Consider the following 55155-nt stretch of genomic DNA (forward strand, 5'->3'; position numbering starts at 1 on the left):
CGCCTCGAAGTAGCTGAACGTCGATTCGGTCTGCGTGAAGTGCAGCATCATCAGCCGGCTCGTCGCGTCGTCCACATACACCAGCAGCGTGCAGGCCGGTGCCCGTTCCTCGAACCACCGATGATCGCTGCCGTCGATCTGGATCAGCTCGCCGAGGCAAGCCCGGCGCGCTCGCGGCTGATAAACCTTCGGCGGTCGTTGCCGGCGCGGAATCCACAGCCCGGCGTCCGTCATCAGCCTTCTGACCGTTTCCTTCGACAACTGCAGCCCGTGGCATTCCCACAGCTTCTCGCAGGCCAGCGTCGGCCCGAAATCGGCGTAGCGCTCACGAATCAGGCTCAAGGCACGATGCGCCAAATCCTCGGGCAGTTGATGGTTGCTCGCGTGACCACGACGCTGCGAAATCAGCCCGACCGGGCCAGCAGCGCGATACCGGGCGACCAGCCGTTCAATCTGCCGGCGACTGATCCCGAGCCGCTCCGCGGCTCGCCAAGGCATCAGATGCTGCTCGATCACGGCTTCCACGACCTTCAGACGGTCCAGCTCCCGCATGCTCATGGTGATCAGTCCAGGTTGGCCCACGATGCGCTCCGGCAGTTCAAACCGCCGCCAGCATGCGCCGAAACCCTCGAACTACGACATTTCAACTTTGCCCAGATACGACATTACAACTTTGCTCTTACACAAAAAATGTCGATAATACGCATTATGTCAACTATCATTCGATAGCTTCTGTGCCTGCGGTCGCCGAGGCTCGAACAACGCCTCCCATACAACCGCAAGTTACTTTACGAAATCACCTTTCCAGTCGTGTCATGGTCCATTGGACATTTAATGACGCCACGTCAGGAATGGAAGATATCAAAGCGTGGGAAATTAATTTTATGGCCTGCGAATCGACAACAATCGATATCAATATTCAATAACGAGAAGTTTCAACGATCCAATTAATCCGGCCTCTGATTGCTCACTCACCTTACACAACGTGCCACGACGAGAAAACCACAAAGTGTCGTTGCGACACGCCGGCCATGCGTCGTCCGCGTGACCCCCGTCACCCACGTCGCCACGATCATTTCAAATTTCTCACCAAATCCCGACTTGGTTAGCAACGGCGAAATGAAAAATTAATCATCAAGAAAATATCTTGTAATTATAAAAACGACCTCCTAGCATCCCCCTGCTGTTCGCGACATGTCTTGTTTAAAAGTCATTACTTGATGCATTCCTCGAACAAACCCACTCATAACCTGGGGAATTACATGAAGAAACTGTCTCGACTGCTGCCCATCACCGCGATTACCGTCGCGAGTCTCAGCGCTTTTGCCCAGGCCGGCGACCAGCCGGCCGCGGTCGACAAGGCGCTGCAACTGATCCAGCAGAACCCGGCCGCCTTCAGTGTGGCTACCGGCGGCACGGCCCGCACGTTGAAGTTCGCCGGATCGCAAGCAGGCGCCCCAACCGACGGCGACCAGTTCCAGGTGCGCGACGTGATCGTCGATCCCGACGGCACCGAGCACGTGCGCTTCGATCGCTTCCATGCGGGCCTGCCCGTGATCGGCGGCGACGTGGTCGTTCATTCGAGCAACGGGCAGTTGAAGCAGGCCAGCGTGACCCAGCTCGCCCCGATCAACCTCGCCGGCACGATCGGCAAGGTCGGGAACCGCGCCGTGGTCCGCAACGCACCCGATGTCGGTGCGACGCGAGCCAGACACATCGCGGCCGCGCGCTTCAACTCGGACGTGCGCCGCGTCGACGATGCGGAACTCGTTGTGTTCGCACGCGACGTCACGCCGACGCTGGCCTACGCGGTGCGCGTCTACGGCAAGTCGACCGACACGCACGGCGACGCCGTGCTGTACTACGTCGACGCACGCACCGGCGCCGTGCTCGACGCGCAGGACCTGATCAAGACCGCCGCCGCGACCGGCACCGGCCGCTCGCTGTACTACGGCAACCTGACGCTCACGACGGACCAGACCGGCACGAACGCGTACCGGATGCTCGATCCCGGCCGCGGCGGCGGCTCGGTCTACGACGGTCGCGGCCTGACCTCGGACGAAGTCGAGCAAGCGACCGACCTGCCGATCTTCACGAGCAGCACGAACGTGTGGGGCAACAACACGACCACCGACCGGCAGACCGTCGCGGCGGACATCGACTACGGGCTCGCGTTGACTTGGGACTACTACAAGACCACGCACAATCGCAACGGCATCTTCAACGACGGTCGCGGCGTGAGAAGCTACGCACACGTGGTGTTCAATACCGGCAGCGGCACGACCGGCGCGAACGCGGCGTGGCTGTCGTCGCGCGTGATGGCGTACGGCGACGGCGAACCGGGCACGCGCCTGCCGAAGCCGGTGGTGTCGGTCGACGTCGCCGGGCACGAGATGAGTCACGGCGTGACCGAGGCCACCGCCAACCTGAACTATTCGGGTGACGCGGGCGGCCTGAACGAGGCGACGTCCGACATTTTCGGCACGCTCGTGAAGTTCTACGCGAACAACCCGAACGATCCCGGCAACTACGTGATCGGCGCGCGCGTGGTGAGCGGCGGGCTGCGCAAGATGTACAAGCAGGATCTCGACGGCCGGTCGTTCAGCTGCTACCCGTCCGGCGGCTTCTCATGGTCGAATCCGCGCCACGATCCGCACTTCACGTCGGGGGTCGGCAACCGCTTCTTCTACCTGCTGTCGGAAGGGCCGTCGGTGCCGTCGACCGACACCGGCCTGTCGAGAGCGCAACTGGTCTGCAACGGCGACACGACGTTCAGCGGGCTCGGTCGCGACAAGGCCGGCAAGATCTGGTACCGGACGCTGACCGTATACCTGAACGCCAACTCGAGCTACCCGAACGCGCGGCGTGCGTCGATCCAGGCGGCGAACGACCTGTACGGCGCGAACTCGGCCGAAAGCGCGACGGTCGCGCGCGCGTGGAGTGCTGTCGGGGTGAATTGACGGCGCTTGCGTGAACGTTGAACGCCGGAGGTCGCGTGACGGTACTTCGCTTCGGAGGAAAGCGATTCGGTCGTGGTCACGCGGCGCTCGGTGAATGACGGGAAAGTGCCGGCCGACCGCCTGCACGTGCAGACGGTCGGTCGGTGGACGGTGCGTTCTTGTGGTCGGACACCCGCTCCGGGGGCCGCTCATGTTCCAGGCGCCGGGAGATTCCTTCGTCAACGGTCCGCTGCCGCGCCTACGTCTTCCGGCGTAACTCGCATCGCTCCGCACCGCGACCCGACTATGGCTGCCCGCCCCCGCCCGACGCGCCATAGATCTGCCCGGTCACGTAGCTCGCGCGCGACGAAAGCAGTTCGACGTAGATCGACGCGATCTCGGCCGGTTGTCCCGGCCGCCCCATCGGCACCTGCTCGCCGAATGTCTCGACGTTGTGCGTCGTCTGCCCGCCGCTGACCTGCAACGGCGTCCAGAACGGCCCCGGCGCGACGCCGTTGACGCGGATGCCGCGCTGGATCATCTGCTTCGCGAGCCCCTTCGTGAAATTCGCGATCGCCGCTTTCGTCATCGCGTAGTCCAGCAGGTTCGCGGACGGGTCGTACGCATTCACCGACGTCGTATTGACGATCGCCGAACCGGCCGGCATGTGCGGAATGGCGGCCCGCGTGATCCAGAACATCGCGTAAAGGTTGGTGCGCAGCGTCCAGTCGAACTGCTCGGTGCTGATGTCGAGAATCGATTCGTGGCTCTGCTGGCGGGCCGCGTTGTTCACGAGGATGTCGAGCCCGCCGAGCGCGGCGACCGCCCGCTCGACGAGCCCGTTGCACGCCCCTTCGCTGCGGATGTCGACCGGCAGCGGCACCGCCTTGCGTCCCGCGCTGCGGATCAGCTCCACGACTTCGCGCGCATCGGGCTCTTCGTCGGGCAGATAGACGATCGCGACGTCCGCGCCCTCGCGTGCACAGGCGATCGCCACCGCGCGGCCGATGCCGGAATCCCCGCCGGTGATCAGCGCCTTGCGGCCGTCGAGGCGGCCGCTGCCGCGATAGCTGCGTTCGCCGTGATCGGGGCGCGGCGTCATGCGGCCCGCGAGGCCCGGCCACGGCTGATGCTGCTGCGGAAACGGCGCATGCGGATAGAGCGTGCGCGGATCGCGCGGCGCGGTATCGCCGGCGTCGGGCGGGACGCCGCCCGTTTGCGCGATCGTCGGCAGGGCGACGCTGGCGACCAATCCGGCCGTCGTGCCCTGCACCCATTTGCGACGCGATTCGGAAACTTCGTCTGATGACATGGTGGACTCCGGTGCGTGGATGTCGAAACGGAACGAGACGCGGCGGTTCGGCCGGCACGCGCGCTACAGCGGCCGTGGCCGATTTCCGGAATCGTCGGGCGCGTCGTGCTCTTCGGGCCACGGCTTGCCGGCCGGATCGCGCGCCTCGGTCTGGCGCGGGTCGTCCGGAACGACCTTGCGCGCCTGATCGTCCGGAAGCGTGTCGAGTTCGCCGCCGCCGGGCGCATGGCCGGGGCGCGTGGTCGATTCGCCGCCGGGCGTCGAGTGGCGCCGGTCCGGCGTGTCGGCTGCCTCGCGTGCCGCGTCGGGCGACGCGGGGTCCTGCCGTTGACTGTCGCGGGTCATGAATTTCTCCCTCTCCGGATGCTGATTGCGTTGCACCGCATCGCGCCGCAATGGGCGGTGCGGCGGCCCACCACGCTTCCAGCAAGGGACATGCCGTCGTCGGGCTGTCCCGCCCCACTGCCGCCGGAGGCCGCCGCTAAAGAAATTACAAGCGACGCGTGATCCGGCGCAGTGTCGGCAACACACGTGGCCACCCCGCTGCGAAAGCGACATGCGGCACGCGCGATGCTCGGAAGCGATATGCCGGCTGCGCGCCGGCGCCCTTTCGACGCCAAGGAGGACGATCATGAACGCGACGCACGTGACAAACGCGACACCGAACGACGACGATATGACCGACACGCCGGATATTCCGCCGCCGGCGCCCGACGACGGACGCCACGACGACCTGCCCGACTTGCCGGACCCGACCGAAGTGGGCGAAGACGGCTAGCCGTTCGCGTAAACCGCGCGGCAGGTGACGGTTTTTCGACTCCGCCGGCCGGCGCCCCGCGCTTCACCGCGTGCGTCGCCTTGCGTGCGCGACCTCGCCGGGCGGCACCGCGTCGACGTCCTGCAGCGGCTCGCCCGGAATGCGACGCTTCGTGGACTGATCGACCGGTAAATCCGCCGCCTGCTCGCCGCTGCCGCCCTCGGCATCGAGTTGCTGCTCGGCCCGCTGCCAGTATTCGTCGGCTCGGCCGTCGGGCGCGCCGTCCGCCTGCCACAGCCGATATGCACGCTCGCGAATCTGCGTTTCTCTCTCTTCGTTCATGTCGTTCTCCCTGTTTGCCATGGCAATCACCGGTCCGGCCGCGACGGCGCCGATACCGCACCGAGCGTCGACGACATCGCACCGTCGGCGGCGGTCGCCAGATCGCCGAGCGAAACGATGCCGACCAGCCGCTTCCGCCGGTCGACCACCGGCACGCGACGAATCTGTGCGTCTTCCATCTTCTTTTGCACTGCAGAAATGTCGTCGTCCTCATAACACCAGTTCGCGGGTCCGCTGACGACGCCCTCGACCGCCTCGTCGGGCGGCACGCCCATCGACACCGCGCGCACGACGATGTCCCGGTCCGTCAGCATCCCAATCAGCCGCGTGCCGTCGCATACGGGCAGCGCGCCGACATTCAGATCGCTCATCAGCCGGGCCGCCTCGCGCAGGCTCTGCGTCGGGCCGATGGTCGCGGCGTCGCGTGTCATCACTTCCGATACACATGTCATGTTTCGCTCCTTGGTCAACCGCTCATGGCGGCCTGCTGCACGAGCATCGCGCGTTCCGGCGGCCGCGCGCGTCAGTTCGCCGTCGAGCAGCGGACCGACGTCAGGCCGGCCGACTCGACGATCCGCATCAGTTGCTTCAGCATCACGTCGGCGCCGGTCGCTTCGCGCCACTGCACGAACAGTTCTTCCTCGCGCACCGCGCGCGCGGCCGCTTCGCAAAAGCCTTTCGTCCGGTATGTGAAACCCGCGTCGCGCAGCTTCGCGGCCAGTTGTTCGCGCACCGCCGAGCCCGGCGGGTACTCGATCGTGACCAGCGCGGTCCTGACACGCAGCAAACGCCGCTCGACGAACCGCAGCGGCCACACGACCAGCAGCGCGAGCACCAGCCCGAGCGCGCCGAGCGCCAACTGGCCACCGCCGATGCACAGCCCGATGACCGTCACGAACCACAGCGTCGCAGCCGTGGTAACGCCGGACACCAGGCCGTCGCGATGAAGAATCGCGCCGCCGCCGATGAAGCCCATCCCGGTCAGGATGCCGAGCGGCAGCCGCATCAGGTCGAGCACCGAGAACGCGCCCTCCGGTTTGCCCGCCTGCAGCAGCAGCGCATTGACCTGCAACATCGACAGGCACGCGGCGAGGCACACGAGGATCGTCGTGCGCAGTCCGGCCGTCTTGCCGGATTCGCTGCGGTCAAGGCCGATCAGCCCGCCCGCGACCAGCGCCAGTGCGATCCTGAAGAGAACGTCGTGCCACTGCAGTGCGACCGGCATCGGTTCCATGCGCCCTCCCGTGCAAATCATCATGTGCCTGGGCGCGAACGCCCCCGACGACGCTCGGCGGTCGCAAGGATCGGGCCTGCTTCCGGAGGATGGCGGCACGTGTAGCGGGTTGAAGGGAATTGTAGAAAGGCGTGTTGCGTCAGCACCCTGCCTCGGTGGCGGAGGTGCAGGCTGTGTGCGCGGAATGATCGCGTGTCGCCGCTCGGGACGACGGTGACTGACTGCCGCCAGGAAGATCGCCGGAGCCATCACCGGCGTGCACGGTCGGACGCGCGTGCAAAGGCTCCCCGTGTCTTCTTTCTCCGTATCCGATCAGATACGAACATCGTCTCCCCCCCCTTCCTTGACGATCCGTTCCCGATCGGGTACGAAATGACGTTACCGTTATGGGAATCCCCCCTTCGTTCCCGTACGAATACGAACTACTACCCCATCCGGCGAGTTATGCAATACTGTTCCCGATCAGATACGAAGCACGGAGAACGTCATGTCGGAATCCCAATCCGTCGACACGATCGGCGCGCTCGCCCACTTCATTCGCGCGGCGCGAATCCAGCAGGGGTTCACCCGGGACGAACTCGCGAACGCGACCGGGTTGTCGCCGAAATTCATCAGCCAGGTGGAAGCCGGCAAGCCGACCGCGCAAATCGGCAAGGTCATGCTGCTGCTGAGCGAGCTCGGCGTGCGGCTGTACGCCGAGTCGTCGATCGAGATCTCCGAGGCCACCGCGCTGAAGGCCGCGCAACGCCGCAGGAGCAGCTATGGCGGCTAGAACGCTGATCGCGTCCGCGAACGGCGTGCGCATGGGCACGCTGACCGACGACAAGGGGATCTGGTCGTTCGCGTACGACCCGCAATGGCTTGCGTCGCCGGCCGCGTATCCGCTGTCGCCGGCGTTCGCGCTGCGCACGGACGTGTTCACCGACACGTCGACCGATCGTCCGGTCCAGTGGTTCTTCGACAACTTGCTGCCCGAGGAAGGCATGCGCACGTCGCTCGCGCGCGAGGCGAAGGTCGATGCGGCCGACGCGTGGGGCCTGCTCGCGTACTTCGGCCGAGAATCGGCCGGCGCGCTGACGCTGCTGGCCGACGGCGAGCACGAAACGCCTGGCGGCCTGCAGCCGCTGCCGCTCGACGAGCTCGAGCGCCGGATCCAGGCGATGCCCGAGCGGGCGCTGACGGCCACCGCGCCCAAGCGCATGTCGGCGGCCGGCGCGCAGCAGAAGCTGCTGCTGGTGCTGCGCGGCGACGCGCCCGACTACGCGTTGTTCGAGCCCGTCGGCAGCGAACCGTCGATGCACCTGCTCAAACCCGACATGCGCGCGGCCGGCTATCCGCATTCGGCGATCAACGAGTTCTTTTGCATGCGGCTCGCGAAGAAGATGGGGCTCGACGTGCCCGACGTGCATTTCCTGCGCACGCCGTCCGCCTGCTACGTGATCGACCGGTTCGACCGCGACGTCGCATCCGAACCGGCCGGGCGCGTGCATACGATCGACGCGATGCAACTGCTCAACTACGACCGCGGTTTCAAGTACCAGCGCGCCAATGCTCAGGAACTCGCCCGCGCGATCGACCGCACCAGCACGCGCGCGCTGACACGCCTGTCGGTGTTCCGCTGGACCGTGTTCAACGTGGTGGTCGGCAATGCCGACGCGCACCTGAAGAACCTGTCGTTCTTCGTCGACGCGCGCGGCTACCGGCTCGCGCCGTTCTACGACATCGTCAGCACGGTCGTGTATCACACCCCCACGCACCGGCCCGACCATCGCGGCGATCACTGGCCGCACTGCGAGTTGACGATGCCGCTCGGGAATGCGACGCGATTTGCCGATATCGACGCAAATGCACTCGTCGCATTCGGCCAGGCGCTCGGGCTCAGGGAGAAAGCGGCCGCCAGCGAACTGCAGCGCTTTCTCGAACCGCTCGATCGTCACGTCGATCAGACGCTCGATGAAGTGCGAAACATCGCGCATCCGGACGCCGGGGAAATGCGGTTGCTGAATTCGATCGTCGCGATGCCGCTCGCGGAAATGGGGCGCGCGCTGCGGCCGACGCGCGGATAGCCTGCCGCACGCGAGTATCGAACCGCCGCCGCTATCCGCTCGGCGGCCGGCCCGGCGAACGCCTGGGCGTCAGCGGCGCACGGCAAAGGCATCGACGCCCGTCGCCGCCGCGGACCACGCCCACAGCCGCGCCGCGTCCTCCGGATCGATCGCATGCGGCCGTACGCCCGATTCCTCGTTGCCGCGCGTCACCGTCGCGACGTCGCAATCCTCGCAATAGACCCCGCCGAGATCGGCAATGCGCGGCGACGTCGCCGCCCAAACCTGGGTGGCTGCCCCCTGCGCAGGCGTCTTGAACGTCGGATCGATCGGCACGCCGTGTTCGTCGATCCAGCCCTGCGCCATCATTTCCTCGCGCGTCAGATGACGCTGCAGCGGCGTCGCGATCTTGCCGGGATGCAGCGAATACGCGCGGACGCCGAACGGCGCGCCGAGCACGTCGAGCTGCACCGCGAACAACGCGTTGGCGGTTTTCGACTGCCCGTACGCGAGCCATTTGTCGTAACCGCGCGCGAAATCGATATCGTCCCAGCGGATCGGCGACAGCCGGTGCCCGAGCGACGACACCGCGACCACGCGCGCGCCGTCGCCGTGCGCGAGCGCCGGCCACAGCCGGTTGACGAGCGCGTAGTGACCGAGGTGATTGACGGCCATCTGCGCTTCGCGACCGTCGCCGACGCGGGTTTCGGGGCACGCCATGATGCCCGCGCTGTTGATGACGACATGCACGTTGCGCCGTGCGTCGACGAACCGCGCGGCGAATGCGGCCACGCTCGCGACGTCCGCGAGATCGAGCGTCGCGATCTCCACGCCGGCGATGCCGCGCGTCGCTTCGTGCGCGGCCTCGGCGCTCCGTGCACCGACGACGACGTGCGCACCGGCCTGCGCCAGCGCACGCGTGGTTTCGAGCCCGAGACCCGAATGGCCGCCCGTGACGATGGCGGTCTTGCCGTGCAGGTCGAGACCGGCCAGTACGTCGGTCGCCGTCGATCCAGCGTCGAATCCGGAATGAAGGGGGTGCTGCCTGCTCGTCATTGAAGGCTCCTGAAATGATGCACGAAGCGCGCGGCCGCCCGTCGGCCGCGTCACTGCACGAGATCATTCTCGGGCCGCGCATCCGGACTGTGAATGCAATAGAATCCGGTTTTTCATCGAGATCGTCTGGGGATTGCGCGTGGATCCGCTATCGGAAGTGCTGTCGCTGCTGGAAACGCGCGACTCGTTTTTCACCGGCCTGCGGGCCGGCGGCCCGTGGGCGGTCGACCTTCCGCCGCCCGACGGGATCAAGTTCAACGCGGTGGTCGAAGGCACTTGCTGGCTGACCGTCGACGGTGCGGGGCCGCCCGTCCGGCTGCGCACGGGGGACTGCTTCCTGCTCGCCGCGCCGCGGGCATTTTCGCTGGCGAGCGATCCGTCGGTCGCGCCGGTGCCGGCCGCCGACGTGTACCGGCATCTCGAACGCGGGATCGCGCACTACGGCGAACCGGCCGACTGCTTTCTGATCGGCGGCCGCTTCGCGTATGAGGAAGGCATGCCGCTGCTGCTCGGCAGCCTGCCGCCCGTGGTCGTCGTGAGCGGCGACTCCGAACCGGCGGCGGTGCTGCGCTGGTCGCTGCAGCAGCTCGCACGGGAATTCGGCGCGGCGTCGCCGGGCGGATCGCTGATGGTCCGGCATCTCGGCCACATGATGCTGGTGCAGATCCTGCGGCGCTATGTGGACGCCGGCGCAAACGGCGATGTCGGGTGGCTGGCCGGGTTCGCGGATGCGCGGGTCAGCGCGGCGCTGGCCGCGATTCACGCCGCGCCCGAGCGACGGTGGACCGTCGACGCGCTGGCGGCCTGCTGCCACGTGTCGCGCTCGACGTTCGCGCTGCATTTCAAGCGGCGGCTCGGGTTCGGGCCGCTCGAATACGTGCTGCGCTGGCGGATACAGTTGGCGATGCGCGAACTGCGTCGCTCGAACGCGTCGATCTCGGCGATCGCGCAGCGGCTCGGCTACGACTCGGATAGCGCGTTCGGCCATGCGTTCAAACGCATCGTGGGTTGCTCGCCGCGCGCCTATCGTCATGACGTGACGAAAGAACCGGGCAACTAGCGTCGTGACCGCCCTCGTCAGGCACGTGGTGGTGCGAATCCGTCAACGTCACGCATTCGCATGACGATCATCAGGATAAGTATTCTTATCACAATACGTCGATTTCATTTCAAAACTCGGCCCTGCGGCAAGCAGGCATGCGCAATTCGCCGTCGATGTGCTGCGGCAGCCTCGGCAGGTCGAAGATCGGGCACACCGCTTCGACCGCCTGATGCAATGCACGGATGGCCTCTGGTGACACGATGTCCAGCGCATGGCGGAGGGTGTGCGGGCGCGCCCTCGTCGAACCGCTGCGTTGGGCTGATCGACCGTCGGTTCTCGCCGTCAGGTCCGCCGCGGTGCGATCACGCGAGGCGGTATCGCGCGGAATCGAACCGCCCTGCGCCCGTGCGGGAACCGCGCGTCATCGCCCGATCGGCAAACCGGTCGGTTCGATCCAGCCGAGCTTGTACGCGATCAGCAGCGACAGAAACAGCGTGACCGACAATCCGACGCGCGCGGCGAGCGACCACGCCATCCGCTTCGATTTGCCGCGATCGTGATTCATGAAGTACAGCGCGAAGATCAGGCTCGCGATGATCATCGCGAATGCCACAGAAACCAGCAGGGTTTTCATTGCCGTTGCCTTTGAAGATCCGAATCGGCCTGAATCAGTTCGGCCAGTTTTTGCCGCTCGTCGGCGACGCCGCCGACGCCCGATGCCGGCCAGTCCAGCGCGACGCCGTTGCCGAGCGAATCGCGCACGAGTGCCTGGTAGCGCCGGTCGTTGATCGTGCCGTCCACCATCGTGTCCGAGATCTCGCGCCGGAACGGCAGCGGGAAACTCGTGTACGCGCGCGACAGCGCCGCATATTGTCTCGCATCGATCTCTTTCGACGAGGGTATGACGGTCCAGATCACCACGGCGACGATGGCCGTGAACGGGATCGCCGTGTAGCGAAGGATGAACTTGATCGGGGTCATGAAGCGGTGAGCAGAAGGGAATCGCGAGCGAGCGCCGCGGCGAAACAGCCAGCCGGCGGCACGTCGCATCATTGTACTGAAAGCACCATCCCGCCAACAGAGTATGATAATGACATTATCATGTTCATCACATGATTCGACAGCCCCGGAATCCGGCGCAAGCAGCGTGCCAGTCACGCCGTTCGCACCGGTTTTCGGCCTGTACCCGCGAATCCGCGACGATCGAGCGAAGCCCTTATGCCAGCGCAGTACTTTCGAAACCTGACGGGAAAACACCGCAGCGCGACCGCGAACCGCCAGCTCGGGTTTTCGCTCGCGTTCGTGGCCGGCGCAACCAATGCCGGTGGCTTTTTGGCGGTCAAGCAATACACGTCGCACATGAGCGGCATCGTGTCGGCGATCGCCGACCAGACGGCGCTCGGCGACGTGCAGCTCGCGCTCGCCGGCATCAGCTCGCTGGGGTCGTTCCTGATCGGCGCCGGTTGCTCGGCGATCCTCGTCAACTGGGGGCGCCGCCGCGGGCTGCACAGCCAGTTCATGCTGCCGCTGCTGGTCGAGGCCGCGTTGCTGTTGCTGTTCGGGCTGCTCGGCAGCCACCTCGCGCTGTGGGAAACGTTCTTCGTACCGGTGACCGTGACACTGCTGTGCTTCATCATGGGGCTGCAGAACGCGACGATCACGAAGTTGTCCGGCGCGGAAATCCGCACGACGCACGTCACGGGCATCGTGACCGATCTCGGCATCGAACTCGGCAAGCTGTTCTACTGGAACCGGTCGGCCATCGACGTCGACGCGCACGCAGTGATCGCCAACCGTTCGAAACTGAGGATCCACGCGACGATGCTCGCGTCGTTCTTCGTCGGCGGCCTGGCCGGCGCCATCGGGTTCAAGCACGTGGGCTACGTGTCGACCGTGCCGCTCGCCGCGGTGCTCGTCACGCTCGCCATCGTGCCGGTGCTCGACGACCTGTTCGCGCTACTGCGCAGCAAGCGCTGATCATGCGCCACGGGCGACGCTTGCGGCGATTCCGGTGATCGGGCCGAAAGCGCATCGATTATAATTTGATTAACATACCGACCACTCTCGCCCCGTCATGGAAACGAAAACCGCCCGCCTGACCGTCCTGATCGATCCCGCGAAGAAGGAAGCCTTCGAGTTGCTCTGCGCGGAGCAGGATCTTACGCCGTCGCAAGTCGTGCGGCAGTTGATCCGCGAATATCTCGACCGGCACGGCGTCACCTACAAGACCCGCAGCGCGATCGGCAAGCGCGCGAAGTAAGCGCGACCGCCAAGGCGCGCGGCGCCTCCCGGCCACAGTTACGCGCCGATCTCCCAGCGTTCGTGCGACTGCGCACGCCACACCAGCCGCCGCGGATCGATACCCTCGCCGTGCTTCATGCGCCTCGCGGTGGCGGCCAGCTTCAGTTCGCCGGCCTGCGGGCACGCAAGCGCCCGCTCCAGCAGGAGACGCAACGACGGCAGCCGGCTGCCGTCCTTCCATGCGAATACAATGAAGTTGTTGTCGTCGCCGCACGGCACCAGCGCATACGACGAACCGAATATCGATCGCAACTGTTCGAGGTGCCGCGGCAATGCCGGATCGTCGTCCATGAAGTTGATCGCGAGCACGCCGGCTTCGCTCAGGCGCGCGTGGCACGCATCGAGAAATGTGCTGCCCGTGCAGCGGCCGCGCATACCGTCGGCGACGAATGCATCGTGCAGGATCACGTCCGTGCGCACGTCCGCTCGCTCCAGATGATCGGCGCCATCGGCGCATACCACCCGAAAGCGCGCGTCGTCGGCAGGAATCCTGAACACGTCGCGCAGCGCGATCACGTCTGGATTGATCTCGATCGCGTCGATCGACGTGCCGGGCAGGTGACGGTAGCAGTACTTCGCGAGCGACCCGCCGCCCAGCCCGAGCATGCAGATGTGTGCGGGCTCGGGCTGCAACAGCAGAAAGCCCATCATCACGCGCGTATAGCCGAGCGCGAGCCGCACCGGATCGCGCAGCGACATGAAGCTCTGGGTGCCGAGATGATCGAAGTGCAGCGAGACCGCGTGCTGCGTCTCCAGCACGAACGGCCGGCCGTCGTTCAGCGGCGTCGCCAGGAACCTGACGAACGCGTCGTAGGAAGTTCGATCCTCGGCCATGTGCAGGTAATCGGCTGAAACGGCAGCGGATGAAAACGCGGATGCAACGGTCGCCTGAACCGTGCGCTCAAACCTTCTTCAGGTAGCACGCCTTCAGCATGAAGCCACCCATGTCGGTCTTGCAGTCGACTTCGTGATCGCCGCCGACGAGCCGGATGCTCTTCACCTTGGTGCCCATCTTCAGCGTGATCGACGAACCCTTCACCCGCAAGTCCTTGATCAGCACGACCGAATCGCCGTCCGACAGCACGTTGCCGTTCGCGTCCTTGACGACGTCGCCTGCCGGTTCGTCGCCAGCCTCGGCACCCGCGTCGGCCGACCATTCATGGCCGCAGTCCGCGCACACGGTCAGCGCGCCGTCGGGGTAAGTGTTTTCCATCGCGCATTGCGGGCAGGCAGGGGCGTTCATTGCAGCTTCCATTCGGGAGGGATTCGGGTCGATCGACGATGCCGGGCGAGCATATTGTGCGCCCGGAGGCGCGGCGGCTCGCCTCGCCGGCAGTGCCGCGGGCCGGCGAGGCGCACACGGCATTATAATGCAATTCACATCTTCTGGTCGATGCATTATAATCGTCCACTTCCGACAATCCGCGAATTTGCATGCGCCTTCGCAGCGGATGTCGGCACGTTCGCGCCGAATGGCGCGCGCGATCCGCCCGGCCGGCGCCCCGCGATCCTGCGGGAAATCGCGATAGGCCGGCCGCCCGATGTCCGCAACGCGTGCGCAACCGCGCACGTGCATGTCGCGCACCGCCCCGCCCACTTGTCCGGAGGCTTTCCAGCATCGTGGCAACCGTTGTGTACGTTGAAATCGGCCCCGCATGGAACCGTAATCGCGGCCGCGCCGCGCGCGACGCGGCGGTCGACGCGGCACGCCGTTTCGACAGCGACATCCAGCTGATCGCGAACGGGCACCGCAGCAACGCAAAAGACAGCGGCGCGATCGCGTCGCTGCAGGTTCACGGCGGCACGTCGGCGCAGGTGCTCGCCACCGGCCCCGACGAGGAAGCGGCGCTGCACGCGCTGCTGCCGTTGCTGCAAGCAAGCTGACGCTTGCGCCGCCGATCCCGCGGCCACGCGCCGTCCATCCCGAAACGCCATTTCCCGAGGAAGCGATGAACGACACTCTCCCGCCCAACACCCCCAACCTGTCGGCTTCCGCGATCTGGGCGCTCGAACGCCTCGCCGATGTTCGCTACGGCCGCGACGCGCCGGCGCTCGGCTGGTCGGTCGAGCAGGAACTCGTCGGCGCGGGCTTCGTCAGCCAGGCGGCGAACGGACGCTCCGGTGCGTCGATCACCGCGCACGGTCGCAATTTCCTGAAGAGCCGCAAGTAGCCCCTGCCGGCGCGGGCGCGATTCCGCGTGATACGTCACGCGCGGGCGCGCCGATGGCCGTCGTCGGGGGAAGGGCCGACTGCTCGCCGCAGCCGGTGTTCGCGAAGGCGTTCACTACAGGCGTTCGCCACACGGCGCCGAATGGCCCGCATTCGTCGAGCGCCTCGCGTGACGCGGTCGACCGCGACGTCGTCACGCGAGCCGGTCGTGAGGGCTCCGCCGGCCGCCGGGCCAACCGTGCGACGCGGTCGCGGGCCCATGCGGACGCCTATCCCGATGCGGAAGGGGAATTGCGTCCGCATCGCCGTTTACGCGGTATCGTACGGAACCCCAAGCGCGGCGCCCTGCGTCGCGATCCCTTCCTCATGGAACGCCCGATGACAGTCAGCGCCGTGCCACCCGTCTCGTCCCCGCCCGTTCTCGACACGCCACGCCTGATCCTCGAAGGCCATCCGCTCGGCGACTTCGACGCACTCGCCGCGATGTGGGCGGAACCCGGCGTCGTCGCGCACATCTTCAACGGCACGCCCTCCACGCCGCGCGACTCGTGGATGCGCATGCTCGCGTATCGCGGGCTGTGGCCGCTGCTCGGCTATGGGTACTGGGCGATTCGGGAAAAGGCGTCGGGCCGGTATGTCGGCGATCTCGGCTTCGCGGATTTCCACCGGAACATCGAGCCGCCGATTCGCGGCGTGCCGGAAGCCGGCTGGGCGCTGGCGACGTGGGCGCAAGGCAACGGCTATGCGACCGAGGCGCTCGCGGCCGCGCTCGCATGGCTCGACGCGCAACAGCGGTTCGAGCGCAGCGTGTGCCTGATCGCGCCGACCAACGTCGCATCGATCCGGGTCGCGGAGAAAGCCGGTTACGGCGAGCCGCGGCGCATCCGCTTCAACGACGCGGAGTCGCTGATGTTTTCGCGCAAGCGCCGATAGGCGTGGCGAACCGTCCGGCGAGTCAGTCGGCGACCGGTTCGTAGCAATGCATGAAGAGGCCGTCGTCCATCGGCCAGCAGTTGCCGCATTCGTCGCGCAGGATCCAGTCGCCCGGTTTCACCGGACGCCAGCCTTCCGGCGTCGCGACCGCCCACCCCCCGTGACGGTGCTCTACCCGTTCATGGTCGCCGTCGGCGAACCACCGTGTTGCATCGACGAGACCGGCGCGTTTCTTGAATTTCATGCCATCACCGAAGGAAACGAATCTTGGTGTCGCGTAGCCGCGGCGCCCGCATCGGGCAACCGCTGCTGCGCCCGCAGGGCGTTCGTTGCCATGCGGGTTTCGTGCAACGCTTGCCAGCCCTGCGCGACGAGCGCCTCCAGCGTGTCGCGCGCGACCGCGGAGATCGTCACGTCGATCTCCTGCACTTTCATCAGCGCCGCCGCGACCGCGGCCGGTTGATTGGGTGCAAGCGCAACGATGAACGCCGAACGCGTCTCGGCGGCCCCGACAGCTTCGTTCCAGTCGGCACGCGCCACCGCGGCTTCGATGGCGTGCGTGAGTGCTTCGAGACGCTGGACGACTTGCAACGGCGTCATGTCGCTTCTCCGTGAATGATTCGTACTGTCCGCCTTGCAGGCCCGTCGGGAGCCGGCGCGGTGTCGATTGGACCCACGCACATCCGGTTTCGCACGCGGGCAGCATGACGCGACGTGCCGTCGAAACCGGCCGTCGACGCGATCGGGAAACGGAGGCGATCGCACTATACGAGGCGCGTGAATCAGGTTCGGGAATTGTACGGAGCAGGATGCCGGAACGTCGGTAATATTTTGTAGTGATATGTCGACTAACCTTGCCTGGCCTGGGTTCGGCCGGGGGCGAGCGACGCGCGCGACAGCGCATCGGCGCAAACGTTTTCGTCCGAAGGATGCCCCGGTCGCGCATCGTCGCGAGCGCCGCGCCGGGTTTCGCAGCGACCGGTTTTCGACCACACGCGCGGCCCCGCATCGCGGAGCCCCGCGCGTTCCGCCGGGCGTCGGCAATTCCCCCATAGCTAAGCTCACCGAACGATTCGGAATTCACCACATTCCGTTGGAATGTCGCGCAGTATCATCCACGTCGCTTCGGTTACGACGCGTTCGGACTGGCCTGACCGCTCGCCACCTTCCCGTTTTGCCCCTTCGCTTAGCGATGCCCATCCGAATCCTGCTCGTCGAAGACGACGCCCCGCTGTCCGCGCTGATCGCCGATTATCTGCGCAAGCATCATTATCAGGTGGATACGCTGTCAGACGGCGCCGGCGCGGTGCCGGCGATCGTCGCGAGCCGCCCCGACCTCGTGCTGCTCGACGTCAACCTGCCGGGCAAGGACGGCTTCGAGATCTGCCGCGAGGCGCGCATGCACTACGACGGCATCGTGATCATGGTGACGGGCCGCGACGAACCGTTCGACGAATTGCTCGGCCTGGAACTCGGCGCGGACGACTTTCTCCGCAAGCCGGTCGAGCCGCGCCTGCTGCTCGCGCGGATCAAGGGGCAGTTGCGGCGCACGCGCGTGCCGACGGGCGCCCCCGTGCCGGATTCGCCGCAGCGATACGTATTCGGCAAGTTCTCGATCGACCGGACCGACCGCCATGTGCATCTTCCGGACGGCAGCATGCCGCGCCTGACGTCGACCGAATTCGACCTGCTGTGGGCCCTTGCGTGTCGCGCCGGCGAGGTGGTGAGCCGCGAGGACCTGACGTTGCTGTTGCGCGGCATCGCGTTCGACGGCCTCGATCGTTCGATCGACGGCCGCATTTCGACGCTGCGCCGCAAGCTGCGCGACGACGCGAACGAACCGAAACGGATCAAGACCATCCGATCGAAGGGCTATCAGTTCAGCAAGCACGCATGGGATTGAGGCCGCGCGCGGGCCGGCGAATGCGGCCCGCGACTCCCGGGCCACGCTTGCGACTATCGCACGCGTGCCGCATCCGGACTCATACCCGCGTCCGTGTTCGTGTTGGCGCCCGCCTGCCATCCGCCACCAAGCGCCTTGTACAGCGCGACGAGATCGGTAGTCGTCTGCAATGCGCCCTGCTCGGCCTGCTGCCGGCCCTCGGACCATTGCCGCTCGGCGTCCAGCACGTCGAGGAACGGCGACAACCCCTTCCGGTAGCGATCGCGCGCGAGGTCCAGCGCGCCCTGTTCGGCCCGCACCGCATCGTCGAGCGCGGCCGCGCGCGCCTGGTCGGTGCGGTACACGGCCAGCGCATTGTCGACGTCGCGCAGCGCAACGAGCACGGTTTGCCGATAGGCCAGCGCCGCTTCGGCCTGGCGCGCCTGCGACAGCCGCAAGTTCGACACGAGCGCGCCACCGGAAAAAATCGGCAGCGACACGGCCGGCCCGAACGCATAGAACAGGTGCGACCAGTGCGCGAGCTCGCGCACGTGCGACGCGCGCAGGCCGACCTGCCCCGTCAGGGAGATGTCCGGATAGAACTGCGCGACCGCGACGCCGACGTCGGCGGTGGCCGCATGCAGTTCGGCCTCCGCGCGGCGGATGTCGGGGCGCCGGCGCGCGAGCGTCGACGGCAGGCCGACCGGCACGGTCGGCGGCACGTCCGGCAACGCGCGCGGGGCGGCAAGCCAGTCGTCGAGCGCGCCCGGCGCGCCGCCGACCAGATACGCGAGACCGTTGCGCAGCAGCACGATCTGCTGGTCGAACTGCGGCAGTTGCGCGCGGATCTGCGCGAGCCGCGCGTCGGCGCTGCGCACGTCGAGATCGCTCGCGAGACCGTGCGCGGCCTGCTCGCGCGTCAGGTCGCGCAGTTCGCGCTGCGCGTGTTGCAGATCGTCGGCCAGCGCGCGCTGCGCTTGCGCGCCACGCAGTTGCAGATAGGTCTGCGCGACTTCGGCCTCGAGCGACAGCAGCGCATCGTCGCGGCTCGCGACCGCCGCGCGCGTCTGCGCACCGGCCGCTTCGACCGAGCGGCGCACGCGGCCGAACAGGTCCAACTCCCACGATGCGTCGAACCCGGCCTGCCACAGGTTGACCGGCGATTCGAGCGCATCGAGCGCGCCGCGCGCGCCTTGCTGCACGCTCGCGCCGGTGCCCGGCCCGAACCGGTCGAGCGGCGAGCCCGGCGCGCCGAGACGATCGACGCGCTGGTCGATGCCCTGCTCCTCGACGATGCCTTTCAGGCCGAGCTGCTCGCGCTGGTAGCTCGCATTCGCGCGCACGTCCGGCAAACCCTGTGCGGCAGCGGCCCGAACCTGCGCGCGCGCCTGCGCGATGCGCAGCACGGCGGCCTGCACGTCGAGGTTGTCGTGCGCCGCGCGCTCGACGAGCTGATCGAGCAGCGGATCGCCGAACGCGCGCCACCAGCGCGGATCGGGATCTGCATCGACCGTCGGCGACGATCGTGCGGCCGCGCCGGACGCGGGGGCCGCCGCCTGCCCGTCCGCCCGCATCGCATGCCAGGTGTCCGGAACGTCCGCTTGCGGCGGCTTGTAGTCGGGGCCGACGGTGCAGCCCGCGACAATGGCGCATCCCGCGAATAGCGTCACCGCGCGGCACACGATGGAGTGGTTCAGGCGACGGCTATGGTTGTTTCGATACAGGCGCATGTCAGTGCCCTCCCGCGCCGCCCGCGGCCTTCGCCGGCGAGAACAGGAACGTCAGCGGAATGCTGAATGCGCAGAACACCGCGAGGATCGCGAACACGTCGATATACGCGAGGATCGTCGCCTGCGCGATGAATGTCTCGTACAGCCGCCCGGTGGCCGTCTGCAGCGCGGACGAAGGCGGCGCCCCCGTCAGCGCGCTCACCGCGCGTGCGTTCTCCTGCAGCGTATCCCGGAAGTTCTGCGACAGCGTCGACATGTGCGTGGACAGATGCGCCATGCGCGCCTGCGTGCGCTCGCGGATCAGCGCGGTCGACACCGAGATGCCGATCGAGCCCGCGACGTTGCGGAACATCGTGAACAGCGCGGACGCGTCGTCGTTGAGCCGCTGCGGCACGGTCAGGTACGCGAGCGTCGTGATCGGCACGAACATGAAGCCGATCGCGAGCGACTGCGCGCACCGGATCATCATCAGATGCGTGTAATCGATGTCCGGCACCAGCGTGCGCGAATAGATCAGCGAACCGCACAGCAGCACGAAGCCGAACCCGACCAGATAGCGCGTCTGCACGTGCGGCATCAGCCGGCTCACGATCGGAATCTCGAGCGTGATCAGCAGCGCGCCGGGCGACAGCACGAGGCCCGCGAGCGTCGCCGTGTAGCCGAGACGCTGCTGCGCGAGCTGCGGCACGATCACCGCGCTGCCGTACAGCACGGCCGCGAACGTCGCGATCGTCACGCAGCCGAGCGCGAAATTGCGGTCGCGCAGGCACGACAGGTCGACCACCGGCTTCTTCGTGCGCAGCAACCACAGCGTCGCGCCGACCAGCCCGAGCACGGACAGCACGGCGAAGACGCGGATGAAGTTCGAGCCGAACCAGTCCTCGTCCTCGCCGCGATCGAGCATCACCTGCAGGCAGCCGAGCCCGATCGCGATCAGCCCGATGCCGATGTAGTCGATGGAAATTCCGCGTTCGGCGCCGCGCCGCCACGGCGGATCCTCGACGAGCTGCATCACCGCGAGCACGGTCAGCGCGCCGATCGGCACGTTGAGCAGGAACACCCAGCGCCACGAGAAATGGTCGGTGATCCAGCCGCCGAGCGTCGGCCCGAGCACCGGCGCGACGACGATCGCGATCGCCGAGATCGAGAACGCGCGGTTGCGCTGGGCGGGCGGGAACGTATCGAGGATGATCGACTGCTGGTTCGGCTGCAGCCCGCCGCCGAACAGCCCCTGCAGCACGCGAAACACGATCAGTTCGCCGAGGTTGGTCGCGACGCCGCACAGGAACGAGCACACGGTGAACGCGGCGATGCACAGCAGGAAGTAGCGCTTGCGGCCGAGCAGGCGCCCGAGGAACCCCGAGATCGGCAGCACGATGCCGTTCGCGACCAGATACGACGTGAGCGTCCAGGTCGCCTCGTCGTAGCTCGCCGACATCGTGCCGGCGATGTGCGGCAGCGCGACGTTGACGATCGTCGTGTCGAGCACTTCCATGAACGCGGCGAGCGTGACGACGATCGCAATGAGCCACGGGTTCGCGGCCGGGCGCCATGCGCCGTCGGATGCGCCGCTGCGGTCGGGCGGCCGGTTCATCGGCGGGCCTCGTCAAGTGGAAACGGCATGCGGGTATCGGGCATCGGATCGCTCCGGTCGACACAGGCCGCGGCACGGCGACCGGTCATTTCAGGTGGACGGTCGGCACGGCCGACAGGCCGAGACCGAGCGGCGGACGGTTCGGCAGCGGGCCGTCGAGCACGATCTTCACCGGCACGCGCTGCACGATCTTCACGAAATTGCCGGTCGCGTTCTCGGTCGGGAACGCGGAGAAGCGCGAGCCGCTGCCAAGCTGGATGCTGTCGACGTGGCCGTGCAGATCGAGATCGGGATATGCGTCGACCGACACGTCGACGCGGTCGCCGACGCGCATCCGCTCGAGCTGCGACTCCTTGAAATTCGCGGTGATCCACACGCGCGGCGTGACGAGCGAGAAGATCGACGTGCCCGCTTGCAGGAACGAGCCCAGTTGCACGTTGCGCCGCGTGACCCAGCCGTCGGACGGCGCGCGCATCTCGCAGTACGACAGGTTCAGGTTGGCCGTTTCGAGCTGCGCGCGCGCCTGCAGCACCTGCTGGCGGCGTTCCTCGACGGCCGTCTCGGCTTGCCGAATCTGCTGCGGCACGAGGCTCGCGGTGCGCGCCTGGGCCTGGGCCATCGCGACGTTCGCATCGGCGGTCGCGCGCTGCGCGTCGGCCGCGTCGATCGCCTGCTGGGAGGTTGCGCGCGCATCGACCGTGCGCTGCCGCTCCTGCGCGGCGAGCGCCTGCCGGTATGCGGCTTCCGCGGATTCGATCTGCGCGCGCGCCTGCCGGTACTGGGCCGGATACTGCACGCGCGCGATATCGAGCTGCACGCGCGCCGCGTCGAGCTGCGCCTGCGCGAGACCGAGTTGCGCCTGCGCGGCGTCGACCTGCGCGCGGTAGTCGCGCGGATCGATCTCGACGAGCACGTCGCCGCGGCGCACGAACGTGTTGTCGTCGACCGCCAGCCGCGTCACGTAGCCGGACACGTGCGGCGCGACCGCGACCGCGTTGCCGTCGGTGTACGCATCGTCGGTGCTTTCCTGGTTGCGCGTGGCGAACCACCAAATGAGCCCGCCGACGAGCAGCACCAACACCACCGCGCCGAGGATGATCAGCGGCTTCTTGCCGGGCCGTTTGCGTTCGCCTTCGCCGTTGTTGCCGTTGCCGTTGCCGTCGCCGCCGGTGCGGCCGCCGCGATCGTCGTGCGGATGGTGATCGCCGCCCCCGCCGCCCGGCGCGTCGGTCGGCCGCTCGCCGTTGCCGCCCGGCGCGGCGCCCGAGCCGCCGGCGCCGGCGCCGGACTGACCGTCACCCGCCCGCGCGACGGCGGCAGGCCGGCGCTCGAACGCCGGCCACGGCACGCGCAGCGGCGTCGACGGTACGACGCCGGCCATTGCCGACGCAAGCGCGTCCGGCTGGCCGGCGCCGTACCGTCCCGGCGTCATCGCGCGCCGGAGCACGACGCCGGATCGCTTACGAACGGATAACGGGAACAAGATCGCATCGGGCATGAAACGGGGCTCCTGGCGGCGGGCGCGAGCGTCATTGCCCGCGCCGACCTCAAGCGCGCGATCAAGCAAGCAGCGGGCCCGCCAACGTGCTTCGTTCGACCGCGGCACGTCCGATGCGCGATCCGTACGCTTCAACGACCCCGACAGGACTCGCGAACCATGACACGTTCGACCTCACTCGACACCGACACACGCGATGAAGATCGCGGCGACAGCAAGCCCGGCCCCGAGGGCAAGCGCCGCGGCACGAGCACGCCACCGCCGCGCAGTGCGCGCGACCCCGCCGAAGGCAAACCGGACGGAACGGAAAACGGGACGCCGCCCCATCGTCCGCCATCCGGCGAACACGGCGAACATGGCGACGCGTGATCGCCGCGCGTCGCCCCCGTCCACGCTCCCGAATCGGCCGCAAGAAACGGCGGCAGAAATGACAAGCCGTTGAAAAATCGCGGGCGACGATCGACAGGTTCGGCCGAAACGTTCACACGCGGCTCCGTGCGAGCGCGACGCGGGCACGCACGTTGCGGCACAGGCGCATGGATCTTTCAATCACCCGCCACTTGCCCTGCATGACGCTACCCGACCCGTCCGATTTCCCTGTTCGCGCGGTGCCGCTGGCGCCGCTGGCGAAGGAACGCGCCACGATCGTCTGCCTTCGCAACCGGCGCGTGCTGCTGGTCGCGCGCGGGCGGTCGTCGCGGTGGACGCTGCCGGGCGGCGTGATCCGGCGCGGCGAATCGGCGCTCGACGCCGCGCATCGCGAACTTCGGGAGGAAACGGGGCTTGCCGATCTCGAACTCGCGTATTTCTTCTACGTGGACGGCAGCGTGAAACGCCATCACGTCTTCGTCGCGAGCCTGCCGCGCGGCGCGCACGCGTGCCCGGGACGTGAAATAGCGCTGTGCCGCTGGGTCGGCATCGACGCGGTGGCGCACTGGCCGGCAAGCGCGCCGACGCAGCGCATCATCCGTCAGTTCGCGGGCCTGTGTGTCGCCAGCGGCCCGCAACCGGACCCGGACGCGCTCACGCGTCTTTCGTCGTCTCGTTGAGACCGGCGGCCGGCGGCTGGGGATCGCGCGTGAGCCCTTGCGCGAACACCTTCAACCCTTCGAGCAGCGGCGTCAGCGCATCCCACAGCGCCTCGTCGTGCAGCAGCCGATAAATGCCGCGCACGCCGGGCGCGACATGCGCGTGCTGTCCCGGCTGCCACGCGCCGACGTGATGCAGCGCGTCGGCCGCCGCGAACGCGGCGCGACCGAACTGTTCCGGCGGAATACGCGACAGCGCCGTCACCAGCATCGCCAGATTTTGCATGCCACTCTGCATGCCGGGCTTGTCGAGCGCGTCGACGAACGTGTCGGCGAGCCGTGCGTTCGCGCTGACGACCTCGTTCGCGAAGCGCAGGAAGCCGTGCCGATGCAGACTGCCGAGCAGGTGTTCGAGCGCGTCGTGCGCACCGGGCTCGGGCGGCGGGGATGTCGTATCGGGCTGGCGATCCGTCATAGGCTTGCTCCGGTTGAGGCGCCAGGCTGCCGTCGTACCGGCGGCCGTGCGTGCGCCGAATGCGTGTCGTACTCGTTCGCCGGCCCCCGCCGAGGCGGGCAGCCGCGGCCGCGTCAGTGCGAATGACCGTCGGGCGGCGCCTTGTATTCGCTGCGCGCGCCCATCGCGTCCTCGACGTGATGCACGCCCTGCAGCGCGGCGACGCCGTCGATCAACGCCTGCCGCTCGGCCTCCTCGACCTGTCCGGTGAGGCACACGTTGCCGTGCTCGACACTCACGTCGATGTCGCGCGGGCGACCGACGAGCCGGCCGAGCGCCGCACGCACGCGTTCGGCGACCTGCACGTCGTTCGCATCGCCCGCGAGCCAGTCGGCCCGCAGGCCGGCGATCGCGCCGCGCGCATGGTCGGCCGCCCGCTTCACCTGCGCATTCGTGTAGTCGGCCACGCCGTGCCGCCCGGCCACCGCCTTGTCGCGCAGATACGCACGGCGACGCCGGCCGGACGACGGATCGAGGAAGTACATCGCGGCCGCCCCGCAGGCGACGGCCACCGCAAGATTCAACAGCGGATTCGAAGGAGTTCTGGAGTTCATGGAAGCACCGTAGGCAATACCCGGAACGACCGGGCTTCGTTTCGGTATGCAGCACATGTCGTTCCCCGCTGCGCGCATCGCGTGCACGCGCTCGCGCCGCAAGGCGGCGCCAGAAACGACAAGCGTTTGAAAAATCATCGGGCCGCGCATCGCTCGATCGGAAAATCAGACGATCCGACGATCACGATTCGGGCGGCGCGTCGGCCGTTTCCGCACGCTTCTCGCCCGGCTCGTCCTCGCCGCGCTCGGCCGCGCGCTGCGCCATTTCGACGTAGGTCTGCGCCAACGCGCGCAATTCCTCCTCCGACGCATCCTCGATCCCGATCAGCCGGTCGCTCGCCGCGCGCGTGACCGCGAGCAGTTCGTCGAGCTTCAGGTGCAACGCCACGCTGTCGCGATTCTGGTTGCGCTGCAACAGGAACACCATCAGGAACGTGATGATCGTGGTGCCGGTATTGATGACGAGCTGCCACGCGTCGGAGTAGTGAAACACCGGCCCGCTCACGAGCCACAGCACGGTGATGGCGACCGCGCTGCCGAACGCCACCGGTGAGCCCGCCCACGTAGTCACGCCCGACGCAAAACGTTCGAACGCGCGGGTGACGGTGTTCCCGGCCGGCCGGGAACGGGCACCGGGCCCGCACGCCGTGTCGCGACGATCGCTCGGTGGTTCGTTGGGTTCGCGCATGAAAGCCTCCGGATTCGATGATTTGTTGGAATGTGCGCGGGAGCCGCCGCATCGCCCGCCGCGAACCGGTCGCAAACTGGAGGCTTGGGGGGCGGTCCCGTGTGTACGCGCCGTCGAGCCCAGCATTACGCGTGCCTGCCCCCCCAACGCCGGTGCGCGCTTTACCGCGGCGCGTGCGTGTCCTCGTCGCCCGGGAAATAGCGCGTGTCGGTCAGTTGCGCGATGCCGTCGAGATCCGGAAAGATCGTCGCGATGCTCACGCCGACGCCCGCAAGCTCCTGCCGGATCGTCGCGAACCGGGCGCCCGGCACGACGATCCGCATGAGGCGGCCGGCGAGATCCGCGTCCTCGTCGAGCGGCACGAAGCGCTCGTCACGCGCGTCATAACGGTGAATCGTGAACCAGCCCTCCTGCGCGGTGATCCTCGGCATCACGTGGCGAGGCCGAAACACCTTGGTGCGCGTGACCTCCAGCGGCGCACGCCGTTCGGCGGCGGTCGCGATGTCGTCGGCGTCGTGCGACAGGCACCACACCACGCCGTCTCCACCCGATTCGCTCGCGCGCCTCACCGCGAACCACAGCGCGGCCAGCGCGTTGCCGGACCAGTCGAGCAGGCGCGTGCGCATCCCGTGCTGCTGCGCGAGCGCAAGCCAGTCGCACGCATCGAGGTTCTGTCCGGGTTCGAGATGCGGCAGCGCGCGCCGCGTGAATTCGTCGAGCATCCGCGCTTCGACGTCGGGCGACGCGCGCTGCCGCGCGATCCCCGGCACGAGCGGCCAGCCGGCGTTGCACTGGCCACGAAACAGGCGCAGCGCCATCGTCTGCCGCTGCGCGCCGATCACCGTCATGTAGTCGGCCACGCTGTCGATCGAGCGATCTTCTGCCACACGCTTGTCGTCCATGCATCGTGCCTCCTGCCGCGACTACCGTGCTGGCGGCCATTGCGTCGGCGCGGGGCCGGTTTCGCCGCTTGCCGAGTGCTGAACCGCCGCTACAGCCGGCCGCGTATCGACGTCTCGCATCGCGATTCACGGCGTCTTGCCGTGCTCCTTCTGCCAGCGCTCCATCAACGCGATCTCGTCGCGCTGCGCGGCGACGATCCGGCTCGCGAGCTGCCTCAGCGTCGGGTCCTTGCCGTATTTGAGCTCGACCTGCGCCATGTCGATCGCGCCCTGGTGATGCGGCGCCATGTGCGCGACGAAATCGCGGTCGGCGTCGCCGGTGTATGGCGCGCCCTCCATCGCTTCCATCATCTTTCGGTCGGCGCGCTTGAACGCCTGCGTGGACGTGTCGGGCACGCTGGCGGGATCGGGCGGGCGCAACTGTGCCGCCGCCGGCAGCGCCGATGCACACGCCGCCAGCAGCGCGCAGGCTGCACCGCGGCGTATGAATGGACGGTTGAATGCAGGCATGAGACGAATCCTCGACAAGAAAGTGAATGGAGCGGGTGCGGCATCGTGGCTCGCACGCGCACGTCGTATCGGCCGCCAGCGGAGCTGCGCCGCGCAATTCATCGCCATCGCGCACGCGCATGGGCCTCGCCGCGCGCGACCAGCGCTCGGATGCGCTCGGCGGTACGGCACGCGATCGCCTGGATCGTCAGCGACGGATTCACGCCGCCGACCGTCGGAAACACCGATCCGTCGCACACCCACAGGTTCGGGATGTCCCAGCTACGACAGTCGGCATCGACGACGCTCGTCGCCGGGTCGCCGCCCATCCGCACGGTGCCGGCGAGATGGCACGTGTCGTCCTCCTCGTGCCAGATGTCCCGTGCGCCGGCCGCTTCCAGCGAACGCCCCATCTGCGCGAGCGCATGGCGGATCATCCGGCGGTCGTTGTCGTCGTACGAATAGGTGACGCGCGCGACCGGCAGCCCGAACGCGTCGCGCTCGTCGGCGAGCGTCACGCGGTTGTCCGCGCGCGGCAGCGTCTCGCCGACGATCTTCAGGCCGGCCTGGAAGTTGTAGCGCGCCATCTCGCGCTTGAGCGCATCGCCCCACAGCCCGCGCGCGGCGACCTTGCGCGCCCATTCGATCGGCAGCGGCCCCTGGCTCATCCAGCAATAGCCGCCGAAGAAATCCTTGCCTTCGTCCGCGTAGTTCCAGTGCTCGGTGATCGACAGCGACGGCGGCCCCTTGTACCAGCGCACTTCGTCGTCCATCGTCCCCCACGACGCCTGGTTGAGCTGCGCCATCAGGTAGCGGCCGACGAGGCCCGAGCTGTTCGCGAGCCCCTGCGGATGGCGCCCGTTCGCGGACAGCAGCAACAGGCGCGGCGTCTCGATCGCATAACCGGCGACGACGACGTTGCGCGCGCGCTGGAACCGGGTGCGGCCGTCGCGCCGGTAGTGCACCCCGGTCACGCGATCGCCTTCGGCGTCGATCCGCAGCGCCATCGCGAGATCGCGCACTTCGGCGCCGGCCGCGACCGCGCGCGGTATCCACGTGACGAGCGCGCTCTGTTTCGCGTTGGTCGCGCAGCCGGCGATGCAGAAGCCGCGATACACGCACGGATGCGCGCGGCCGCGCGGCGCGGAGAGCGTCGCGAGCGGCGTCGGCGTCCAGTCGATGCCCATCGCCTCGGCGCCGCGCGCGAGCACGAGCGCGGCCGCGTTCAGTTCGTGTGCGCGATACGGATAGCGCGGCCGCGGCGGCCCCCACGGGTAGTTCACCGGCCCGCTGATTTTCAGCGCCTGTTCGACTTCGCGGTAGTAGCGCCACATCTCGCGCCAGTCGAGCGGCCAGTCGACGCCGTAGCCGAGCGCGCTACGCGAGCGAAACCACTCGGGCCGGAACCGCAGCGACACCATCGCGAAATGCACGGTGCTGCCGCCGACCGCCCGGCCGCTGTTGTTGGTGCCGAGCGTCAGCGGATCGGCGCCGTCGCAGATCCGCTCGTCGGTCCAGAACAGCTTGTGCTGATGCGTTTCATCCGACGCGAATTCCTCGAGCGGCCGCCACCACGCGCCCGCGTCGAGCGCGACGACCGAGAAACCGTATTCGGCGAGCTTGCACGCGAGCGTGCCGCCGCCCGCGCCGGTGCCGACGATCACGAAGTCGACCGCGTCGTCGTCGCGGAACATCCGCATCGGCGACCAGCCGCCCACGCGCAGCGGATCGGGCGCACGACCGTCGCGGCCGCGCGGCGTCGGAGCGGACAGCGGTTCATCGGCGGCCATCGCGATCGCCCTCCTCCGTGCGCATTTCCGCTTCCCATGGGTCGCGTCGGTTGAAATCCATTCGCACGTAGCCGCGCGGGCTCGCAGGGCCGCCGAAGCCGATCTCGTTCCACGCGAACGGATGGCCGTAATACGCGCCGCAAATATCCATCAGCACGCGCTTCATGAAGAACGTGTGCGGGTCCATGCCGGCCCAGGCCGGCGCGACCTGCGGATCGATGCGGCCGTTCTGCACCGCGTGCAGCAACGCATCGGCGTCGCGTGCGCCGAGCGCCGCGAACGCGCAGCCATGCGCGTGCCGCGCCATCGCGTCGAGTGCGGCGAGGCCCGTGCGCCATGCGATGCGCAGCGGCGGGAGGCGTGCATCGCGATAGCCGTCGCCGTCGTCGGCGGCGAGCCGCGCGTCGACCAATGCGGCGGTCGGGATCGCGCCAGCGCCGCCCGCCTGCTGCGGCACGATGCGCGCGCACAACGCCGCGAGCGACGCAAATCGTTCGACATCGAGATGGCGTGGTGCATTGGCCGCGATGCGCAGACGTGCATCGATCGCACGCCGCGTCGCATCGTTCCACGACGGCGAGTCGCGCTTCGCGAGCACGTCGTAACCCGGATAGCGCGGCAACCCGACGGGCTTGCGGCTTGCGTCGCTCATGACGCCTCCCGTTCGGCGAGCGCGGTCGCGGCGAGCCCCGCGATCGCGAGCGCGGTGAAGCTCGGTGGCGCCGGCAGCGGCGGACCCGACAGCAGGTTCTGCGACCAGTTGCGCCAGCCGCCCATCTGCCGCGCGACGCCGCGCGCATGGAACGCGACGCCGACGAACCCGAGCACGGCCGTCGCGCGCAGCCACCCGCGGCAGAAGCGCCGCTCGGCGCGCGGACGCGACAGCGCGAGTTGAGCAGTCGCCAGCGCGGCCACCGGCGGCACGACGAGCGGCGCGAACATCGCGCGATGCTGGAACGCGCCGCGAAAATGCAGCAGCCCGACTTCGCCGAGCGTGCCGACGAGCCCCGCCGTGACGAGCCCGGCCAGCGCGCGCCCGGCCGGCAGTCCGGCGAGCCGCGGCGCATCGGCCGGGCTCTCGCGCAACCGCTCGCCCGCCGCGCCCAGCGCGCCGGACAGCAAAAGCGCGAACGGTGCGCCGAGCGGTGCGCCGTAGAACAGGTTGTGCCAACTGAATCCGCCCGGCCGCTTCGTCACGTTGTACAGATGGAACGCGGAGCCGGCGACGCCCACCGCGGCCGACGCGACGTGCACCGCGTCGCGCAACCGATGACGCTCGGGCGTGTCGTCCGTGTGACCGTGCACGCTCGCGATCACCGACAGCGTCGACATCGCGAGCGGCGCGAGCATCGCGCGATTGTGGAAGGCGCCGCGATAGTGCTCGACGCCGCTGTCGGCGAGCACCGAGCCGGCCAGCAGCAGCGCGCTGCGATTGAGCAACCGTGCGGCGTCGGCCAGCAACCTGTCACGCTCGGCGGCGCGACGTCGGGGGTGTCGCATCGTTTCTCCTCGTCCGTATTCAGCACGCGAAATCCAGCAGATCGGCGGCGCGCAATTCGAGGCCGAGCCCCGTGCGCGTCGCGTCGATTTCCAAAGCGCCGTCGACGAGCGTCGGCGCGCCGTCGAACAGCATCCGCTCGAGGCGGACATGATCGTGAAACCATTCGACGTGGCGCAGGCGCGGCGCCGCGCAGCCGACGTGCCGGTGCAGCGCGGGCGCGCAGTGCGCGGACAGGTCGACGTGATACGCCTCGGCCAGCGCCGCGGCCGCGAGAAAGCCGCTGACGCCGCCGCAGCGCGTCGCATCGGCCTGCAGCACGTCCACCGCGTGGCATTCCAGCAAGCGCCGGAAATCGTCGGGCGTATACGCGTATTCGCCGGCCGCGACGTCAACCCGCGGGCCGACGTACTCCCGCACGAACCGCAGCCCGGCGACGTCGTCGCTGCTGACCGGCTCCTCGAACCAGCGAATGTCGCAATCGGCGGCGGCCTGCGCGAACGCGAGCGCGGTGCGCGGCGCATACGCGCCGTTCGCATCGACGAACAGGTCGACCTCGGGGCCGAGCGCGTCGCGCGCCGCGCGCACGCGCGAGAGGTCGCGCACATCTTCCGCACCGATCTTGATCTTGCACGCGCGCACGTGTTCGGCGCGCCAGCCGTCGAGCTGCGCGGCGAGCGTTGGCGCATCGTAAGTCGTGAAACCGCCGCTGCCGTACACCGGCACGCGTTCGCGCAGCCGGCCCAGCAGCACCGCGAGCGGCACGTCGGCGAGTTTCGCCTTCGCGTCCCACAGCGCGACGTCGAGCGCCGAAATCGCGGTCGCCGCGATCCCGCCGCGGCCGATGTTGCGCACCGCCCGCCACAACGCATCGACCGCGGCCGGGATGTCCGCCACCGGCCGCTTGCGCAACACGCCGGCCAGCAGCGACGTCACGAGCGGTACGGCACTGGCGTCCGTATACGTATAGCCGAGCCCCGTCACGGGCCCCGCGTCGATCTCGACGACGACGACCGTCGTCGCGGTCCATGCGTAGGTGCCGTCGGCTTCGGGCCGGTCGGTCGGCACGCGGTACGCGCGGGCGCGCACGTCGTCGATCGCCGGCGCGGCGGAAAGTGCCATCGTTGCGCTCCGGTCAGCTTGCTATTGGCTTGCGGACATCGCGTGCAACCGATGTGCCCGACGCCACGCGGGGCGGCACGTGCCTTGCGCGAGCGCCTCCCATCGGCTCATCCCAACCAAGGAGAAACGGCATGGCGACAGTGGCGGATTTCATCGTCGAACGGCTGTACGACTGGGGCGTGCGCCGCATCTACGGCTACCCGGGCGACGGCATCAACGGCTTTTTCGGCGCGCTGAACCGCGCGGACGGCAAGATCGAATTCATCCAGGCGCGCCACGAGGAGATGGCGGCCTTCATGGCGTCCGCGCATGCAAAATTTACAGGCGAGCTCGGCGTGTGCGTCGCGACGTCGGGCCCGGGCGCCGCGCACCTCGTGACGGGCCTCTACGACGCGCGGCTCGACCACATGCCGGTGCTCGCGATCGTCGGCCAGCAGGCGCGCGCGGCGCTCGGCGGCCACTATCAGCAGGAGGTGGATCTTCCCGCGCTTTTCAAGGACGTTGCGGGCGCATTCGTTCAGCTTGCGACGGTGCCGGGCCAGGTGCGCCATCTGGTGGACCGCGCGGTGCGCACCGCGCTCGGTGCGCGCGCGGTCACCGCGCTCGTGCTGCCGAACGATCTGCAGGAACTCGACTACGCGCCGCCGAAGCGCGCGCACGGCACCGTGCATTCGGGGGTCGGCTATACCGCGCCGAAAGTCGTGCCGTATGCGGACGACCTGCGACGCGCGGCCGACGTGCTCAACGCGGGGTCGAAAGTCGCGATGCTGGTCGGCGCCGGTGCGCTGAAGGCAACCGACGAGGTGATCGCGGTGGCCGACCGGCTGGGCGCGGGCGCCGCGAAAGCGCTGCTCGGCAAGGCCGCGCTGCCGGACGACCTGCCGTGGGTCACCGGCTCGATCGGGCTGCTCGGCACCAAGCCGAGCTACGAGCTGATGACCGAATGCGACACGCTGCTGGTCGTTGGCTCCGGCTTTCCGTATTCGGAATTCCTGCCGAAGGAAGGCCAGGCGCGCGGCGTGCAGATCGACCTGAAGGCCGACATGCTGAGCCTGCGCTACCCGATGGAAGTCAACCTGGTCGGCGACAGCGCCGAGACGCTGCGCGCGCTGCTGCCGCTTCTGAACGAGCGCCGCGACACCGCGTGGCGCGACCGGATCGCGAAATGGAACGATGACTGGCACGAGACGCTCGCGGCGCGCGCGGCCGCGAAGGCGAGCGCCGGACGCGGCGTGAACCCGCAGCGCGCGTTTACCGAGCTGTCGCCACGCCTGCCCGACGACGTGATCCTGACGAGCGATTCGGGCTCCTGCGCGAACTGGTACGCGCGCGACCTGATGATGCGGCGCGGGATGATGGGGTCGCTTTCGGGCGGGCTCGCGTCGATGGGCGCCGCGGTGCCGTACGCGATCGCCGCGAAGTTCGCGTATCCGATGCGCCCGGTGATCGCGATGGTCGGCGACGGCGCGATGCAGATGAACAACATGGCCGAGCTGATCACCGTCGCGAAATACTGGCGCCAGTGGCCCGACCCGCGCTGGATCTGCATGGTGCTGAACAACGAGGACCTGAACCAGGTCACGTGGGAGCAGCGCGTGATGGAAGGCGACCCGAAGTTCGACGCATCGCAGCAGATTCCGAACGTGCCGTACTACCGCTTCGCGACGCTGCTCGGCCTCAAGGGCATCTACGTCGACGATCCGGAACAGCTCGGCGCCGCGTGGGACGAAGCGCTCGCGTCGGACCGGCCGGTCGTGCTCGAGGTGAAAAGCGACCCCGAGGTGCCGCCGCTGCCGCCGCACGTGACGTTGCAGCAGGCGAAGCATTTCGCCGAAACGCTGGTGAGAGGCGATCCGCGCGAGGGCAACGTGATCGTCGAGACCGCGCGGCAGGTGTTGTCGGCCGTGCTGCCGGGCAATGGCGAACACGGCGATAAACACGGCGACAAGCGAGGCAAGGGAGGGAAAAGCGAATCGTAAGCAAGACGCGCGTGCGGGACGGCGCGGCACCCTAGCCGATGTCGACGTCGTCCCGCCCGTCGCCCTGCAGCGCGAGCGCCGCGTTCACGAGCCCGACGTGCGCGAGCGTGAACGGAAAATTTCCGCACATGCGCCGCGCTTTCACATCGTATTCCTCGGACAGCAGCCCGACGTCGTTGCGCAGGCCGAGCAGCCGCTCGAACAGCGCGCGCGCGTCGTCGTCGCGCCCCTGCATCCGGTACACCTGCACGAGCCAGAAGCCGGCCGCGAGAAACGCGCCTTCGTCGCCTTCGCAGCCGTCCGCGAAACGCGGCGGCCGATAGCGGAACGGCAAGCCGTCGTCCATCAGCTCGCGCTCGATGGCGGCGACCGTCGCCACGACGCGCGGGTCGGACGCGTCGAGCATCCCCGTCAACGGAATCAGCAACAGGCTGACGTCGATGCCGTCGCCGTCGAAGCGATCGACGAAGCGGCCGAGTGTCGCGTGATAGCCGCGCTCCAGCACTTCCGCGCGCACCGCGTCGGCCCAGCGCCGCCATACGTCGAGCGGCGCGCGGTGACCGAATGCGCGCGCGGAGCGGTACGCGCTTTCGACCGCGGCCCACACCATCACCTTCGACGACGTGAACGAATACCGGCCGCTGCGCACTTCCCAGATGCCTTCGTCCGGCTCGTGCCAGATCGTCGCGAGATGTTCGAGCAGGCGCCGCTCGAGCGTCCATGCGTCGTCGTCGGGCGGCAGCCCGTGCCGGCGCGCCTGGTATAGCGCACCGAGCACCTCGCCGTACACGTCGAGCTGCAACTGGTCGGCCGCCGCGTTGCCGAAGCGCACCGGCCGCGCGCCTTCGTAGCCGGCCAGATGCGCGGCTTCCCACTCGGCCGCGCGCCGGCCGCCGTCGGCCGCATACAGCACCTGCAGTTGCGACGGATGATCGGCGATCGCGCGCACGAGCCAGTCGCGCCAGCGCGCGCCTTCGTCGCGATAGCCGCAGCGCACGAGCGCGTGCAGCGTGAAGCTCGCATCGCGCAGCCAGCAGAACCGGTAGTCCCAGTTGCGCTTGCCGCCGAAGCGCTCGGGCAGCGAACTGGTCGGCGCCGCGACGATGCCGCCGGTGCGCAGGCTCGACAGCAGTTTCACCGTGATCAGCGCGCGCTCGATCGCATCGCGATACGGGCCCTCGGCGGCGTTGCAATCCGACCAGCCGCGCCAGAACGCCTGCGTGTCGTGCAACGACGCGTCTGCATCGGGCACGGCCGGCGCCGGGTCGAACGAGCGCGCGTAACTGATGCAAAAATCGACCCGCTCGCCCGCCGCGATCCGTCGCGTGCCGACCAGCTGGTCGCTCTGTACGTCGAGCCGCGTATCGGTGTCGACCCACATCGCATCGCCGCCCGTCATCATCCGCCAGCGGCGGCCGAAAGGCCGGCACCACGGCAGCGCGTTGCCGTAATCGAAGCGCACGCCGAGATCGACGTCGACGTCGACCGTCCCGCGCTCGCCGCGCACACTGCGGATCAGGCACGGATCGCGCGCGTTCCAGCTCATCCAGTCGGTGATCGAGATACAGCCCGACGTCGTTTCGAACGTCGTTTCGAGGATCGCGGTGCGCGGGAGATAGCGGCGTGTCGTGCGGGCATCCTGCTCGCGCGGCGCAATCCGGAACCGGCCGTTGTCCGGCGTACCGACGAGCGCGGCGAAACACGGCGGCGAATCGAAGTCCGGCCAGCACAGCCAGTCGATGCTGCCGTCGCGCGCGACGAGCGCGGCGCTGCGACCGTCGCCGACGAGTGCGTAATCCTCGATCCGCATCGCGCTCACCGGCGCCATTTACGTGCGGCGGCACACGCAGCCGCGAGCACCGCGACGGCCGCGCCGAATGCCAGTGCGCGCGACGCGCCGAGCCCTGCCTCGGCGCCCGTGCGGTGTGCTTCGTCGGTGAACGCGCCACGCGTCGCATGCCGCCCGGGCACCGGCGCCCACAGGTTCGATACGCGCGGGCCGGCCGGCGCCGCGCGCTGCTGGCCGCGTACCGCGGTGCGCGCGAGATAGCGATCGAAGCAGCCGGGCGCGACGCCGTTCGCGACGATCGCCGCGAGCGACGACCCGCCGACCCAGCGCTCGCGGCACGGATGCCGGGCAGCGTGCACGATCGCATCGGCCGCCACTTCCGGCGCATAGACCGGCGCGACCGGACGCGGTGCGTGCGGCAGCACCGATTCGGCCCAGTCGAACTGCGGCGTGTCGATTGCCGGCAACTGCACCATCGTCACGCGCACGCGGCTGCGCGCATGCAGCAACTCGCAGCGCAGCGCGTCGGTGAAGCCGCGGATCGCGTGTTTCGCGCCGCAATACGGCGCCTGTAGCGGAATCGACCGGTACGCGAGTGCCGAGCCGACTTGCACGATCGTGCCGCGGTTGCGCGGGGCCATCCGCGCGAGCGCGGCACGCGTGCCGTATACGCAACCGAGGTAGGTGACGGCCGTCACGCGCGCATAGTCTTCCGGCGAGATTTCGTCGAACGGCGCGAACACGGTGACCATCGCGTTGTTGACCCACACGTCGAGCGGCCCGAGTTCGTTTTCGATCCGCTCGGCCGCCGCGTCGAGCGCGGCCGCATCGCTGACGTCCACGGCAATCGGCAGCGCCTGGACGCCATACGCGCGCACCTCGCTCGCGGTGTCGTCGAGCGCGTGCAGGTCGCGGGCGAGCAGCGCGACGTTCGCGCCCATCCGTGCAAACGCGTGGGCGGTCGCGCGGCCGACGCCGGCGCTCGCGCCGGTGATCGCGACGGTCTTCACGGTCGGTTCCTCCCGTTCTGTGACGAGGGCCGGCATGCGGCATGCGTGCCGGAACGGGATCGACGTAGCAAACGGTATGCCGCCCGTCCATGCGAGCCGTATCGCCCCGGCACTTGCCGTGAACGCCCACCCAATTTACAAGCCGGCTGTAACGCAGTCGCCGTGGCGCGCCCCATTCCGCACCCCCAAGGCTGCATACGCACGAGCGTCATGCGCACGAAACTTGCTCTGCCGCGAACGGCTATCGTCACGCCGCCGAATGCGGCAAGGAGTCGTGTTGCTCATCGCGCTGTCCAGGAAAACGCGTCGTATCGCCTGCATCGCGCCGTTCGCGTGGGCGGTCGCGCCGATCGTCGCGCACGCGGCCGCCGAGCGCGCCGAGCCCGGCAACCCGGCCACGACGCTGCCGCTTGCGTACGTCGTGCACGCGGCCGGCCCTGCCGCGCAGCCGGTCTTCGTGCTCGGCTGGGCGCTGCTCGCGCTGTGCATGTTCGTCTGCGTCGCGATCGCGGTGCTGCTGCTGATCGCGCTGTTTCGCCGTCGCGCGCAGGGGGGCGGCGGCTACGGCAGCGGCCTCGCGATCGTGACCGTCGGCACCGCGATCTCGATCCTGCTGCTGTTCGGCGCGCTCGTATACATGCTGCGCGTGCTCGGCGCGATCGCAGCGCCGCCGCGCCCGCCCGCCCTGACGATCGACGTGACCGCGCAAGACTGGTGGTGGGCCGTTCGTTATCCGGACGATGCGAGCGGCCCGGGCTTCGTCACGGCGAACGAGATCCATATTCCGGTGGGCGAGCCCGTCGCGATCGAACTGAAAAGCGCCGACGTGATCCACGCGTTCTGGGTGCCGCAACTTGCCGGCAAGACGCAGACGATTCCCGGCCAGACCAACCGCCAATGGCTGCAGGCCGACCGGCCGGGCATCTACCGCGGGCAGTGCTCGCAATACTGCGGCGCGCAGCACGCGCACATGGCGTTCGAAGTCGTGGCCGAGCCGCCGGACGCGTTTCGTGCGTGGCTCGCCGCGCAGCGGCAACCGGCCGAGGCACCCGCGGCGAGCGCCGCCGCCGAACGCCGCGGCCAGCGCGTGTTCGCCGCGCGCTGCGCGGGCTGCCACGCGGTGCGCGGCACCGACGCGACGGGCGATGCCGGCCCCGATCTCACGCACGTCGGCACGCGCCGGCTGCTCGCGGCCGGCACGCTCGACAACACGCCCGACAACCTGCGCCGCTGGATCGCCCATGCGCAGCAGATCAAACCGCAATCGCTGATGCCGTCGATCGCGCTCGCGCCGCGCGACGCCGACGATCTCGCCGCGTATCTCGCGACGCTGCACTGAACCGAGGATGCCGATGGCCATTGCCCGCGACACGCCCGCCCCGCTCAGCCGCGTACCCGATCTCGGCGAAGCGCCGCCCGGCTCCGCGCACGAGCGCGCGCTGGCCGAGCTGTGGGAATCGCAACCCGGCTGGCGCGGCTGGCTCGGCACCGTCGATCACAAGCGCATCGGGCTGCGCTACATCGTCACCGCGTTCGTGTTCCTGCTGCTCGGCGGCGTCGAGGCGCTCGTGATGCGCATCCAGCTCGCACGGCCGAACGCGACGCTGCTCACGCCCGCGCAATACGATTCGCTGTTCACGATGCACGGCGTCACGATGATCTTCCTGTACGCGCTGCCGGTGCTGTCCGGCTTCGCGAACTATCTGTGGCCGCTGATGCTCGGCTCGCGCGACATGGCGTTCCCGCGACTGAACGCGTTCTCGTACTGGGCGTTCCTGTTCGCCGGACTGTTCCTGTACGCGAGCTTTCCGCTCGGCGCGGTGCCCGACGGCGGCTGGTTCAACTACGTACCGCTCACGTCGCTCGACTACAGCGCCGGCGCGAACATCGACATCTACGCGCTCGGGATGATCCTGCTCGGCATCTCGACGACCGGCGGCGCGGCGAACTTCGTCGTCACGTTGCTGCGGATGCGCGCGCACGGCATGTCGATCGACCGGGTGCCGATCATCGTATGGGGCACGCTGACCGCGTCGGTCGCGAACCTGGTCGCGGTGCCGTCGGTGAGCCTCGCGTTCCTGCTGCTGTGGCTCGACCGCAATGCCGGCACGCATTTCTTCGACGTCGCGCACGGCGGCCGTCCGCTGTTGTGGCAGCACCTGTTCTGGATGTTCGCGCACCCATGGGTCTACGTGGTCGTGCTGCCGGCGATGGGGATCGTGTCGGACGCGCTGCCGACCTTCTGCCGGCGGCCGCTCGTCGCGTACGAGGCCGTCGCGGTGTCGACGGTCGCGACGATGCTGATCGGCTTCGAGGTGTGGGTCCACCATATGTTCGCGACGGGCATCGCGCCGCTCGCGCTCGCGTTCTTCGGCGCCGCGAGCATGCTGATCTCGATTCCGAGCGCGGTCGCGGTGTTCGCGTGGATCGCGACGATCTGGACCGGCCGCCCCGTGTTCCGCACGCCGTTCCTGTATTTCGCGGGTTTCGTGCTGATGTTCGTGATCGGCGGCGTGTCCGGCGTGATGACCGCGGCCGTGCCGCTCGACTGGCAGCTCACCGATACGTACTTCGTCGTCGCGCACCTGCACTACGTGCTGCTCGGCATCAACGTGTTTCCGGTACTCGGCGGCGTCGCGTACTGGTTCCCGAAATTCACCGGGCGGATGATGAACGAGCGGTTCGGCCGCTGGACCTTCTGGGTCGTGCTGGTCGGCTTCAACCTCGGCTTCTTCCCGATGCACATTTCCGGGCTGCTCGGGATGCCGCGGCGCATCTATACCTATCCGTCCGGGATGGGCTGGGACACGTCGAACCTGCTGACGACGATCGGATCGTTCGTGTTCGGGATCGGCATCGTGATGTTCGTCGTCAACGCGCTGGTGAGCGCGAAGCGCGGCGTGCGCGCCAGCGAGAATCCGTGGGGCGCGGCCGGCCTCGAATGGTCGGTCGCGTCGCCGACGCCCGTGTACAACTTCGCGGTGCTGCCGCTCGTCGCGTCGCGGCATCCGCTGTGGGAAACGCGCGACGATCCGGCGCGCACCAGCCTGCGGGTCGGCTACCGGCTCGCGGACGGGCGCGAGGCGCTCGCGGTCACGCCGCTCGCCGCCGCGCCGAGCGCGATCCTGAAGATGCCCGAAGACAGTTGCATGCCGTTCGTGCTCGCGCTGCTCGCGACCGCCGTGTTCGCGGCGATGCTCGCGCGCTCGCCGACGCTCGTCTGCGCGGCGGACGCCGGTTGCGCGATCGCCACCGCCGCATGGCTGTGGCCGCGCCGCGAACTCGGGCAGCGCGCGCGCCCGCCGGCCCGCGCCGACACGCACGCGCCCGCTGCGGTCGTCGGGCGTCATCCGGACGAACCGCCGTCGGCGACGGTGCCGGCCGGCGCGCCGGCCGCGTGCATCGAGCCGCTGCCGATCGGTAGTTGCGGCGAACGCGCGAGCGGCTGGTGGGGCGTGCTCACGCTGATCGTGACCGAGGCCGGGCTGTTCGGCTACCTGCTGTTCTGCTACTTCTACCTGCAGTCGCAGTGGTCCGCGCCGTGGCCGCCCGAAGGGATGCCGAAGATCGGGCTCGCGGCCGCCAATACGGTCGTGCTGCTGTCGAGCAGCGTATTCGTGTGGCTCGCCGAGCGCGCGGTGCGGGCCGACCGGCAGGCGCGCGCGGTCGCGCTGCTCGTCGTCGCGCTGGCGCTCGGCACCGCGTTCGCGCTGGTCCAGTTGCACGAATGGCGAGACCACCCGTACGGCCCGACCGCGCATCTGTACGGCAGCCTCTACTTCACGATCACGGGGTTCCACCTCGCGCACGTCGTGGTCGGTCTTGTGATCCTCGCGTTGCTCGCCGCGTGGACGGCCGCCGGCTTCTTCGGCCGCGAACGACGCGTCGCGCTGACGGTCGGCGGGCTCTACTGGCACTTCGTCGACATCGTGTGGCTGTTCATCTTCACCGCGCTGTACGTATCGCCCTTCTGGCTGAGGAGCACCGGATGAACGACGCCCGACGCGCGTGGACACCACTGCTCGCGATCGCGGCCGGCCTCGTCGGCGCACCCGCGCTGTGGTTCGCGCAGATGCTGGTGTCGGAGACGCTCGCGTCCACCGCGTGCTATCCGCTCGGTGTCGCGCAAGCCGCGCCGCGCTGGGCGCACGTCGGCGTATGGCTCGCGCTGATCGCCGCGGGCGCGTTCGCGGCGGCCGCGGCCTGCGCGACCTGGCTCGCGTACGCGTGGCGGCGCCGGCACGACGCCGATGCGCGTGCCGTGACGCGCGACGGCAGCACGCGCTTTCTCGCGCGCTGCGGCATGCTCGCGGCGCTCGGTTTCGTGATCGGTCTGGTGTTCACGGGAATCGTCACCGCTTTCGTGGGGCCTTGCAGTCCATGGCGCTGATCCCGTTCGCTTCGTTCCCGTTCCCGGTGCCGGGCCGCCGCGCGGGGGTCGCGCTCGCGGTATGCGTCGCGCTCTGCGGATGCGATATGCAGCAGGACGACAATACCGTCGCTCCCGCCGATGCGGCAGACGCCGCGTCGGCCGCGGAAGCGCCCGGGCCCGCGTCGGGCTGGCGGTTCGTGCGGATTCGCGCGGCGGCGGCCGATGCCGGCGCGTCGCTGTCTGCTCGCGTGAAGGAAGATCGTCGACTGTCACGCGACCGGGATGCGTCAGTGGCGGATGCGCCATCTTCCGCGGCATCCCCCCCACCGCCCGACGCCGCTTCCGCTTCGACCGCCCGCCGCCCGGTCATCGCGGCGGCTGCCGCGAGCGCCGACGCCGCGACGATCGCGCGCGGCCGCTATCTCGCGCTCGCCGGCGATTGCGCCGCGTGCCACGATGCGGCCGACCATACGCCGTACGCGGGCGGGCAGCCGGTGAATTCGCCGTTCGGGCCGATCTATGCGCCGAACATCACGCCGGACCCGACGCACGGGATCGGCCACTACACGCTGCGCCAGTTCGACGATGCGTTGCGGCGCGGCGTGCGCGCGGACGGCAGCCGGCTGTATCCGGCGATGCCGTACCCGTCGCTCGCGCACCTCACCGACGACGACGTGCGCGCGCTGTATGCGTATTTCATGCGGGGCGTCGCGCCGTCCCCGAACGCGGCAAAGCTCACGCAATTGCCGTTTCCGTTCAACCAGCGCTGGGCGCTCGCGCTGTGGAGCCTCGCGTTCGCGAACCGCGACCGGTTCACGCCGCGGCCGTCGCAATCGGCGCAATGGAATCGCGGCGCGTATCTCGTGCAGGGGCTCGGCCATTGCGGCGCATGCCATACGCCGCGCGGGCCGGCCTACAACGAACGCGGCTACGACGAACGCAGCCCCGCGTTCCTGACCGGCGGCATCAACGACCACTGGTTCGCGCCGAACCTGACCGGCGCGGACCCGGACGGCCTCGGCCGCTGGTCGGCCGACGACATCGCCGCGTTCCTGCGCAGCGGCCATGCGGCGCGCGGCGCGGTGTTCGGCGCGATGGCGCCGGTCGTCGGCGAAAGCACCGCGCTACTGACGGATGCCGATCGCCACGCGATCGCCGTGTACCTGAAATCGTTGCCCGCGCAACCGACTGCCGCGACGAATCCGCTCGGTGTCGGTGTCCCTCGGCTGACGGTTGCGGGCCCGCGTCCGGAAGGCGGCCAGCAGGCGCCGGGGGCCGGGGTGTATGCGGGGTTCTGTGCACGCTGTCATGGCGCCGAAGGTAAAGGCGTACCTGATCACGGGCCGGCGCTCGCGGGCAGTTCGATCGTGCTCGCGGCCGATCCGACCAGCACGATCCGGATCGTGGTCGAAGGCGCGCAGCCGGCGCCGGGCAAGCCGGGGCCGGTACAACGGATGCCGGCGATGCGCGGCGCGCTGACGAGCGGCGAGATCGCGGCGGTGGTCAGCTACGTGCGCGGTGCGTGGGGGAATCGGGCGGCACCGGTGTCGGAGCAGGATGTGCGGCGGTTGCGGGGGGCGATCAAGCGGTAGGCCGCCGTGCCTGGATGTGATCCCGACGCGGCGATGACCGTCGTGATCACCGCGGCTTCGACGCTCCCGCTACCGGCTCGCAACAGCCTGCGCTTCCGGCGCCTGCCATCCACCGCCGAGCGCCTTGAATGCGGCGACCGCCGCGCGCGCCGATTCGGTTCGCGCCTGCACGCGCTCGTCCGATGCGCGCAGCAGGCTTTCGTCGGCCTGCAACACTTCGATCAGGCTGACCACCCCTCTCTGGTAAGCCGCAAACGACGCGGCCCGCGCGCGGCCGAGCGAATTCACGCCGTCGCCGAGAATGGCCGCCTGCTCGTCACGCTTGACGAGCGCGGAGAACGCATTCTCGACGTCCTCGGTCGCATGCAGCGCCGCGAGCCGATACGCGGCCAGCATTTCGGCATCCTGCCCTTTTGCCTGCGCGATCTGCGCATTGATCCGGCCGAAGTCGAACAGGCGCCAGCGCAAGCCGAGCACGCCGGCAGCCTGGTTCGCGCCGCCGGCAAACAGGTTGCCCGCGCCCATCGTCGTCGCGCTGCCGATCAGCCCGCTCAGCGAGAACTTCGGGTAGTACTCGGCGATGGCCGCGCCGATGCGCGCGTTCGACGCCGCCACGCGCCGCTCGGCGACGATCAGGTCGGGCCGGCGCCGCAGCAGTTCGCCGGGCGTGCCCATCGCCGCGATCCGCGGTGCGACCGGTACGTCGCCGCCGGCAAGCAATTCCGCGCGATGCGTGCCGGGCTGCGCGCCGAGCATCACGTCGAGCGCATTCATCGCCGCGTCCAGCGCCGCTTCGAGCACCGGCACCGTGGCGCGAACCTGCGCGAGCGCGCCTTCGGCCTGCCTCACCTGAAGCTCCGCCGCGAGGCCCTTTCCATAGAGCAGGTTGAGCGTCGACAGCAGATCCTGCTCGGTCCGCACCTGGCGCCGCGCGACGTCGAGGCGGCCCTGCAACCCGCGAATCGTGATGTAGGTATCCGCGGTTTGCGCGGCGACGGCGAGCCGCGTCGCGACCGCCGCCGCTTCGGATGCCTGATAGTCGGCGAGCGCCGCTTCGCGGCCGCGACGCAATCCGCCGAATACGTCCAGCTCCCAGCTCGCGTTGAGATCGGCCTCGTAGTCGGTGCCATGACGGTCGAAACCGGGCGTCGCATTCAACACTTGCCCCAACGGTGTTTCGACCGACTGGTAGACGCGCGCCGCCTGGCCGCTCACGTTGCCCGACGGCAGCAGCGCCGCATTCGCCGCACCGAGCCCCGCGCGCGCCTGCGTGACGCGCGCCGCGGCCTGCGCAAGGTCGAGGTTCTGGGCGAGCGCCAGCGTGATGTACCGCGTCAGTTGCGGATCGCCGAAGCCCGTCCACCACGTCGCGAGATCGGCATCGGCCGCCGCGTGGCGCTGCTCCACGGCGCGCTGCCCCTGGAACTGCTCCGGCATCGCCACGTCCGGGCGCACATAGTCGGGACCGACGGCGCACCCGGCCGACAAGAGGGCGGCCAACGCCGCGGCAACGATGGGTTTGGGTAGCATGAGGGGTTTTAGCAAGAATCCGGTAGTGACTATAATACCAAATAGTCACTCGTTGTCCATTCCTGTCCGTTGCAGCTCATGAAAAAAATCGACCCTTCCCCGGCGCCCGCGCGCGGCCCGGCCGACCACGACGTCCGCGACCAGATCGTGGCCGCCGCCACCGAGCACTTCAGCCGGTACGGCTATGAAAAGACGACCGTGTCGGACCTCGCGAAGGCGATCGGCTTCTCGAAGGCCTATATCTACAAGTTCTTCGAGTCGAAGCAGGCGATCGGCGAGATGATCTGCGCGAACTGTCTGCGCGAGATCGAGACGGACGTGCGCGCGGCCGTGGCCGCGGCGGACCTGCCCACCGAAAAGCTGCGACGGATGTTCAAGGTCTTTACCGAGGCGAGCCTGCGGCTGTTTTTCCGCGACCGCAAGCTGTACGACATCGCGGCCTCGGCCGCGACGGAGAACTGGCAGTCGGTGCAGGCCTACGAGGCGCGCGTGCAGACGCTGCTGCAGGACGTCCTCCAGGAAGGCCGGCAGAGCGGCGAGTTCGAGCGCAAGACGCCGCTGGACGAAACCGCGACGGCGATCTACCTCGTGATGCGGCCGTACCTGAACCCGCTGCTGCTGCAGTACAACCTCGACACGACCGACGCCGCGCCCGCCCAACTGTCCAGCCTCGTCCTTCGAAGCCTCGCGCCGTGATACGTCACCGATTGTGACCATTGACTATATTGGTCACTAGATACACAATGAAAGCCCCGCTCACTTCGTCATTGGGTCTTTCATGGTTCGGCGTCGCCTCGCTTTCTTCGCAGTCGCTTCCGCACTGCCCCTCGCGCTAGCCGCCTGCAGCGGAAAAGCGCCGTCCGACCCGCGCACGGAGGCGCCGCTCGTGCGCACCGCCGTCGTGCAGGCGGCCGCTCCCGCGTCCCGCTCGTTCACCGGAACCGTCGCCGCGCGCGTGCAGAGCGATCTCGGCTTCCGGGTAGCCGGCAAGGTGCTGGAGCGGCTCGTCGATACCGGGCAAACCGTACGGCGTGGCCAGCCGCTGATGCGGCTCGACCCGATCGACCTGAAGCTGGCGGCGCGTGCCCGCGACGAGGCCGTCGCTGCCGCACGGGCCCGCGCGCGGCAAACCGCCGAGGATGAAGCCCGTTACCGCGACCTGCGGGGCACCGGCGCGATATCGGCATCCGCGTACGACCAGGCCAAGGCTGCGGCCGATGCCGCAAAGGCGCAACTGAGCGCCGCCGAGGCCGACGCCGACGTCGCGCGCAACGCGACCGGCTATGCGCAACTCGTCGCGGATGGCGATGGGGTGGTGATGGAAACGCTCGCGGAACCCGGCCAGGTCGTCAGCGCGGGACAGCCGGTGGTGCGGCTCGCGCACGCCGGCAGCCGCGAGGCCGTGATCCAGCTGCCGGAAACCCTGCGTCCGGCGATCGGGTCGATCGCGCAGGCCGCGCTGTTCGGCAAGCCGGACGCCGGCGTCCTCGCGACGCTGCGCCAGCTTTCCGATACCGCGGATCCGAGAACGCGGACATTCGAAGCGCGCTACGTGCTGCAGGGCGCGCTGGCCAATGCCCCGCTCGGCGCGACCGTCACGATCCGCATCGCGGACGACGCGCGCACGGCTTCGCAACGCGGCATGCAGGTGCCGATCGGCGCGCTGCTGGACGCGGGCAACGGGCCCGGCGTGTGGGTCGTCGCCGGCGAACCGGCCAAGGTGACGTGGCGGGCGGTCAAGGTCGCGCATCTCGACGACGACAGCGCGCGCGTATCCGGCGACGGCGCACTCAAGCAAGGCGAGCGCGTCGTCGCGCTCGGCGCGCAGTTGCTGCACGAAGGCGACGCGGTGCGCGTGGCCGCGCCGGCCGCCACCATCGCGAGCGAAGGAGCACGGCCGTGAGCGAACGCCGCTTCAACCTCTCCGCGCTCGCCGTGCGCGAGCGCGCGATCACCCTCTTCCTGATCTGCCTGATTTCGCTGGCCGGCCTCGTGTCGTTCTTCAAGCTGGGCCGCGCGGAAGATCCGGCGTTCACGATCAAGGTGATGACGATCGTCACCGCATGGCCGGGCGCGACCGCGCAGGAAATGCACGACCAGGTCGCCGAAAAGATCGAAAAGCGCATGCAGGAGCTGCGCTGGTACGACCGCACCGAAACCTATACGCGCCCCGGTCTCGCGATCACGACGCTGACGCTGCTCGACAGCACGCCGCCGTCGGAGGTGCAGGAGCAGTTCTACCAGGCACGGAAAAAGATCGGCGACGAGGCGACCAACCTGCCGGCCGGCGTGATCGGCCCGATGGTCAACGACGAATACGCGGACGTCACGTTCGCGCTGTTCGCGCTGAAGGCCAAGGGCGAACCGCAGCGCCTGCTGGTGCGCGACGCCGAAGCGTTGCGTCAGCGGCTGCTGCACGTGGCGGGCGTGAAAAAAGTCGACATCATCGGCGAGCAGGCCGAGCGCATCTACGTGCAGCTGTCGCACGACCGGCTCGCGACGCTCGGCGTGAGCCCGCAAGACGTATTTGCCGCGCTCAACGGCCAGAACGTGCTGACGGCGGCCGGCTCCGTCGAGACGCGCGGGCCGGAGATCTTCATTCGCGTGGACGGCGCGTTCGACAAGCTGCAGAAGATTCGCGATACGCCCATCGTCTCGCAGGGCCGTACGCTGAAGCTGTCGGACATCGCGACCGTCGAACGCGGCTACGAAGACCCGTCGACGTTCATGATCCGCAACAACGGCGAGCCTGCGCTGCTGCTCGGCATCGTGATGCGCGACGGCTGGAACGGGCTCGACCTCGGCCGCGCGCTGGACCGCGAAGTTGGCGCGATCAATGCGGGGCTGCCGCTCGGCATGAGCCTGACCAAGGTCACCGATCAATCCGTGAACATCCGCTCGGCCGTCGACGAGTTCATGGTCAAGTTCTTCGCCGCGCTGCTCGTCGTCATGCTGGTGAGCTTCGTCAGCATGGGCTGGCGCGTGGGGCTCGTGGTCGCCGCGGCCGTGCCGCTGACGCTGGCCATCGTGTTCGTCGTGATGGCCGCCACCGGCAAGAACTTCGACCGCATCACGCTCGGCTCGCTGATCCTCGCGCTCGGGCTGCTCGTCGACGACGCGATCATCGCGATCGAAATGATGGTCGTGAAGATGGAGCAAGGCTACGGGCGGGTGGCCGCGTCGGCCTACGCGTGGAGCCATACGGCCGCGCCGATGCTGGCCGGCACGCTCGTGACCGCGGTCGGCTTCATGCCGAACGGCTTCGCGCGCTCCACGGCCGGCGAATACACCAGCAACATGTTCTGGATCGTCGGGATCGCGCTGATCGCGTCGTGGGTCGTGGCGGTGGTGTTCACGCCGTACCTCGGCGTGAAGATGCTGCCCGAGTTCAGGAAGATCGAAGGCGGCCACGACGCGATCTACGACACGCCCCGCTACAACCGTTTCCGCCAGTTGCTGACGCGCGTGATCGCGCGTAAATGGCTGGTCGCGGGGTCCGTCGTCGGCCTGTTCGTCTTCGCCATTCTCGGCATGGCGATCGTCAAGAAACAGTTCTTCCCGATCTCCGATCGCCCCGAGGTGCTCGTCGAGGTGCAGATGCCGTACGGCACGTCGATCTCGCAGACGAGCGCCGCCGCGTCGAAGGTCGAAGCGTGGCTCGCGAAGCAGAAGGAAGCGCGGATCGTCACCGCGTACGTCGGCCAGGGCGCGCCGCGCTTCTATCTGGCGATGGGGCCGGAGCTGCCCGATCCGTCGTTCGCGAAGATCGTGGTGCGCACCGACAGCCAGGACGAACGCGACGCGTTGAAGGCACGGCTGCGCCGCGCCGTCGCCGACGGCCTCGCGCCGGAAGCACGCGTGCGCGTCACGCAACTCGTGTTCGGCCCGTATTCGCCGTTCCCGGTCGCGTACCGCATCACCGGCCCCGATCCGGACACGCTGCGCGGCATCGCGTCCGAGGTCGGGCACGTGATGAACGGCAGCCCGATGATGCGCACGGTCAATGCCGACTGGGGCACGCGCGCGCCGACGCTGCATTTCACGTTGCAGCAGGATCGCCTGCAGGCGGTCGGGCTGACGTCCAGCGCGGTCGCGCAGCAGTTGCAGTTCCTGCTGACCGGCGTGCCGGTCACCGCGGTGCGCGAGGATATCCGGACCGTGCAGGTCGTCGCACGTTCGGGCGGCGATGCGCGGCTCGACCCGGCGCGGCTCGACGACTTCACGCTCGCCGGCGCGAACGGGCAGCGCATTCCGCTGTCGCAGGTCGGCAAGGTCGACGTGCGGATGGAGGAGCCGATCATGCGCTGGCGCGATCGCGTGCCGACGATCACGGTGCGCGGCGACATCGCCGACGGTTTGCAGCCGCCGGACGTATCGGCCGCGATCACGAAGCAGCTACAGCCGATCGTCGCGCGGTTGCCGAGCGGCTACAGGATCGAAGAAGCCGGCTCCATCGAGGAATCGGGCAAGGCGACGACGGCGATGCTGCCGCTGTTTCCGATCATGCTCGCGATCACGCTCGTCATCATCATCTTCCAGGTGCGCTCGATCTCGGCGATGGTGATGGTGTTCATGACGAGCCCGCTCGGGCTGATCGGGGTGGTGCCGACGCTGATTCTGTTTGGGCAACCGTTCGGCATCAATGCGCTGGTCGGACTCATTGCGCTGTCGGGGATCCTGATGCGCAATACGCTGATCCTGATCGGGCAGATCCATCAGAACGAACAGGCCGGGCTGGATCCGTTCCATGCGGTCGTCGAGGCGACCGTGCAGCGCGCGCGGCCGGTGATCCTCACCGCGATGGCGGCCGTGCTCGCGTTCATTCCGCTCACGCATTCGGTGTTCTGGGGCACGCTCGCGTACACGCTGATCGGCGGCACGTTCGCCGGGACGATCCTCACGCTGGTGTTCCTGCCGGCGATGTACGCGATCTGGTTCAGGATCGGGCCGGGCCGGGCCGCCGGCTCGGATCGCGGCGCGCATGAACCGGCAGCGCCGGGCGAGCCTGCGCTTCAGCCCGCGGTCGACGCGCGCGATTGATCCGTCCGCCATTCGTCGTGCCGGCCGGCCCGATCGATTCGGGCCTGCACAGGCAATTCCGGCTCGCGCGACGGGTCGATCGACGAAACCGCCCTATCGACGGCAAGCGCGGCACCGGTGAACGATGCCCGTCGATCACCGCCGTGGCACCGCCACCGCTTTGATCTCGACGATATAGCCGGGTGTGCCGCCGAGCATATGCGCACCGACGGCCGTCCATGCCGGCCGCGGATGCGCGTGGAAATAGCGGTCGCGCACCTGCATGAACAGCGGCAGGTCGCGCATGTCGGTATGGAAAGTCGTGAGGTCGACCACGTCGTCGAACGACGCACCGGCCGCGTCCAGCACGCGCCTCAGGTTCTCGAACGCCTGCACGATCTGCGCTTCGCGATCCTCGACAAGTTGCATCGCCGTGTCGCGGCCGATCTGGCCGGACACGTAAACCGTATCGCCGACCTTGATCGCCGGCGCATAGCCGATTTTTTCGTATACGGCTTCCATGCCGGCGGGAATAATCGCTTCGCGTGTGCTCATGAGGTTCTCCGTGGCCGGCTTGCCGCGCCGGCCGGTCATGTGACGGTCATCGTGCGCCCGGCCGCGGCGCGCGCACGGTGAAGCAGGCAAGTCGGCAGCGCGCCCTTCAACCCGTATCGCCGCCCGCGACCGGCAGCACCGTGCCGGTGATGTAGCTCGCCTCGTCCGACGCGAGAAACAGGATCGGCGCGATCTGCTCGTCGAGGCTGCCGTAGCGCTTGAAGTACGTCGAGTCGGTCACCTGCCGCACGGCCTCGGCCATCCACGCCTGTTCCTGCCCGGTGTCGCCGGCCGCATTGCGCGGTACGCGGCGCGGCGGCGCGCTGGTGCCGCCCGGCGCGGTGGCGACGACGCGGATATTGTGTTCCGCATACTCCATCGCGAGCGCCGACGTCAGCGCGTTCACGCCGCCTTTCGCCGCCGAGTACGGCACCCGGCGGATGCCGCGCGTCGCATTCGACGAGATGTTGACGATCGTGCCGCCGCCGCGCGCGACCAGGTGCGGCAGCGCGGCGTGACACGCATAGAGCGTCGGCATCAGTGAGCGGCGGATTTCCGCGTCGATCTGCGCCGGCTCGAACTCGGCGAACGGCCGCATCCGAATCGCGCCGCCGACGCCGTTGATCAGGATGTCGATGCCGCCGAACCGCCGCACTGCATATGCGACCGCAGCATGCGCGCCCTCATAGGATTCGAGGTCCGCAACGAAGCCCGCCGTCTCGCCGCCGGTCGCCTCGGCCGCCACCTCGGCGACGAAATCCGCGCGATCGACGAACAGCACCCTGCCGCCCTCGGCCGCCGCGCGCAGCGCGACACCGCGGCCGATGCCCTGCGCCGCGCCGGTGACGACGAGGATCTTGCCGGAGAATCGTTGCATGATCATGCCGCCTTTACCGTGACGTTGGGGGTGAACTTCTCGTAGTGGAAGCTGTTCGGCTTCACGCCCGCGTCGTCGAAATACTGGCGCACCGCATCGACCATCGGCGGCGGGCCGCACAGATACACGTCGACGTCGCCGTCGTTCAGCGCGTCGGCCGGAATGTGCTGCGTGACCCAGCCCTTGCGTGCGTGGTTCGATGCCGCATCCGCAACGACCGTCGCGAAGCTGAAGTTCGGCAGCTCCGCCGCCAGCGCTTCGATCGCGTCGACCAGCACGAGATCGAGATCGCGCGTGACGCCGTAGATCAGGTGCACCTTCTGCTGCGACCCGCTGCGCGCGAGCACGTCGAGCATCGACAGGAACGGCGCGAGGCCCGTGCCGCCCGCGAGGAACAGCAGCGGCCGCCGCACGTCGCGCAGGTAGAAGCTGCCGAGCGGTCCGTGCAGTTCGAGCGTATCGCCGGGTTTCGCCGATTCGAGCCAGGTGCTCATCACGCCGCCGGATATTTTCTTGATCAGGAATCCGACCTTCGCGTCGCCCGGTGCGGACGAAAACGAGTACGAGCGATGCTGGCCGCTGCCCGGCACGCCGATGTTCACGTACTGTCCGGGCAGGAACGCCGGCGCGCTCGCGCCGACGTCGAGTTCGAGCACGACGGCCGCATCGTTGTGCTGCTCGACCTTCGTGACCGTGGCGGCAAAGCTGCTCTGCCCCGTCTTGCACGCGACCGACGACGTCGGCACCGCGATCACGCAATCGCTGTGCGGCACCATCTGGCACGTCAGCACGAGGCCGCCGTCTTTTTCGTCCTCGGTGAGCGCATCGTCGATGTAATCGTCGCCGAGGTCGTAGCGGCCGCTTTCCGCGCGGCACTTGCAGGTGCCGCACACGCCGTCGGAGCAATCCATCGGCAGGTTGATCTTCGCGCGAAAGGCCGCGTCGAGCACCTTCTCGCCGGCCTTGCAGTCGATGAAGCGGGTCACCCCGTCCTCGAAATTCAATGCAATCTTGTAGCTGGACATCGCGTCACCTCCACTTCCTTTCATGGCAAACCAACGGCGTCAGACGTGATACACGTCCAGCACCTGCCGGATGTAGTCGTTCTTCAGCACGATCTTCTTGTGTGAAATAAGCAGCGCATCGCCCGCCCGGCGCAACGTGACGAACATCGTGCCGAAAAAGTGATCGGTCACGCGGTAACGATGGTTCAGCGTGTGGAAGTTGTAGCGCACGTCGACCTCGCCGTCGCGTTCGGCCAGCACCTCGACGTTCGTCACGTTGTGGCTGGTGCGCGGCTCGGGCGTCGATGCACCGCTGCGCTCGGTCTTGATCCGGAACACGCGATCCTCGAGGCCGCCGCGGTCCGTGTAATACATCAGCGAGATCTGGCGCTGCGGATCGTCGGTCGGCCGATCGTCGTCGTCCCACGCGGGCATCCAGTACGTGACGTCCTCCGTGTAGCAGGTCAGCCACGCGTCCCACTCGCGATCGTCGAGCAGGCGCGCCTCGCGATACAGCGCCGCGCAAATCGTCCGGTAATCGAAGCTCATGCCGCCACCTCCCCGCGTTCCTTTTTCAGCGCATCGCGCATCACGTGCACCCAGTGTTCGTGCTGGCACACGAACAGCCCTTCGTCCTCGCTGCGCTCGCCGGAAATGCGCGGGTTCAGCCCCATCTTTTGCGCGTTCTCGTCCGGCCCGTCGATCCACCGCGGCGCGCCGCGCGACAGGTCGTTCCACATCGCCGTGATGCCCGCATAGCCGGCCTGGCACGCACGAAACTCCTCGAGATCGTCGGCCGTGCCCATGCCGGTCACGTTGAAGAAATCCTCGTACTGGCGAATCCGGGTCGTGCGATCGGCTTCGCTCTCGCCCTTCGGCGCGAAGCAGAAGATCGTGACCTCGGTTTTGTCGACGCCGAGCGGCCGCACCACGCGGATCTGCGTGCTGAACTGGTCCATCAGGAACACGTTCGGGTACACGCACAGGTTGCGCGTCTGGTTCACGATGAAATCGGCCTGCACGTCGCCGACGCGCGCACGGATTTCGTCGCGGTGCTGGTACACGGGCCGCACTTCCGGGTTCATCGTCTTGGTCCAGAGCAGGATGTGGCCGTTGTCGAAGCCATACACGCCCGCGACCGACTTGCTCCAGCCGTTCGCATCGACCGCCTTGGTGCCGTCTTCCTTGCGGCGGCTCATCGTCGCCGCATAGTTCCAGTGCACGGTGCTGACGTGGTAACCGTCGCAGCCGTTTTCCATCTGCATCTTCCAGTTGCCTTCGTAGATGTAGGACGAGTTGCCGCGCAGCACTTCGAGCCCGTTCGGCGCCTGGTCGACGATCTGGTCGATGATCACGCGCGCTTCGCCGAGATAATCCTCGAGCGGCAGCACGTCGGCGTTGAGGCTGCCGAACAGGAAGCCGCGATAGTTCGCGAAGCGCGCGACCTTCTTCAGGTCGTGCGAGCCGTGCGTGTTGAACTGCACCGGGTACTCGGTCGTCTTCTCGTCCTTCACCTTCAGCAGCTTGCCGGTGTTCGAAAAGGTCCAGCCGTGGAACGGGCACGTGAAGCTGCCCTTGTTGCCGTGCTTGCGGCGGCACAGCATCGCGCCCTTGTGCGCACACGCATTGATCACCGCATGCAGCTCGCCGGTCTTGTCGCGCGTGATGACGATCGGCTGGCGGCCGATCCACGTCGTGTAGTAATCGTTGTTGTCGGGAATCTGGCTTTCGTGCGCGAGGTACACCCAGTTGCCCTCGAAGATGTGCTTCATCTCGAGTTCGTACAGCTCCGCGTTCGTGAAGATGTCGCGGCGGCAGCGGAAGATGCCGGCCTGCTTGTCATCCTGCACGGCGGTTTCCAGCAGGTGATCCAGTTCGTTCGTAGCGTCGATCGTGACGGACATGATGGCTCCTTCCATGCGCGTGCCGCGTCCTGCAAGCACGCTCGCATCGGTATCGGTTGAATCTCGGGGGACCGGCCGGCAGCAGCGGCGCACGCGCGCCGCCGTGCCGTCGGCGGTTATGCGGCGGCGGACGCGCGCAGGCGTTCGACGATCTGGTTGTCCTTGCCCTGCACGCGCGGCGTCAGCACGAAGTTGAACTCGATGTCCTGGTACGCGTCGGCCTTCATGCCGAGCGACGTGCCGCCAGTCTTTTCGGTCACGGGCGGAATCAGTTCCTCGCGCGTCGCATACGCGAAGTCATCCCAGATCAGCGGATCGCCGTCGATGTTGAACTGCGTCGTCAGCTTGCGGTGATCGGGGCTGTCGACGAAGAAGTGCACGTGCGCGGGGCGGTTGCCGTGGCGGCCGAGACGGTTCAGCAGGTGCTGCGTCGCGCCCTGCGGTGGGCAGCCGTAGCCGACCGGCATCAGCGTGCGGAATTCGTATTGGCCGTCGGCGCCCGTCCTCACCGCGCCGCGCAGGTTGAAATCGCTCTGCTTGCCGGTCGGGTCGAAGTGCGAATAGAACCCGTGCGAATTCGCATGCCAGCACTCGACCAGCGCGCCGGCCACCGGCTTGCCGTCGAGATCCTTCACCGTGCCGTGGATCACGAGCGGGCCCGCGCCGTCGTCCGCGTCGAGGTCGATCTTCGCGACGCCGTCGCGCACCGGCGCGCCCGCCACGTACAGCGGCCCCTCGATCGTGCGCGGCGTGCCGCCGTCGAGACCGATCGCCTCGTCCTCGGCATCCATCCGAATGTCGAGATACTTCTCGAGACCGAGGCCGGCCGCGAGCAGCGCCGCTTCGCCGTCCTGACCAAGCTTGTTCAGATAGTTCACGCCGGCCCACACTTCGTCGGGCGTGACGTCGAGATCGTCGATCGCCTTGAACAGATCGCCGAGCAGGCGCAGCACGATCTGCTGCGTGCGTGCGTCGCCTTTCGTGCCGTTTTCGCCGCTCCCGCCCGCGTTCGATGCGGCCTTCAGCAGGTCCTGCACTTCCCGGGTATCGAAAACTTTGACGCTCATGATGCTGTCTCCATGTGTATTGGGGGGATGACGGTCTTTGCCTGACTCGATTGCCGCGTGACGTTCGTCAGCCTCTTCCGGGCGAAGCGCCCGACCTCGTTCTCGTCGAGCGCGATGCCGGGCTTTCCGGGCAGTGGGCTATACCCGCGATCGTCGTGCCTTCGCCGATACCGGTCACGCCGCCGCTACCGAACACCTTCGCCAGCATCAAGGTCTGACCGTGCATCGTGGCCACCGACAGCTTGTGCGGGCGGATCGCCGGCAGATCGACGAGGCGGGTTTCGATGCGTTCGATGGTGGCGGAGGACGTGGAGCGCGCTGCGTGGGGGCTGTTCATGAAATGGATTTATACGCGGCGGGGAAATGACGCGTCCAATACTTTTAGGCGGGATTTTTTATACCTTATGGGTATCGAAATCCGACTTTAGATCGGGAATATTGCGTTGCACCATACCTGTTTTAGCTAGATATGCGGGCCTAAAGGCTTGATGGAGCGGGGTGGCGCGGGTACGCCATATCGCTTGGGCGGGGAAGCGGCGCGAGTGGTTTCGGCACGGGAAAAACCCGGCTGAAACCGGCGGCCTGCCGGGTCGATCAGGGTTTTCCTGACGGGAAAAACCGTGGGCCGGCCATCCGGCCTTCGGTTTCGGCATCGGTTTTCGCGAATGACCGGAAGGAAGCGCGTGGGCGGATATCGGCGTTCGTCACCGATATGCGTCGGCCGTCAGAAGCTGACGGCCACTATCGGGCCAGAGCCCGACGATGCCCCATGACGCTCGACGCGCCGCGCTTCAAACTATTCCGAGCAGGAATGACAGCTATCACCCGGTGCCGTCTTCTGCGGATTCGCGCTTGCCCTGAAGATCCCCAAGGCCTCTCCCTCTTTTACTTTTTCCAGGTAACGCGCAATGAACACGCTCTTCACCCGGACTCAGATCGGCCCCTATCCGCTCGACTATCGCGTCGTCATGGCGCCACTCACGCGGATGCGTACCGACGCGCACAACGTTCGCGGCGATCATAAAGCGATGGCGGTG

56 protein-coding genes and 1 pseudogene (1 of these 57 only partly in view) are annotated in these 55155 nt (G+C 68.2%); 22 read left to right on the plus strand and 35 right to left on the minus strand.

What is annotated here, in order from left to right:
• On the minus strand, positions 1-558 hold a 558-nt coding region (locus AC3IFE_RS11300; protein WP_489190619.1), incomplete at its 3' end, for an ISNCY family transposase.
• A 704-nt stretch (positions 559-1262) separates the two neighbouring features.
• Here AC3IFE_RS11300 and AC3IFE_RS11305 point away from each other — a divergent pair.
• Complete coding sequence (locus AC3IFE_RS11305; RefSeq protein ID WP_489190572.1) at positions 1263-2960, plus strand: M4 family metallopeptidase; 1698 nt, start codon at positions 1263-1265, stop codon at positions 2958-2960.
• Between the two features lie 283 nt (positions 2961-3243).
• On the opposite strand, the gene AC3IFE_RS11310 is transcribed toward AC3IFE_RS11305, so the two are convergent.
• Entirely contained in the window at positions 3244-4251 is a 1008-nt protein-coding gene (locus AC3IFE_RS11310; protein ID WP_089471301.1) for an SDR family oxidoreductase, read from the minus strand.
• Between the two features lie 63 nt (positions 4252-4314).
• Positions 4315-4596 (minus strand): hypothetical protein, encoded by a 282-nt coding sequence (locus AC3IFE_RS11315; protein ID WP_489190573.1) that lies wholly within the window; start codon positions 4594-4596, stop codon positions 4315-4317.
• 286 nt (positions 4597-4882) lie between these two features.
• Here AC3IFE_RS11315 and AC3IFE_RS11320 point away from each other — a divergent pair, with 286 nt between their 5' ends.
• Complete coding sequence (locus AC3IFE_RS11320) at positions 4883-5029, plus strand: hypothetical protein (protein WP_489190574.1); 147 nt, start codon at positions 4883-4885, stop codon at positions 5027-5029.
• A gap of 63 nt (positions 5030-5092) precedes the next feature.
• Here AC3IFE_RS11320 and AC3IFE_RS11325 read toward each other — a convergent pair whose 3' ends face one another.
• From AC3IFE_RS11325 to AC3IFE_RS11335, 3 genes are all read right to left on the minus strand, one after another.
• Positions 5093-5350, minus strand: a complete 258-nt coding sequence (locus AC3IFE_RS11325) for a DUF2934 domain-containing protein (RefSeq protein ID WP_489190575.1) — start codon at positions 5348-5350, stop codon at positions 5093-5095.
• Between the two features lie 26 nt (positions 5351-5376).
• The gene (locus AC3IFE_RS11330; RefSeq protein WP_489190620.1) at positions 5377-5802 is read right to left on the minus strand and encodes a CBS domain-containing protein; all 426 of its coding nucleotides are present in this window, start codon (positions 5800-5802) and stop codon (positions 5377-5379) included.
• Positions 5803-5873: 71 nt separating this feature from the next.
• A complete protein-coding gene (locus tag AC3IFE_RS11335) occupies positions 5874-6584 on the minus strand; it encodes an MgtC/SapB family protein (RefSeq protein ID WP_089471297.1) in 711 nt (236 codons plus the stop codon).
• Between the two features lie 487 nt (positions 6585-7071).
• Here AC3IFE_RS11335 and AC3IFE_RS11340 point away from each other — a divergent pair, with 487 nt between their 5' ends.
• On the plus strand, positions 7072-7356 hold the full coding sequence (locus AC3IFE_RS11340; protein ID WP_050017827.1) for a helix-turn-helix domain-containing protein: 285 nt from the start codon (positions 7072-7074) through the stop codon (positions 7354-7356).
• The gene (locus AC3IFE_RS11345; protein ID WP_301736947.1) at positions 7346-8650 is read left to right on the plus strand and encodes a HipA domain-containing protein; all 1305 of its coding nucleotides are present in this window, start codon (positions 7346-7348) and stop codon (positions 8648-8650) included. Before AC3IFE_RS11340 ends, AC3IFE_RS11345 begins: the two co-directional genes overlap by 11 nt.
• A gap of 69 nt (positions 8651-8719) precedes the next feature.
• Here the strand turns inward: AC3IFE_RS11345 and AC3IFE_RS11350 are convergent, their stop codons facing one another.
• The gene (locus tag AC3IFE_RS11350) at positions 8720-9685 is read right to left on the minus strand and encodes an SDR family NAD(P)-dependent oxidoreductase (protein WP_489190576.1); all 966 of its coding nucleotides are present in this window, start codon (positions 9683-9685) and stop codon (positions 8720-8722) included.
• Between the two features lie 139 nt (positions 9686-9824).
• Here AC3IFE_RS11350 and AC3IFE_RS11355 point away from each other — a divergent pair, with 139 nt between their 5' ends.
• The gene (locus AC3IFE_RS11355) at positions 9825-10745 is read left to right on the plus strand and encodes an AraC family transcriptional regulator (RefSeq protein ID WP_489190577.1); all 921 of its coding nucleotides are present in this window, start codon (positions 9825-9827) and stop codon (positions 10743-10745) included.
• A 403-nt stretch (positions 10746-11148) separates the two neighbouring features.
• Here AC3IFE_RS11355 and AC3IFE_RS11360 read toward each other — a convergent pair whose 3' ends face one another.
• Positions 11149-11361: a twin transmembrane helix small protein gene (locus tag AC3IFE_RS11360; protein WP_006489184.1), complete on the minus strand. Its 213-nt coding sequence runs from the start codon at positions 11359-11361 to the stop codon at positions 11149-11151.
• Entirely contained in the window at positions 11358-11708 is a 351-nt protein-coding gene (locus AC3IFE_RS11365; protein WP_489190621.1) for a hypothetical protein, read from the minus strand. The genes AC3IFE_RS11360 and AC3IFE_RS11365 overlap by 4 nt, the downstream gene beginning before the upstream one ends.
• A gap of 237 nt (positions 11709-11945) precedes the next feature.
• Here AC3IFE_RS11365 and AC3IFE_RS11370 point away from each other — a divergent pair, with 237 nt between their 5' ends.
• Together AC3IFE_RS11370 and AC3IFE_RS11375 are read left to right on the plus strand one after the other, a co-directional pair.
• Positions 11946-12704: a YoaK family protein gene (locus AC3IFE_RS11370; RefSeq protein ID WP_089471293.1), complete on the plus strand. Its 759-nt coding sequence runs from the start codon at positions 11946-11948 to the stop codon at positions 12702-12704.
• A gap of 97 nt (positions 12705-12801) precedes the next feature.
• Positions 12802-12987 (plus strand): ribbon-helix-helix protein, CopG family, encoded by a 186-nt coding sequence (locus AC3IFE_RS11375; RefSeq protein ID WP_089471292.1) that lies wholly within the window; start codon positions 12802-12804, stop codon positions 12985-12987.
• 38 nt (positions 12988-13025) lie between these two features.
• Here AC3IFE_RS11375 and AC3IFE_RS11380 read toward each other — a convergent pair whose 3' ends face one another.
• On the minus strand, positions 13026-13862 hold the full coding sequence (locus AC3IFE_RS11380; RefSeq protein ID WP_489190578.1) for a spermine/spermidine synthase domain-containing protein: 837 nt from the start codon (positions 13860-13862) through the stop codon (positions 13026-13028).
• Positions 13863-13929: 67 nt separating this feature from the next.
• Positions 13930-14283, minus strand: a complete 354-nt coding sequence (locus AC3IFE_RS11385; RefSeq protein WP_006498247.1) for a zinc ribbon domain-containing protein YjdM — start codon at positions 14281-14283, stop codon at positions 13930-13932.
• Positions 14284-14648: 365 nt separating this feature from the next.
• On the opposite strand from AC3IFE_RS11385, the gene AC3IFE_RS11390 reads away from it, so the two are divergent.
• From AC3IFE_RS11390 to AC3IFE_RS11400, 3 genes are all read left to right on the plus strand, one after another.
• Positions 14649-14912 carry an HPr family phosphocarrier protein gene (locus AC3IFE_RS11390; protein WP_069616931.1) on the plus strand — a complete coding sequence of 88 codons (264 nt, stop codon included), beginning with the start codon at positions 14649-14651 and terminating at the stop codon, positions 14910-14912.
• A 65-nt stretch (positions 14913-14977) separates the two neighbouring features.
• The gene (locus AC3IFE_RS11395; RefSeq protein ID WP_489190580.1) at positions 14978-15199 is read left to right on the plus strand and encodes a hypothetical protein; all 222 of its coding nucleotides are present in this window, start codon (positions 14978-14980) and stop codon (positions 15197-15199) included.
• Between the two features lie 365 nt (positions 15200-15564).
• A complete protein-coding gene (locus tag AC3IFE_RS11400) occupies positions 15565-16131 on the plus strand; it encodes a GNAT family N-acetyltransferase (protein WP_089471289.1) in 567 nt (188 codons plus the stop codon).
• Positions 16132-16153: 22 nt separating this feature from the next.
• Here AC3IFE_RS11400 and AC3IFE_RS11405 read toward each other — a convergent pair whose 3' ends face one another.
• Positions 16154-16375, minus strand: a complete 222-nt coding sequence (locus AC3IFE_RS11405; RefSeq protein WP_089471288.1) for a hypothetical protein — start codon at positions 16373-16375, stop codon at positions 16154-16156.
• The gene (locus AC3IFE_RS11410; protein ID WP_489190581.1) at positions 16372-16731 is read right to left on the minus strand and encodes a hypothetical protein; all 360 of its coding nucleotides are present in this window, start codon (positions 16729-16731) and stop codon (positions 16372-16374) included. The genes AC3IFE_RS11405 and AC3IFE_RS11410 overlap by 4 nt, the downstream gene beginning before the upstream one ends.
• A 592-nt stretch (positions 16732-17323) precedes the next feature.
• On the opposite strand from AC3IFE_RS11410, the gene AC3IFE_RS11415 reads away from it, so the two are divergent.
• Positions 17324-18034 (plus strand): response regulator, encoded by a 711-nt coding sequence (locus tag AC3IFE_RS11415; protein ID WP_489190582.1) that lies wholly within the window; start codon positions 17324-17326, stop codon positions 18032-18034.
• Between the two features lie 53 nt (positions 18035-18087).
• On the opposite strand, the gene AC3IFE_RS11420 is transcribed toward AC3IFE_RS11415, so the two are convergent.
• The 3 genes from AC3IFE_RS11420 to AC3IFE_RS11430 form a co-directional block, all read right to left on the minus strand.
• Positions 18088-19743, minus strand: coding sequence for an efflux transporter outer membrane subunit (locus AC3IFE_RS11420; protein WP_489190583.1), 1656 nt, complete (start codon positions 19741-19743; stop codon positions 18088-18090).
• A gap of 1 nt (position 19744) precedes the next feature.
• A complete protein-coding gene (locus tag AC3IFE_RS11425) occupies positions 19745-21337 on the minus strand; it encodes a DHA2 family efflux MFS transporter permease subunit (RefSeq protein WP_089471285.1) in 1593 nt (530 codons plus the stop codon).
• Between the two features lie 85 nt (positions 21338-21422).
• Entirely contained in the window at positions 21423-22835 is a 1413-nt protein-coding gene (locus AC3IFE_RS11430) for an HlyD family secretion protein (protein ID WP_489190584.1), read from the minus strand.
• A gap of 159 nt (positions 22836-22994) precedes the next feature.
• Between AC3IFE_RS11430 and AC3IFE_RS11435 the strand changes: the two genes are divergently transcribed.
• Both AC3IFE_RS11435 and AC3IFE_RS11440 read left to right on the plus strand, forming a co-directional pair.
• On the plus strand, positions 22995-23204 hold the full coding sequence (locus AC3IFE_RS11435) for a hypothetical protein (protein ID WP_489190585.1): 210 nt from the start codon (positions 22995-22997) through the stop codon (positions 23202-23204).
• A gap of 167 nt (positions 23205-23371) precedes the next feature.
• Complete coding sequence (locus tag AC3IFE_RS11440; RefSeq protein WP_489190586.1) at positions 23372-23884, plus strand: NUDIX hydrolase; 513 nt, start codon at positions 23372-23374, stop codon at positions 23882-23884.
• Here AC3IFE_RS11440 and AC3IFE_RS11445 read toward each other — a convergent pair.
• The 9 genes from AC3IFE_RS11445 to AC3IFE_RS11485 all read right to left on the minus strand — a co-directional run bounded on the left by AC3IFE_RS11445 (position 23859) and on the right by AC3IFE_RS11485 (position 31420).
• A complete protein-coding gene (locus tag AC3IFE_RS11445; RefSeq protein WP_489190587.1) occupies positions 23859-24338 on the minus strand; it encodes a DUF1641 domain-containing protein in 480 nt (159 codons plus the stop codon). The two genes, AC3IFE_RS11440 and AC3IFE_RS11445, sit on opposite strands and share 26 nt — an antisense overlap.
• A gap of 113 nt (positions 24339-24451) precedes the next feature.
• Positions 24452-24931: a BON domain-containing protein gene (locus AC3IFE_RS11450; protein WP_489190588.1), complete on the minus strand. Its 480-nt coding sequence runs from the start codon at positions 24929-24931 to the stop codon at positions 24452-24454.
• 181 nt (positions 24932-25112) lie between these two features.
• A complete protein-coding gene (locus AC3IFE_RS11455) occupies positions 25113-25619 on the minus strand; it encodes a low affinity iron permease family protein (RefSeq protein WP_489190590.1) in 507 nt (168 codons plus the stop codon).
• 161 nt (positions 25620-25780) lie between these two features.
• Positions 25781-26521 (minus strand): FRG domain-containing protein, encoded by a 741-nt coding sequence (locus AC3IFE_RS11460; RefSeq protein WP_489190591.1) that lies wholly within the window; start codon positions 26519-26521, stop codon positions 25781-25783.
• Positions 26522-26647: 126 nt separating this feature from the next.
• On the minus strand, positions 26648-27031 hold the full coding sequence (gene copM / locus AC3IFE_RS11465) for a CopM family metallochaperone (RefSeq protein WP_489190592.1): 384 nt from the start codon (positions 27029-27031) through the stop codon (positions 26648-26650).
• A gap of 98 nt (positions 27032-27129) precedes the next feature.
• Positions 27130-28800 (minus strand): GMC family oxidoreductase, encoded by a 1671-nt coding sequence (locus AC3IFE_RS11470; RefSeq protein WP_489190593.1) that lies wholly within the window; start codon positions 28798-28800, stop codon positions 27130-27132.
• Entirely contained in the window at positions 28787-29452 is a 666-nt protein-coding gene (locus AC3IFE_RS11475) for a gluconate 2-dehydrogenase subunit 3 family protein (protein ID WP_489190594.1), read from the minus strand. The genes AC3IFE_RS11470 and AC3IFE_RS11475 overlap by 14 nt, the downstream gene beginning before the upstream one ends.
• Positions 29449-30300 carry a hypothetical protein gene (locus tag AC3IFE_RS11480; RefSeq protein WP_489190595.1) on the minus strand — a complete coding sequence of 284 codons (852 nt, stop codon included), beginning with the start codon at positions 30298-30300 and terminating at the stop codon, positions 29449-29451. Before AC3IFE_RS11480 ends, AC3IFE_RS11475 begins: the two co-directional genes overlap by 4 nt.
• 19 nt (positions 30301-30319) lie before the next feature.
• Positions 30320-31420, minus strand: a complete 1101-nt coding sequence (locus AC3IFE_RS11485) for an enolase C-terminal domain-like protein (protein ID WP_489190597.1) — start codon at positions 31418-31420, stop codon at positions 30320-30322.
• 131 nt (positions 31421-31551) lie between these two features.
• On the opposite strand from AC3IFE_RS11485, the gene AC3IFE_RS11490 reads away from it, so the two are divergent.
• Positions 31552-33399, plus strand: a complete 1848-nt coding sequence (locus AC3IFE_RS11490; protein ID WP_489190598.1) for a thiamine pyrophosphate-requiring protein — start codon at positions 31552-31554, stop codon at positions 33397-33399.
• Positions 33400-33430: 31 nt separating this feature from the next.
• Here the strand turns inward: AC3IFE_RS11490 and AC3IFE_RS11495 are convergent, their stop codons facing one another.
• Both AC3IFE_RS11495 and AC3IFE_RS11500 read right to left on the minus strand, forming a co-directional pair.
• Entirely contained in the window at positions 33431-35209 is a 1779-nt protein-coding gene (locus AC3IFE_RS11495; protein ID WP_489190622.1) for a glycoside hydrolase family 15 protein, read from the minus strand.
• 5 nt (positions 35210-35214) lie between these two features.
• The gene (locus tag AC3IFE_RS11500; protein WP_489190599.1) at positions 35215-36198 is read right to left on the minus strand and encodes an SDR family oxidoreductase; all 984 of its coding nucleotides are present in this window, start codon (positions 36196-36198) and stop codon (positions 35215-35217) included.
• A 277-nt stretch (positions 36199-36475) separates the two neighbouring features.
• On the opposite strand from AC3IFE_RS11500, the gene coxB reads away from it, so the two are divergent.
• From coxB to AC3IFE_RS11520, 4 genes are read left to right on the plus strand one after another with little or no spacing between them, the layout of a single operon-like run.
• Positions 36476-37537, plus strand: a complete 1062-nt coding sequence (gene coxB, locus AC3IFE_RS11505; RefSeq protein ID WP_489190623.1) for a cytochrome c oxidase subunit II — start codon at positions 36476-36478, stop codon at positions 37535-37537.
• Between the two features lie 13 nt (positions 37538-37550).
• The gene (ctaD, locus tag AC3IFE_RS11510) at positions 37551-40190 is read left to right on the plus strand and encodes a cytochrome c oxidase subunit I (RefSeq protein WP_489190600.1); all 2640 of its coding nucleotides are present in this window, start codon (positions 37551-37553) and stop codon (positions 40188-40190) included.
• Positions 40187-40588 carry a cytochrome C oxidase subunit I gene (locus tag AC3IFE_RS11515; protein WP_489190602.1) on the plus strand — a complete coding sequence of 134 codons (402 nt, stop codon included), beginning with the start codon at positions 40187-40189 and terminating at the stop codon, positions 40586-40588. The genes ctaD and AC3IFE_RS11515 overlap by 4 nt, the downstream gene beginning before the upstream one ends.
• Positions 40579-42162, plus strand: coding sequence for a c-type cytochrome (locus tag AC3IFE_RS11520; protein WP_489190603.1), 1584 nt, complete (start codon positions 40579-40581; stop codon positions 42160-42162). The genes AC3IFE_RS11515 and AC3IFE_RS11520 overlap by 10 nt, the downstream gene beginning before the upstream one ends.
• Before the next feature lie 69 nt (positions 42163-42231).
• Here the strand turns inward: AC3IFE_RS11520 and AC3IFE_RS11525 are convergent, their stop codons facing one another.
• Positions 42232-43692, minus strand: coding sequence for an efflux transporter outer membrane subunit (locus AC3IFE_RS11525; RefSeq protein ID WP_489190604.1), 1461 nt, complete (start codon positions 43690-43692; stop codon positions 42232-42234).
• Positions 43693-43770: 78 nt separating this feature from the next.
• On the opposite strand from AC3IFE_RS11525, the gene AC3IFE_RS11530 reads away from it, so the two are divergent.
• The 3 genes from AC3IFE_RS11530 (at position 43771) to AC3IFE_RS11540 (ending at position 48732) form a co-directional block, all read left to right on the plus strand.
• Positions 43771-44388 carry a TetR/AcrR family transcriptional regulator gene (locus AC3IFE_RS11530; RefSeq protein ID WP_089471267.1) on the plus strand — a complete coding sequence of 206 codons (618 nt, stop codon included), beginning with the start codon at positions 43771-43773 and terminating at the stop codon, positions 44386-44388.
• 82 nt (positions 44389-44470) lie between these two features.
• Positions 44471-45595 carry an efflux RND transporter periplasmic adaptor subunit gene (locus AC3IFE_RS11535; RefSeq protein ID WP_489190605.1) on the plus strand — a complete coding sequence of 375 codons (1125 nt, stop codon included), beginning with the start codon at positions 44471-44473 and terminating at the stop codon, positions 45593-45595.
• Positions 45592-48732 carry an efflux RND transporter permease subunit gene (locus AC3IFE_RS11540; RefSeq protein WP_489190606.1) on the plus strand — a complete coding sequence of 1047 codons (3141 nt, stop codon included), beginning with the start codon at positions 45592-45594 and terminating at the stop codon, positions 48730-48732. The genes AC3IFE_RS11535 and AC3IFE_RS11540 overlap by 4 nt, the downstream gene beginning before the upstream one ends.
• A gap of 135 nt (positions 48733-48867) precedes the next feature.
• Here the strand turns inward: AC3IFE_RS11540 and AC3IFE_RS11545 are convergent, their stop codons facing one another.
• The 7 genes and pseudogenes from AC3IFE_RS11545 to AC3IFE_RS11575 all read right to left on the minus strand — a co-directional run.
• Positions 48868-49266 carry a RidA family protein gene (locus tag AC3IFE_RS11545; protein ID WP_489190608.1) on the minus strand — a complete coding sequence of 133 codons (399 nt, stop codon included), beginning with the start codon at positions 49264-49266 and terminating at the stop codon, positions 48868-48870.
• Between the two features lie 106 nt (positions 49267-49372).
• Positions 49373-50149 (minus strand): benzoate diol dehydrogenase BenD, encoded by a 777-nt coding sequence (gene benD, locus AC3IFE_RS11550; protein WP_489190609.1) that lies wholly within the window; start codon positions 50147-50149, stop codon positions 49373-49375.
• The gene (benC, locus tag AC3IFE_RS11555) at positions 50146-51168 is read right to left on the minus strand and encodes a benzoate 1,2-dioxygenase electron transfer component BenC (protein ID WP_489190610.1); all 1023 of its coding nucleotides are present in this window, start codon (positions 51166-51168) and stop codon (positions 50146-50148) included. Before benC ends, benD begins: the two co-directional genes overlap by 4 nt.
• A gap of 39 nt (positions 51169-51207) precedes the next feature.
• Positions 51208-51696 (minus strand): benzoate 1,2-dioxygenase small subunit, encoded by a 489-nt coding sequence (gene benB / locus AC3IFE_RS11560; RefSeq protein ID WP_489190611.1) that lies wholly within the window; start codon positions 51694-51696, stop codon positions 51208-51210.
• Positions 51693-53051, minus strand: a complete 1359-nt coding sequence (locus AC3IFE_RS11565; RefSeq protein WP_489190612.1) for a Rieske 2Fe-2S domain-containing protein — start codon at positions 53049-53051, stop codon at positions 51693-51695. The genes benB and AC3IFE_RS11565 overlap by 4 nt, the downstream gene beginning before the upstream one ends.
• Before the next feature lie 116 nt (positions 53052-53167).
• On the minus strand, positions 53168-54118 hold the full coding sequence (gene catA, locus AC3IFE_RS11570) for a catechol 1,2-dioxygenase (RefSeq protein WP_489190613.1): 951 nt from the start codon (positions 54116-54118) through the stop codon (positions 53168-53170).
• 118 nt (positions 54119-54236) lie between these two features.
• Positions 54237-54455, minus strand: a pseudogene (locus tag AC3IFE_RS11575) (muconate cycloisomerase); the annotation flags it as partial.
• A gap of 571 nt (positions 54456-55026) precedes the next feature.
• On the opposite strand from AC3IFE_RS11575, the gene AC3IFE_RS11580 reads away from it, so the two are divergent.
• Positions 55027-55155: the 5' end (the start) of a hypothetical protein gene (locus AC3IFE_RS11580; RefSeq protein WP_489190614.1), read on the plus strand. 177 nt of this gene lie beyond the right edge of the window; only the first 129 of its 306 coding nucleotides appear in the window; its start codon is at positions 55027-55029; its stop codon lies beyond the right edge, outside the window.

It is taken from the genome of Burkholderia sp. APQ4-4ca (assembly GCF_057837105.1).

What these genes read in the sequence shown, in the direction of transcription:
- AC3IFE_RS11305 (WP_489190572.1), top strand. Translation starts at nt 1,263, where the DNA reads ATGAAGAAACTGTCTCGACTGCTGCCCATCACCGCGATTACCGTCGCG.
- AC3IFE_RS11310 (WP_089471301.1), bottom strand. Translation starts at nt 4,251, where the DNA reads ATGTCATCAGACGAAGTTTCCGAATCGCGTCGCAAATGGGTGCAGGGC.
- AC3IFE_RS11315 (WP_489190573.1), bottom strand. Translation starts at nt 4,596, where the DNA reads ATGACCCGCGACAGTCAACGGCAGGACCCCGCGTCGCCCGACGCGGCA.
- AC3IFE_RS11320 (WP_489190574.1), top strand. Translation starts at nt 4,883, where the DNA reads ATGAACGCGACGCACGTGACAAACGCGACACCGAACGACGACGATATG.
- AC3IFE_RS11325 (WP_489190575.1), bottom strand. Translation starts at nt 5,350, where the DNA reads ATGAACGAAGAGAGAGAAACGCAGATTCGCGAGCGTGCATATCGGCTG.
- AC3IFE_RS11330 (WP_489190620.1), bottom strand. Translation starts at nt 5,802, where the DNA reads ATGACATGTGTATCGGAAGTGATGACACGCGACGCCGCGACCATCGGC.
- AC3IFE_RS11335 (WP_089471297.1), bottom strand. Translation starts at nt 6,584, where the DNA reads ATGGAACCGATGCCGGTCGCACTGCAGTGGCACGACGTTCTCTTCAGG.
- AC3IFE_RS11340 (WP_050017827.1), top strand. Translation starts at nt 7,072, where the DNA reads ATGTCGGAATCCCAATCCGTCGACACGATCGGCGCGCTCGCCCACTTC.
- AC3IFE_RS11345 (WP_301736947.1), top strand. Translation starts at nt 7,346, where the DNA reads ATGGCGGCTAGAACGCTGATCGCGTCCGCGAACGGCGTGCGCATGGGC.
- AC3IFE_RS11350 (WP_489190576.1), bottom strand. Translation starts at nt 9,685, where the DNA reads ATGACGAGCAGGCAGCACCCCCTTCATTCCGGATTCGACGCTGGATCG.
- AC3IFE_RS11360 (WP_006489184.1), bottom strand. Translation starts at nt 11,361, where the DNA reads ATGAAAACCCTGCTGGTTTCTGTGGCATTCGCGATGATCATCGCGAGC.
- AC3IFE_RS11365 (WP_489190621.1), bottom strand. Translation starts at nt 11,708, where the DNA reads ATGACCCCGATCAAGTTCATCCTTCGCTACACGGCGATCCCGTTCACG.
- AC3IFE_RS11370 (WP_089471293.1), top strand. Translation starts at nt 11,946, where the DNA reads ATGCCAGCGCAGTACTTTCGAAACCTGACGGGAAAACACCGCAGCGCG.
- AC3IFE_RS11375 (WP_089471292.1), top strand. Translation starts at nt 12,802, where the DNA reads ATGGAAACGAAAACCGCCCGCCTGACCGTCCTGATCGATCCCGCGAAG.
- AC3IFE_RS11380 (WP_489190578.1), bottom strand. Translation starts at nt 13,862, where the DNA reads ATGGCCGAGGATCGAACTTCCTACGACGCGTTCGTCAGGTTCCTGGCG.
- AC3IFE_RS11385 (WP_006498247.1), bottom strand. Translation starts at nt 14,283, where the DNA reads ATGGAAGCTGCAATGAACGCCCCTGCCTGCCCGCAATGCGCGATGGAA.
- AC3IFE_RS11395 (WP_489190580.1), top strand. Translation starts at nt 14,978, where the DNA reads ATGAACGACACTCTCCCGCCCAACACCCCCAACCTGTCGGCTTCCGCG.
- AC3IFE_RS11400 (WP_089471289.1), top strand. Translation starts at nt 15,565, where the DNA reads ATGGAACGCCCGATGACAGTCAGCGCCGTGCCACCCGTCTCGTCCCCG.
- AC3IFE_RS11405 (WP_089471288.1), bottom strand. Translation starts at nt 16,375, where the DNA reads ATGAAATTCAAGAAACGCGCCGGTCTCGTCGATGCAACACGGTGGTTC.
- AC3IFE_RS11410 (WP_489190581.1), bottom strand. Translation starts at nt 16,731, where the DNA reads ATGACGCCGTTGCAAGTCGTCCAGCGTCTCGAAGCACTCACGCACGCC.
- AC3IFE_RS11415 (WP_489190582.1), top strand. Translation starts at nt 17,324, where the DNA reads ATGCCCATCCGAATCCTGCTCGTCGAAGACGACGCCCCGCTGTCCGCG.
- AC3IFE_RS11420 (WP_489190583.1), bottom strand. Translation starts at nt 19,743, where the DNA reads ATGCGCCTGTATCGAAACAACCATAGCCGTCGCCTGAACCACTCCATC.
- AC3IFE_RS11425 (WP_089471285.1), bottom strand. Translation starts at nt 21,337, where the DNA reads ATGAACCGGCCGCCCGACCGCAGCGGCGCATCCGACGGCGCATGGCGC.
- AC3IFE_RS11430 (WP_489190584.1), bottom strand. Translation starts at nt 22,835, where the DNA reads ATGCCCGATGCGATCTTGTTCCCGTTATCCGTTCGTAAGCGATCCGGC.
- AC3IFE_RS11435 (WP_489190585.1), top strand. Translation starts at nt 22,995, where the DNA reads ATGACACGTTCGACCTCACTCGACACCGACACACGCGATGAAGATCGC.
- AC3IFE_RS11440 (WP_489190586.1), top strand. Translation starts at nt 23,372, where the DNA reads ATGGATCTTTCAATCACCCGCCACTTGCCCTGCATGACGCTACCCGAC.
- AC3IFE_RS11445 (WP_489190587.1), bottom strand. Translation starts at nt 24,338, where the DNA reads ATGACGGATCGCCAGCCCGATACGACATCCCCGCCGCCCGAGCCCGGT.
- AC3IFE_RS11450 (WP_489190588.1), bottom strand. Translation starts at nt 24,931, where the DNA reads ATGAACTCCAGAACTCCTTCGAATCCGCTGTTGAATCTTGCGGTGGCC.
- AC3IFE_RS11455 (WP_489190590.1), bottom strand. Translation starts at nt 25,619, where the DNA reads ATGCGCGAACCCAACGAACCACCGAGCGATCGTCGCGACACGGCGTGC.
- AC3IFE_RS11460 (WP_489190591.1), bottom strand. Translation starts at nt 26,521, where the DNA reads ATGGACGACAAGCGTGTGGCAGAAGATCGCTCGATCGACAGCGTGGCC.
- copM (WP_489190592.1), bottom strand. Translation starts at nt 27,031, where the DNA reads ATGCCTGCATTCAACCGTCCATTCATACGCCGCGGTGCAGCCTGCGCG.
- AC3IFE_RS11470 (WP_489190593.1), bottom strand. Translation starts at nt 28,800, where the DNA reads ATGGCCGCCGATGAACCGCTGTCCGCTCCGACGCCGCGCGGCCGCGAC.
- AC3IFE_RS11475 (WP_489190594.1), bottom strand. Translation starts at nt 29,452, where the DNA reads ATGAGCGACGCAAGCCGCAAGCCCGTCGGGTTGCCGCGCTATCCGGGT.
- AC3IFE_RS11480 (WP_489190595.1), bottom strand. Translation starts at nt 30,300, where the DNA reads ATGCGACACCCCCGACGTCGCGCCGCCGAGCGTGACAGGTTGCTGGCC.
- AC3IFE_RS11485 (WP_489190597.1), bottom strand. Translation starts at nt 31,420, where the DNA reads ATGGCACTTTCCGCCGCGCCGGCGATCGACGACGTGCGCGCCCGCGCG.
- AC3IFE_RS11490 (WP_489190598.1), top strand. Translation starts at nt 31,552, where the DNA reads ATGGCGACAGTGGCGGATTTCATCGTCGAACGGCTGTACGACTGGGGC.
- AC3IFE_RS11495 (WP_489190622.1), bottom strand. Translation starts at nt 35,209, where the DNA reads ATGCGGATCGAGGATTACGCACTCGTCGGCGACGGTCGCAGCGCCGCG.
- ctaD (WP_489190600.1), top strand. Translation starts at nt 37,551, where the DNA reads ATGGCCATTGCCCGCGACACGCCCGCCCCGCTCAGCCGCGTACCCGAT.
- AC3IFE_RS11515 (WP_489190602.1), top strand. Translation starts at nt 40,187, where the DNA reads ATGAACGACGCCCGACGCGCGTGGACACCACTGCTCGCGATCGCGGCC.
- AC3IFE_RS11520 (WP_489190603.1), top strand. Translation starts at nt 40,579, where the DNA reads ATGGCGCTGATCCCGTTCGCTTCGTTCCCGTTCCCGGTGCCGGGCCGC.
- AC3IFE_RS11525 (WP_489190604.1), bottom strand. Translation starts at nt 43,692, where the DNA reads ATGCTACCCAAACCCATCGTTGCCGCGGCGTTGGCCGCCCTCTTGTCG.
- AC3IFE_RS11530 (WP_089471267.1), top strand. Translation starts at nt 43,771, where the DNA reads ATGAAAAAAATCGACCCTTCCCCGGCGCCCGCGCGCGGCCCGGCCGAC.
- AC3IFE_RS11535 (WP_489190605.1), top strand. Translation starts at nt 44,471, where the DNA reads ATGGTTCGGCGTCGCCTCGCTTTCTTCGCAGTCGCTTCCGCACTGCCC.
- AC3IFE_RS11545 (WP_489190608.1), bottom strand. Translation starts at nt 49,266, where the DNA reads ATGAGCACACGCGAAGCGATTATTCCCGCCGGCATGGAAGCCGTATAC.
- benD (WP_489190609.1), bottom strand. Translation starts at nt 50,149, where the DNA reads ATGATCATGCAACGATTCTCCGGCAAGATCCTCGTCGTCACCGGCGCG.
- benC (WP_489190610.1), bottom strand. Translation starts at nt 51,168, where the DNA reads ATGTCCAGCTACAAGATTGCATTGAATTTCGAGGACGGGGTGACCCGC.
- benB (WP_489190611.1), bottom strand. Translation starts at nt 51,696, where the DNA reads ATGAGCTTCGATTACCGGACGATTTGCGCGGCGCTGTATCGCGAGGCG.
- AC3IFE_RS11565 (WP_489190612.1), bottom strand. Translation starts at nt 53,051, where the DNA reads ATGTCCGTCACGATCGACGCTACGAACGAACTGGATCACCTGCTGGAA.
- catA (WP_489190613.1), bottom strand. Translation starts at nt 54,118, where the DNA reads ATGAGCGTCAAAGTTTTCGATACCCGGGAAGTGCAGGACCTGCTGAAG.